Consider the following 57,671-nt stretch of genomic DNA (forward strand, 5'->3'; position numbering starts at 1 on the left):
GCTCTTGTAATAGTGGAGTCCCCGGCAAAGGCCAAAACAATCAATAAATATTTGGGGAGTGACTACGTGGTGAAATCCAGCGTGGGTCATATCCGTGATTTGCCGACCAGCGGTTCAGCCAGCAAAAAGAGTTCGAGCTCATCTACCGATAAGTCTAAGAAGAAGGTCAAAAAAGATGAGAAAGCCGCATTAGTCAGCCGTATGGGGGTTGACCCATACTGCGGTTGGGAAGCTGATTATCAGGTTTTGCCAGGCAAAGAGAAGGTCGTGGCAGAGCTGAAATCACTGGCTGAAAAAGCAGATCATGTTTATCTCGCAACGGATCTTGACCGTGAAGGAGAAGCCATTGCATGGCACTTGCGGGAGGTGATTGGTGGTGATAGCGATCGTTTTAGCCGGGTTGTTTTTAATGAGATTACTAAAAACGCCATCAAACAGGCCTTTGATAATCCGGGTGAATTGAATATTGACCGGATAAACGCTCAACAAGCCCGTCGTTTTATGGATCGGGTTGTGGGGTATATGGTTTCTCCGTTATTGTGGAAAAAGGTTGCCAGAGGGCTCTCTGCCGGTCGTGTGCAATCTGTAGCGGTACGCCTTGTTGTAGAAAGAGAGCGCGAGATTAAAGCGTTTGTGCCGGTGGAATATTGGCAGTTACACGCTGATTTACTGGCGAAAGGTGAAATTTCACTGCATATGGAAGTGACTCATAAGCAGGGTAAACCGTTTAAGCCGGTTAATAGTGATCAAACTCAGGCCGCCGTATCGTTACTGGAAAAAGCTCGTTACAAAGTTATTGATCGTGAAGATCGCCCAACATCCAGCAAACCGGGTGCGCCGTTTATCACCTCCACATTGCAGCAGGCCGCTAGCACGCGTTTAAGTTTTGGTGTTAAAAAGACCATGATGATGGCTCAGCGTTTGTATGAGGCAGGGTATATTACCTATATGCGTACTGACTCAACCAACCTGAGTCAGGATGCGCTGGATATGGTTCGTGGTTATATCGGTGATAATTTTGGTGATAAATACCTGCCGAAAACAGCGAATACTTACAGCAGTAAAGAGAATTCACAGGAAGCGCACGAAGCGATTCGTCCTTCCAGCGTTGATGTCATGGCAGAACAGCTGAAAGACATGGATGCGGATGCGCAAAAACTGTATCAGCTTATCTGGCGTCAGTTTGTTGCTTGCCAAATGACACCGGCACAATACGATTCCACAACCCTGACAGTACAGGCGGGTGATTTTGAGTTGCGTGCCAAAGGCCGTACATTGCGTTTTGATGGTTGGACAAAAGTGATGCCTGCATTGCGTAAGGGTGATGAAGATCACACTTTGCCTGTTGTTGACATTGGCACTGAACTTGACTTGCAACAACTGCTCCCAAGTCAGCATTTTACCAAATCGCCAGCACGTTACAGTGAGGCATCTTTGGTTAAGGAACTGGAAAAACGCAGTATTGGTCGGCCATCTACCTATGCTTCCATTATTTCCACGATTCAGGATCGTGGTTATGTTCGAGTGGAAAGCCGTCGTTTCTATTCAGAGAAAATGGGGGAGATTGTAACTGATCGGCTAGAAGAGAATTTCAACGAGCTGATGAGTTATGATTTTACTGCGCGAATGGAAGATCAGCTCGATCAGGTCGCAAATAATAAAGCTGAATGGAAAGGGGTTCTAGATGAGTTTTTCACTGATTTTAGTGAACAGCTTGATGTCGCCAATAAAGACCCGGAAGATGGTGGGATGCGGCCCAACCCGATGGTGATTACCTCCATTGATTGTCCGACATGCAATCGCCCTATGGGTATCCGCACGGCAACCACGGGCGTTTTCTTGGGTTGTTCCGGTTATGCGTTATCACCTAAAGAGCGTTGCAAGCAGACGATTAATCTTATCCCTGAAAATGAAATTCTCAACATTTTAGAAGGGGATGATGCGGAAACAAACGCATTACGTGCTCGTCGTCGTTGTAGAAAATGCGGTACAGCGATGGACAGTTATCTTATCGATAACCAGCGTAAATTACATGTTTGTGGTAATAATCCGGCTTGTGATGGCTACGAAGTGGAAGAGGGCGAGTTTCGCATTAAGGGATATGATGGCCCTGTTATCGAGTGTGATAAATGTGGCGCTGAAATGCACCTGAAAATGGGGCGTTTTGGTAAATACATGGGCTGTACCAATGAAGCTTGTAAAAATACTCGTAAGATCCTGCGGAGTGGAGAAGTTGCGCCACCAAAAGAAGATCCGGTTCCGTTACCTGAGCTTCCTTGTGAAAAGTCTGATGCGTATTTTGTATTGCGTGATGGTGCCGCTGGCGTCTTTTTAGCTGCGAATACTTTTCCTAAATCAAGGGAAACCAGAGCACCATTGGTAGAAGAGCTGGCCCGCTTTAAAGACCGCCTGCCGGAAAAACTACGCTATCTGGCTGACGCGCCTGTGGCTGATGCTGAAGGTAATAAAACGGTTATCCGTTTTAGTCGTAAAACTAAACAGCAATATGCTGCTTCAGAGAAAAATGGCAAGGCAACAGGGTGGAGTGTGTTTTATGTTGATGGGAAATGGGTTGAAAAAGATAAACAGTAATCATTTTTAAGAGAAGTAACACTCTCTTTTTCTCAAAAAAGAAGTCATTTTTTTCTATTAAGCCAACCTTATAGGTTGGCTTTTTTCATCTATCAACAGAATTTTAAAATATATGAATTAAAATGCCGCTATAACCTTCGTGATGATTTTTCAATTATTTGTTATATAAATATATAATCGTGTTATAGTGGTTATATGAGAAAACATTATTATTTCTATTAGTTATAATAAATAGCAAACAGCAATATCAGGCCATATTTTAAGTCATAATTGTTCACAGCGTTTATTTGGGGATGGTGCTTATATGAAATTGCAACAACTTCGTTATATCGTAGAGGTGGTAAACCACAACCTTAATGTTTCATCTACGGCGGAAGGATTGTATACATCTCAGCCAGGGATCAGTAAACAAGTCAGGATGCTTGAAGATGAATTAGGTATTCAGATTTTTTCCCGCAGCGGTAAACACCTGACGCATGTTACTCCCGCAGGTGAAGAGGTTGTCCGAATTTCTCGTGAAGTATTGTCTAAAATTGATGCAATACGGTCAGTTGCCAGTGAACATACTTATCCGAATCGTGGTTCGCTATATATCGCTACTACTCATACACAGGCCCGTTATGCATTACCTCCTGTGATTAAAGGATTTATTGAACGTTATCCGCAGGTCTCTTTGCATATGCATCAGGGGTCGCCAACGCAAATTGCGGAAGCGGTGAGTAAAGGTAACGCTGATTTTGCTATTGCCACTGAAGCACTGCATTTATACGACGATTTGATCATGTTGCCTTGCTACCATTGGAACAGAACGTTAGTGGTGACACAGGATCATCCGCTGGCGGGTAAAGAGAATGTTTCAATTGAAGAATTAGCTGAATATCAACTGGTCACTTATACCTTTGGTTTTACTGGTCGTTCTGAATTAGATGTGGCATTCGATAAAGTGGGCTTAAAACCTAAAATTGTTTTCACTGCCACTGATGCTGATGTCATTAAAACTTATGTCCGGTTGGGTTTAGGGGTTGGGGTTATTGCCAGCATGGCGATTGATCCGGTGCAGGATAAAGACCTTATTTGCATTGATATGCGAGATAAATTCAGCTACAGCACAACTAAGATAGGTTTTCGTCGCAGCAGTTTCTTGCGCAGCTATATGTATGATTTTATGTGGCGTTTTGCACCTCACCTGACGCGTGATGTTATTGATCAGGCTGTTGCTTTGCGCTCAAATGAAGATATCGAAATCATGTTCAAAGATATCAAATTGCCAATCATATAATAAAATAATAAGGGAGATAATGGCTTCCATTATCTCCCGGATTTTACTTATCAGGTTGGATCAAACTCACCACTGAAAAAATCATCGGAATCTTCTATTGATATTTTTCTGTGTTTATTAATGAAATTATCAAAACTGGTCTTAATATCAGAATGTTCGAGCCCTTCGTAGTCTAAGATCGAGACCAAGGATGAGTATTCAAAATCAATATTAATATTCTCATTAGAAGCACAACTTGATAAAAAGTTTGAATTATTACTATCGAAATTAATTCGATAGAGTTTCAGTTTAGGAATATATACCGTCTTTTCTCCGACAACCAAGGTATCTATGGCAATTGTCAGTGTCAGAGTAGAATAAAAACCTTTATTTTTCCGAATGCCTAAACGAATCGTTTCTCCTTGTTTGGTAAGAAAGTCAGCGAAGTTTGCCAACATATCTGTATTTTCGAATACAACAACATTCATGATAAAATGAAGAAAACTTTTTGAGATGCTTAGACCCGTCAATGAGTCTGTGTAGTTTTTTGATTCGACTTTACTGGTACCCATTAAAGGGAGTTTGTTGACAACTTGAGTCCAGAATGCCATATCTGTCTTATATTTCTCTCCATGCTTTTCTGCATATTTATTGACATAATTAGTTGCGATGGAGGAAAGTGCAATTAATGTTTGACTTAAACTATTCGTTTTTTCCTGAACATCTTTTTGATCAGATAATTGTGTTGCTATAATGAATTGAACTAAACCATCTTTTTCTTTGTATATGTTTGTGTTTTCTATATTAAAATAAGTTCCATCAATGTGGAAGAACTTATTGGCTTCATTGATTTTCTCGATATGTTCCTGGTGATTTATCATTGAGTTTCTTATATCCATAATTTTGTCCTTATTCTTTTAATTAATAATTAGAGTCCAATTTAATTGTTGGCGAACTAATTCTAGCTGATTGTCATTCAATTGTTTACCTGACTAAATCATCAAAATTTATTACAGAAATTCTGATGGACAATCTGAATTGACAAATTGTGTGGTAATAAAAAACAATTATTTGCTTATATGTTATGTTTAACTTGTGCCATTATCATAAGATGGCTCTGAGTGATGCCAACATAATAAGAAGGAGGAGTTATGTCGTTTGATTTGAAAAAGGTTTGTGTTTCAACACTTTCCGCTGCAAGTAAAGAGTATGATTATTACAGTTTACCACGGGTTGCTAAACATTTAGGTGATATTTCCCGCTTGCCTAAATCAATGAAAGTTCTTCTGGAAAATCTTCTGCGCAATATTGATGGCAACTCTGTTGTTGATGACGATTTAAAGGCGATTGTTGATTGGCAAAATACCGGTCATGCAGATCGGGAAATTGCTTACCGGCCAGCACGTGTATTGATGCAGGATTTCACCGGTGTGCCTGCCGTCGTTGATTTAGCGGCTATGAGGGACGCCGTTCAGCGCCTTGGCGGCGATGTTGAACAGGTTAATCCATTGTCACCTGTTGATTTGGTTATTGACCATTCCGTTATGGTGGATAAATTTGGCACGGAAAATGCCTTTGAACAAAATGTGCAATTAGAAATGGAACGTAACTATGAACGTTACCTATTTCTGCGTTGGGGACAACAAGCATTTAACCGTTTTCGTGTCGTACCGCCGGGAACAGGGATTTGCCATCAGGTTAACTTGGAATACCTGGGTAAAACGGTTTGGCATGAAACGCATAACGGGCGGGAATTGGCTTATCCTGATACCTTGGTTGGTACTGATTCTCACACCACTATGATCAATGGCCTCGGTATTCTGGGATGGGGGGTTGGTGGTATTGAAGCGGAAGCGGCTATGTTAGGGCAACCTGTTTCCATGCTTATCCCTGATGTGGTGGGTTTTAAACTCACCGGAAAGTTACGCGAAGGTATTACTGCGACAGATCTTGTGCTGACAGTGACACAGATGCTGCGTAAACAGGGTGTGGTTGGGAAATTTGTTGAATTCTATGGTGATGGGTTAGCTGACTTGCCGTTGGCAGACAGGGCAACCATTGCCAATATGTCACCGGAATATGGTGCAACGTGTGGTTTCTTCCCAGTAGATGATATTACGCTGAGTTATATGCGGTTAACAGGGCGCACAGAACAGCAGATTGCTCTGGTTGAAACATATTGTAAGATCCAGGGGTTATGGCGAAATCCGGGTGATGAGCCAGTATTTACCAACGGTCTGGAACTGGATATGTCTACGGTGGAAGCCAGTATCGCCGGGCCGAAACGTCCACAAGACAGGGTTGCCTTAGCGCGGGTACCACAGGCATTTCAGTCAGCCATTGATTTGGAGATGAATAAAGCGCAAGGAAAAATCGCCTCAGCCCCTGTTAATCTGGATAACCAGACCTATGAGTTAGAAGAGGGTGCTGTTGTCATTGCTGCGATGACTTCCTGTACCAACACATCTAACCCCAGTGTGATGATGGCCGCGGGTTTACTGGCGAAAAAAGCGGTTGAGAAAGGGCTTAAACGCCAGCCATGGGTAAAAACCTCACTGGCACCCGGCTCGAAAGTTGTGACGGATTATCTTGAGATTGCTGGCTTTACGCCATATCTGGAGAAACTTGGCTTCAATCTGGTGGGGTACGGCTGCACAACTTGCATTGGTAACTCCGGGCCATTGCCTGAATCTATTGAAACTGCGATTAAGCAAGCCGATCTTACCGTCGGTGCGGTCCTGTCTGGCAACCGGAACTTTGAAGGTCGGATCCATCCTCTGATAAAGACTAACTGGCTGGCATCACCACCATTAGTTGTGGCATATGCCTTATCCGGCAGCATGAAAAAGGATCTGACTAACGATCCTATTGGTCAGGATCAGCAAGGCAATGACGTTTATTTGAAAGACATATGGCCAGACAGCAAAGAAATTGCTGAAGCGGTTGATAAAGTTAAGGTTGGCATGTTCCACGAAGAGTACGCCGAAGTATTTGATGGTGATGAGACATGGCAGTCGCTGGAAATCATTAGTTCTGCAACTTATGACTTCCAGCCTGATTCTACTTACATTCGCCACCCGCCATTCTTTAGTGAGATGACCGCAGAGCCAGAAGCGATAACGGATATTCATGGCGCGAATATACTGGTTATTCTGGGTGATTCTGTCACCACAGACCATATTTCCCCCGCAGGGAATATCAAAGCTGACAGTCCGGCAGGGCGTTATCTTCAGGAACATGGCGTTGATCCTAAGGATTTTAACTCTTATGGCTCAAGGCGTGGTAACCATGAAGTGATGATGCGCGGAACGTTCGCCAATATTCGTATTCGTAATGAGATGATTGCGGGTGTAGAAGGGGGATATACCCGCCATATTCCATCACAGACGCAATTAGCGATTTATGATGCGGCCATGCGTTATCAGGAAGAAAAAACACCATTGGCTGTTATTGCCGGTAAAGAATATGGTTCTGGTTCGAGCCGCGATTGGGCAGCGAAAGGAACCCGGTTATTGGGGGTTCGGGTGGTGATTGCGGAATCATTTGAACGTATTCACCGTTCTAACCTGATTGGTATGGGTGTATTACCACTGGAATTCCCTCAGGGCGTAAACCGTAAAACGCTAAATCTGAAAGGTGATGAGATGATTGATATCGTTGGGATGAATAACCTCAAGCCTGGTCAGACCGTACCGGTAAAAATGACTTATGCTGATGGGCGTAAGGTGGTCGTTGAGGCTCGGTGTCGTATTGATACCGGAACTGAACTGGATTACTTTCACCACGGCGGTATTTTGCATTATGTCATCCGCCATATGTTGAAATAATTTTTACATCGCATAAAGATGGCGCCCCCATTAGCGCCATCTTTGCTTGCTAAGATGTGTGGAAATTAAGGCTTCTCGGGTAAAAAATGTCCCATTTTTCTGGCTTTGGTATCCAGATAATAAGCATTTTTAGCATTGCGGCCAGTAATTAACGGGACCCGCTCCACAATGTTAATACCTGCTTCGGTCATAATTTCCACTTTTTTAGGATTGTTTGTCAGCAGACGAATAGCATGAACACCCAGCAATTTATACATGTCTGCACATAAGGTGAAATCACGTTCATCGGCGGCAAAACCTAACTGATGATTAGCTTCTACCGTATCTGCGCCCTTATCCTGTAATGCATAAGCGCGAATTTTGTTTAGTAGGCCAATATTACGGCCTTCTTGCCGATGGTAAAGTAATATCCCCCGTCCTTCCTTAGCAATTTGAGCCAGAGCTGCTTCAAGTTGAAAGCCGCAGTCACAACGCAGGCTGAACAGGGCATCACCTGTCAGACATTCTGAATGGATCCTGGAGAGAATAGGTTCATTATCAGAAATAGTGCCGTATACCAATGCGACATGATCTTGACCTGTGGCGATTTCTTCAAAGCCGATGATTAAAAAGTCGCCCCATGGGGTAGGTAATTTAGCCTCAGCTATCTGTTTTAATTGCATCTTATTGTTCATATGTTGATTCAGACTCGTTACGAGAATGGATTTAAAAAATGATACCGGTCTGGGAAATCAGCTGAAACTGCACAAGAAATTTTCTCTGATTATAACACGCATATATTCTGCCATATTTATCGCCAATTATCTGTGAAAAATCTTCAAATAATCGTATATAAGTAATAGGTGTAACATCAACATGTCAAGTTATAGACGGATTTTTAAAATGTATATAAAAATAATTTGGTATCGGATATGAATCAATTTATCAGACCTATAGTTATAGCACCCATGATTTTATTGCTGCCACCTGGTGCAGTGTTGATAGCAGGGTGGCAATGGTAGCCTATGGGAGAGTGCCAGTGGCTTGAAATACTGTATTGGATGACGAATACTTCTGGTGAGCGGTGGGCTTATCTGACTTCTCTGTTTTTTATTTTTGGGTTGTTACTGTTGTTTCGTATTCCACTATGGCAACTTACTCACGGGAAACGGGAAACGGGGTATGCCTTTCCTTCCCGGCATACCCTATTTGCTGCAAGTTGGACACTGCTTTTAGTGGGGGTATTTGGGGGTATTATGGTCGCGTTGTCGCTATATTTTATCCATAATAGTGATGGCATGGGCGGCGAGTGTTTTGATCAGCAGAATGGCATTAGGTATGCACTGGCCACAGGATCTTATCGTATCGACGTTAATTAGTGCGGTGTTGGCGATGGATATTTGTTGTCTCACAGAAAAATGGCGGTTGATTAATTTCCAAAAGGATTTAGATAGGTAATTGCTTCTTATTTACACTTAGTTAGTGGGAAGATATCGCAAAAAAGCTGAAAGAAGCATTTATCATGATAAATTGCTTCCTTTGCCCAGACTGGAAATGCTAATTTAATGGGCCGTTATGTCTGTTATTTGGCATAATACCCAAGCAACAATAGATAACAGGAAAAAATGTGAAATATTTTCTGATTTTATTACTGGTATTGGTGATCTTTGTCATCTCTGTGACTCTTGGATCAAATAACGATCAGATTGTTACTTTTAACTATCTGATTGCTAAAGGGAATTATTCCGTATCTACGCTTTTGGCTGTATTGTTCGCCAGCGGTTTCGTGTTAGGCTGGGTTATCTGTGGATTATTCTATCTTCGTACACGTTTGTCATTGGGAAGAGCTGAACGCAAGATTAAGCGACTCGAAGCACAACTGGAGCAACCGGCTGAACCTCCGGTTACTCATTCACCGCCCGTATTTAGCAAGGAATAAATCCCCATGTTAGAGCTGTTGTTTCTGTTGCTTCCTGTGGCCGCTGCTTATGGCTGGTATATGGGGCGCAGAAGTGCTCAACAGGATAAACAACAAAATGCTGATCGCTTGTCGCGGGAATATGTTGCCGGGGTTAACTTTCTCCTTTCTAACCAGCAAGATAAAGCGGTAGATCTGTTTCTTGAGATGCTTAAAGAGGACAGTTCCGCTTTTGAAGCGCATCTGACTTTGGGGAATTTGTTCCGTTCCAGGGGAGAAGTGGAACGGGCTATCCGTATTCACCAATCTCTCATGGAAAGCGCTTCTCTGACATTTGAGCAGCGTTTGCTGGCGATTCAACAATTAGGCCGCGATTACATGTCGGCAGGTTTATACGATCGCGCCGAAAATATGTTTGTTCAGTTGGTGAATGAAAAAGATTTTCGGCAAAATGCGTTTCAATCACTGCTTACGCTTTACCAGGCAACCAGTGATTGGAAAAAAGCCATTGATATCGCTGAAAAATTAGTTAAATCCGGTAAACATGATATACGGGAAAAAATTGCGCATTTTTATTGCGAACTGGCTTTGCAGGAAATGAGCGGTGATGATCTTGATGAAGCTATTGGCTATCTCAATAAAGCTGTCCAGGCAGATAAAAATTGCGCCAGGGTTTCTATCATGTTGGGACGTCTGTTTATGGTCCAACAGGAATACACTAAAGCGGCGGGTTCTTTAAAATCTGTTCTTGAGCAGGATAAAGAGTTGGTCAGTGAGGTATTACCTATTCTCCAGGAATGTTACCAGCGTTTGAATCAGATGGATGAATGGGAACATTTCCTCAAACGTTGTATTGAAGAGGATAGCGGAGCAGCTGCCGAACTTTTACTGGCTGATATTATCGAGCAGAAAGAGGGCCATGAAGTCGCGCAAATTTATATCAATCATCAATTAGAACGTCATCCGACGATGCGCCTGTTTTATCGCCTGATGGATTACCATTTGGCAGAAGCGGAAGAAGGCCGGGCGAAAGAAAGTATTATTTTGCTGCGGAACATGGTGGGTGAACAAATTCGAACTAAACCTAATTATCGCTGCCATAAATGCGGCTTTACTTCTCATTCACTGTATTGGCACTGCCCATCATGCCGTTCATGGGATTCGATTAAACCCATCCGTGGGTTGGATGGTCAGTGACAATATCACAGTAATATTTCTTTGTTGGTCAAAAAGGTTAAAAAATGACATCGCATACCTTAACATCATTCGGTAAACAGATTAGCTCGCCTGTAATTGTTGCTTTAGATTACGACAATCAGGATGCTGCCTTGGCTTTTGCTGACAAAATTGATCCACTGGATTGCCGCCTGAAAGTGGGTAAAGAGATGTTTACCCTTAATGGTCCTCAGTTTGTTAAGTCGTTGCACCAGCGTGGTTTTGAAGTATTCTTGGATTTGAAGTTCCATGATATTCCCAATACTACAGCCAGAGCAGTCGCTGCTGCGGCTGAGATGGGGGTTTGGATGGTAAACGTCCATGCCAGTGGTGGCACCAGAATGATGGCGGCGGCGAAAGAAGCGCTGCTGCCTTATGGTCATACTGCGCCGTTGTTAATTGCCGTCACGGTATTAACCAGCATGGAACAATCGGATCTGCAAGGTATCGGTATTGATATTACGCTAGCGCAACAGGCTGAAAGGCTGGCAAAACTCACACAGGAGTGTGGGTTGGATGGTGTGGTTTGTTCTGCGCATGAGGCTCAGCAACTGAAAAACGTTTGTGGTCAGGATTTCCGACTGGTAACGCCAGGGATTCGTCCGGCAGGCAGTGAAGCGGGTGATCAGCGTCGTATCATGACACCAGAACAGGCGGTACTGGCTGGTGTTGATTATATGGTTATTGGGCGTCCGATTACCCGTGCAGTGGATCCGGCGGCAGCATTGCGTCAGATTAACCAATCTATTGCAGGAGTTATTCATGCAAGATAATAATTCGCGTCTGGTCTATTCCACAGACGGGGGGCGGATTCAGGAAGAAGCCGCTAAACCTCAGCGTCCGAAAGGGGATGGTATTGTTCGTATCCAGCGCCAAACCAGTGGGCGTAAAGGCAAGGGAGTGTGTGTTATTACCGGAATTGACGTGGATGATCAGACACTGGTCAAGTTGGCGGCTGAATTGAAGAAAAAATGTGGCTGCGGTGGTTCAGTAAAAGATGGCGAAATAGAAATTCAGGGCGATAAAAGGGATTTATTGAAGCAATTGCTTGAAGCCAAAGGGATGACAGTCAAATTGGCTGGTGGCTGACAGAAGGGCGGATATTCGCCCTTTATTTATATTATTTCTTAACGTCAGTGACCAATCATATCACTATTATTATATTCTTCAATTTCTCTATTTTCTGCCTATATAGCAATGAATAAATAATAAAAATCATAATTAAGATTATTATGTGTAAATGTTTTTCTTTTCCGATGAGATAATAGAGAATAAAAAATCATTAATGTGTGAAAATAATTTATTTAATTCTATTAAAGAAAAATTGATATTATTTTCTTATTTGCCTGATAAAATCATTAAAGATATAGCTAAAAATACCCTATCTGTTTCGTAAATTCTTTTACGCTATGATTTTGGTATCATAATGCACTGTAGGCTATTTAGGATAGGTCTTTTGTGAAAATGAGTCTCTTTATGATAAATGTGATTATTATTAAAATTACTTTTAAATCATAAAGATAACAAATTTATTCTATTTTTCTAGTTAAGAGGTTGACTGTGGAGAATGATCGTTCTACCATGAAAAGCATGGAAGGTGAGAAGTCGGCAAACATCAGGGAAAACATGTTGGATGCTGTAGATAAATTAATTTACACAAGGGGGATTGCGGCGACAGGTATCGATCTGATAACGCGCACAACTGGTTCTTCACGTAAGACAATTTATCGTTATTTCGGCACCAAAGATGGGTTGGTTGAAGAAGTTCTTCGTCTACGGGATGAACGATGGATGGGGTGGTTTACTTCATCAATAGCTGAATATAAGACGCCAGAAGAGAAATTGCTGAATATTTTTCTGGTATTACAAACATGGTTCGAAAGTGATGATTTCAGAGGATGTGCATTTATCAATACATCCGGTGAACGGCTTGATCCTGTTGATCCGGTAAGAATTATTGCTAAGGAGCATAAGGAGAAAGTTTTTACTTACGTTCTTTCTATTTGTGAAGAAATATCGCCGGATTCATCGGTGGATTTAGCCCGGAAATTTTTGATTCTGATAGAGGGCGCTATTACAACTGCCCATATAATGAATGACCGAAATTATGCTTTGGAAGCAATGAATATCGCTAAGGCATTATTGAATAAATACAATGTGAGTTAATGGAAAATTTAATGATATACCCAATAGATTTCAAGCCGCAGCGCGGCGGTAAGTGAAAGCAGCCAACAAAGCAGCAACTTGAAAGATGAAAGGTATAATTAATTAGGAGATAAAATATGTCTGATACAAAAGAAATTCGCCAGCCAGTACCGCCATTTACCCGGGAAACAGCTATGCAAAAAATTCGCTTGGCCGAAGATGGATGGAACAGCCGTGACCCTGTAAAGGTTTCATTGGCTTATTCATTGGATACCCATTGGCGTAATCGCGCTGAATTCGTGCATGGCCGTAAAGAGGCTCAAGATTTCTTAGCCAGAAAATGGGAGAAAGAGCATGAATACCGGCTTATTAAAGAACTTTGGGCTTTTACTGATAATAGAATAGCGGTTCGTTATGCCTATGAGTGGTGCGATGATTCAGGTAACTGGTTTCGTTCATATGGTAATGAGAACTGGGAATTTAACGAAGATGGCTTGATGTACAACCGCTATGCTTGTATTAATGATCTGCCGATAAAAGAGTCTGAACGAAAATTTCATTGGCCTTTAGGTCGCCGTCCTGATGATCATCCCGGATTATCTGATTTAGGATTGTAATCTAATCACAGATATAAAACTGTAGATTTGGCTGGTTTACCAAGGCCCTCTGATAAGCCAGCTAGTTTTTGGTTGTTTGTTGCCACTCTTGATTTTTCAAATTTAGATTTTATTAAATTCAGGGAATACCTCAGTGAAGCGAGAAAATATTTCTCGCCTCAATTTAGTGTTTCAGGTAATACAAAAAGACCTTTTAATTATCTATAAACAGGAAAGGGGCGATGCCGACGATTTTTTCTGTTATGAAATTATGATGCAGATTTACCGCAATAACTGAATAGATTATTGCGCCATCGGGGGTAAATGTTGCCTCCCGTCGCCGACGTGAAAGAATTACGGTTGGTTCCAGTTTGGGTTCATAACCGCCACCAAGGCCGGTATCATGTACTGATTTCATGTTTATTCTGTTAAGTTCTTCACGACAGGCGACAAAGGTAATTTCGTCATACTTTGCCATTCTCTTGTCTGATTTCATCAGGGCAAAAATATCGGATAGTTTTTTACGGTTTCCTGCTTCTGGGCTAACCACCAGTGCATCATATTGACTGGTAGCAGTGTTGTCCGCTCTATTTTTCCATATTGCCGCCTTAACTTCTTCATCAGGCATTTTTTCATAATACTTGATACCGTAATTTCTGACCTTGCCATGGTTTGATGTATTGGCTTCCACGCCGGTAGCAAGCAGGTAATTTTCAATATCATCGGAAGTCATATTTTGAATATCATTTACGGTAAAAGTCTTATTATCTATTTTTACACTCGCCAAACCTGCTTTATTACCTGCTTCAATTGTTGCATAAGGTTGTATATTCAAACCACTATTACCCAGTGTGACATCAAAAGGGGAGTTAAAGGGATCTTCTGGTGCTTCCAGCAACGTTTTACCATGAGGTCCGAGAAATTGAATTGTCTTACCGGTCGGTACTTGTGTCCCCGCACTGTCAGAGAAAAAGTATCCATGTGAGCTTAGTACCAATTTATTGGCGGGTTCATTCGGTACCGTCCATAATTGGAATGCACCACCCAATTCAATTTTCTGTGGCTCTAATTGAGGATGAATTTCTTGTAAATGTTTAATCTTGGCTTCTGCTTTTGTTTTTCTAATATCACCAGTTCCAATATCTGTTTCTGGTTTCTTATTGGCTTTCCTCCATTCTCTCACTCTGTTTCGGTAATCAGTTACCGACTCATCGGGCATTTTTTCAGGTTTTCCATCACCTACGCCCATGACATTTCGGTGTGATTCATTTATGTTTATTTTGATATTTTTCAGTGGAATTTGACTATCGCCATTGCCAGAATAAGGTCGGATAATATATTCATTTTCGCCTTTAAATATAGCATATTCTGCTCTGAATCTATTTTCTGTTAACAAGGCTGAATTGTTCTCTAATAAATAATCAGAATTACTGAAATCAAATAATGTATTTTCATCGTTAATGTAATATTGTGTCCCCACAATGCGTGCTTCTTCCAATGAAGAAAAACCACCACTGACTTTCTTGTTAATCATTTTATTATCGATAGAAGTAAACCATGTTGGGTAACGATTATAATAGATATGTAGCATCTCATGATATAAAGCAATAGCGGGTTCACGGGTACGCCAAGGCTCTTCGGCAATTTTTTCTTCCATACCAATCAGATGATTCTCTGGATCAAAAGCGATACTGCTACCGGCGCTGTTTCTGGCATAAAATTGCCCATCTTTTTCACGGACAATGGCATTCATCGTTGGGGGCTGTATATTTAAACCCTGTTTTTCAAGCTCCTGAATAACGATATTTCCGGAGGGTATTTGGTCTATCTCGTTTAGTGCATGAGTGACTTTATTAATAAATAGTTCATTACCTGTTATGGTGATCCCCACAGAAGGAATATCGATATAGTTACTCTCTATTGATGTATATTGAACCGTTCTTGATATGTTGCTTGAAGTATATTTTGGTATTGATGTGAACGGTATTTCCTCAATGGCAAGGGCAATTTTATTTATCTCTTCTTGGTTGGGTAATTGATTTTCAAAGGAAAATATTTCCTTTAGTAAATAAGGAAATTCGGTTTTGATAGCATTAATTTTTTCAATCGAAATACTTGGATTGTTTTGTAATGGTAAGATAACTTCACGGATCCAAGCCTGCTGGATATTTACTATCTCTGTGCTGAGTAGAGCTGTTTTATCTCCAAGTTTTAGCGATTTTTCGAAAAGATGTATTAATGTTTCAGTAATATCTGATAGTTTATCGATATCATATATTTCACAATTTTTGAATGCAGTATTGATATGAATACATGCATCCAATATCTTATCGTGATTAATATTACGGTATGCTGCTTCAAGTTCCTGATCTATTTTTTTACTTTGCTCTAGGATAAGAAATTTATTAGATACATCGGCATGAGTAATCCAATGCCCATTTTTATCTAATTTAACCGCAGGCCAGTAACTAAATTGTTTGGGGTAAGTCGGGTTGACGACACGCCAGGTGTGATTTGCTTGATCCCATTTGACTTGATAGTTAGCGCCAGATTCCTTTATATAGTAGTTCTGTTTAACGGCTGCTTCTACATTAGCAGGGCGTATTGAATAAATCCCTTTATATATTCCTTCATTTGAATGAGATGCTATTCTATCGAGTGGAAGGTGACTGATTTTCCATTCACCTTTAAGTTTACCTAATCCTTTGGCGCTTTTGCCAAAAATATCAGCGAAACGCTTCTCAAGTTTAATGCTATTTCTCATTGCTCCTACTGCACTGATGACTCCCCGGTAAGTTAAGGTCAATGTTGATCTGATAGGTAAAGGTTCGATTAAATCGATTAATCCACCGAGCAGGATGCTAGAAGATTGACGTAAGGTGATTATGCCATGCTCTGGTAATGTTCTGATGACTGCTTGAATTAACGCTCTTCCGGACAGACCTGCTTGTCTGAGGCGTAATGTGGTTTGTGTTACTTTTGCAGCCATTGATTCAGTCAGTGACATGCCTAAGGTGGCAACAACTAACAGCACATTTGCGGTATCAAAGATAATTGAACCAACATCTTCTCCCGTTAATTGATATTCACTATCGGTTGTTGATTTATAGATAACGTTATAGAAAGGAATAAGAATAGTTGCTGCTATATGCCATCCAGAGGTAATATCCAAAGCTTGTTTACTTTTTATTGCAATGTCGTTTAAACCTTGTTGTATTATTGTTTCGGTAACAGAAAGTAAGTTCTCTTCTTTATAAAAATTAAATTTAGGTGAACCAATGAAACTCATTCCTATATTCATGCCTGAGGTTATACCATAATAATCATTCCAAAATGTATCGTAAGAATGTTTATATCTGCTTGTTTCTGCGAAGCCACTCAAGGTTTTGGCTCGTTCATAACCCCTCGGGAAAAGTCTTTTTCCGGTGTTGACCATCATATTTGGCATCAGTATTCCCATACCTATCTCAATTTTTCTTTCAATTAAAAATAATGCATTGGGTTTAGACATGGCACGTAAGGCCGGATTGCTATCAACTTGCTGCTGAGAATATTTTTTTGCTTTCACACCGCCTTGGATCGTTGATACAACCAACCAATTACCTTGATACATTTTTATCATGGCGACATTTCCCATACCGTGTTCGACTGAATAGAGAAAAGCTTCTTCTGGTGGGTTAATAATTTCTTCGACAGTTAATTGCGCCGCTGGAGATGAGAATATTAATTTACTAAGTGAAATGGATTCATAATGACTGTATTGGTTTTTGTAAACATTAAATTGCTCATTAAAATTGTATTGTGAATCAAATTTATCTCTCTTTTTGAAATTGATAAAAGAAGAGTATCCTGCCGGCTTTACATTTTTTTTATTGAAAGGGTTAAGTTTTCTCTTATCATCTTCAAATGATTTTATTGTTTCTAATGTGGAGTAATTAAATGCTTGTTCCACATTAGCGTTCTCTTTTCTCATGCGATAAATGATTGCTGCCGTTAAAATAATACAGCCTTCCATATCAATATGTTTTGATTCTTGGGTAAGAATATGGTCAGTATCATATTGAATATTATGTTTTTTGAACAGAAATTCAGCCTGATTTTGGGAAAAAATAACATCGCGATAATCACCATGACCTTTAGTCATTTTTCCTACTTTAGGCGCAATTTGATAAAGTAGGGCACCTAGCGAAGATAAAACCAATAAGTGATATTTGGCTGCTTGTAGTGTTTGCAGCTTAAAAATATCTTCTTGGCTATATTCGGTACGATTTTGGTTTTTTAGTACTATCTCTTCTTTGGCTAATTGGGCTAATAATATCTCATCGCCAATATTAATACTTTGATTTGTTTCCGTGTGAGTAATGGGTATACCTGGATTAATATTAGTTGAGGTAATTAACTTCGCGACCTTTTCAATTCCTTGTTTATACGATTTGAAAAGATTTTCTTTATCTTTAATCCGTTTATTATAATCTGATTTTTCTTTATCGCTTAACTCTATATTGCCATCTGACATAAACGTTAGTAGTGCATCTGAATAGACCTCATCGTCGATATCGCCTGTAGAAAATGCTTCGCGATATATTTTCAGTAGGGGCTCTTCGGGATTGATACCTAATTCGTCCCATATATCTATTTTGACCTTATCTGTGGCGGTTTCATCTTTATGCAGATTTTCTAGTTTATGAAGGATCTCCATCTTTGCCAGTAGAGTATTTATTGCTGTATCGCTATCTGTCTTCTTATAATCCTTTATAAAAATAAGGTTAAGGATGTTATTTATTGTATACAGCAAATCAGAGTATTTTATTTCTGAATATTTTTCAAAAACTATGCTCACCTTTTCTTTTAAGGAATTTTGGAATTCAGGGGAATATTGACGATATGAAAATAGATTTTCAACTATGCATAGGCTCGTTGATTTAATATCGGATGTGATCCAGGTTGGATAATTTTGATTATCTTGATTATCTTTTAACAGAGAGATAAATGTTTCATCGCTATTCTTATTACATTTATTATTTTTGCAATATTTATTATCATTACGCGGGTATTCCCAATATTTTCCCTTGACTACAGTATATTCTTTTTCTTCTTGATCAGAATAACGTTGATTCCAGGATGAAGATTCTGCTATTGGAGATAAAGATTTGTTATTTTCTCCTTCAGCATAGGGTGTATTACTATTGGTATTTTCAATATCATAATCGGAATGTGACATATAATACTCCAAGTTGATTATATTTATAGATGAAAAATAAGAACTTCAATGTTGTCATGTTTTTTTACAATTTTTCTTCACTGCATTTACTAAATTAATGAAAAGATGAATGGGGATGTTCATCAGCGTTGACTGAATAACTACCACACTAATCTGATTTATATTGGTTACTATTGATAATTAAACATTAAAAATAACCTTAAAATCGCATTAATCAAGTCGGTCAATTATAATCAGGATGAATTAATTTAAAATACTAATTAATGTAAGTCGAAATTATGAATTTGTTTAATTATATATAAGTATTTGTTTATTATTTTTTATGATAAGAGTCTTAATGAAGCCTTCGTATTGAGTGAACAGCAAGTAGGACTCAGGTTGGTTTTAGCGATTTATCTGATGATTGAAATGATAGGATGGGTTAACAAATTCTTTGTAATTAGGTACAAACACAGAATGTGAAAATTAAGGGTGATCGCGTTAAGTTTAATGAATTTATTGGTATGCGGGATCACTTCCCATTTTGGGTTGCTCCGGGCAGAGCAGAATATGATGTAATTCCTGACATCTACTTGCTGATTTTTAAACACAAACTACAGCGATTACGCTGTAGTTTGATTCAACATAGTTTTATCAGGAAAGTCAAGCTGTGGGACGAGCGACGATATTACGCGTTTCCATTCTTACTTCTTCAATGCGGACGTTGATAATATCATTCAATTGGTAAGCGGCTTCACCTTTGATAATTACGGTACCGGTTTCTTGACTACATTGCAGTTCATCGCGCACCGCATGCAGGAATGGGGCGGGTATAAAGGCGACTGCGCCATTATCTACCAGACGGACACGCAAACCACCACGGGTAATATCAATGACTTCTGCGGTAAATTGTTGTTCTGTTCCTGCATGTGGTTGCAGGAAACGCGCATATAGCCAATCACCCACATCGCGTTCAGCCATACGGTTCAGGCGGCGACGTTCAGCCAGTTGCAGGCAGGTTTCTTCTGCTGGTTTTTCTGCATCCGTTTTTTGAATAATCGCTTTCAGTAAGCGATGGTTAACCATATCGCTGTATTTACGGATTGGTGAGGTCCAGGTGGCGTAAGCATCAAAACCGAGACCAAAATGAGGGCCAGGTTCAGGTTTAATTTCTGCAAAAGTCTGGAAGCGGCGGATACGGCTATCAAGGAATTGTGTTGGTTGTTTATCCAATTCGCGACGTAATTTGCAGAAGCCATCCAGTGTCAGCAACTCTTCTGCATTTTCTTCGATACCATTTTCTTTTAGTAATTCAATCACTTGTTCAATTTGGAGCGGTTCAAAACCGGTATGGACATTGTAGACACCAAAGCCTAACTTATCGCGCAGTATTTTTGCCGCACACAGGTTAGAAGTGATCATAGCTTCTTCGACAATACGGTTTGATGCACGGCGTTGTTCTACGACGATATCCAGTACATAACCATTTTCATCAAGGATAAAACGGTAATCAGGGCGATCTTTGAAAATCAGTGCATGTTGATGACGCCATTGGTTACGGCGTTCACTCATTTCTTGCAAGAGGTTGATTTGAGTTGTAATAGATTCAGAAGCAGGTTTCCAGGTCCCTTTTCCTTCTAGCCAGTCAGAAACTTCGTCATAAACCAACTTCGCTTTTGATTCAACCCAGGTAGAGAAAAACGCGATATCGTCACCCAACTGACCATCTTCAAGAATAGACACCTGACAAACCAATGCGGGGCGGCGCTCATTAGGACGCAGAGAACACAAGTTTTCTGACAGGTCGCGTGGCAACATGGGGATATTGAAACCCGGCAGGTAGTTAGTGAAAGCACGTTGATGAGCGCTTTTGTCCAGTTCGCTGCCAGCCGCGATATAAGCCGTTGGATCAGCAATGGCTATGCTGAGTTTCAGGCTACCATCATCTTGTTTGGCGACATGCAAAGCGTCATCCATATCTTCTGTGGTTGCACTGTCGATAGTGACAAAATCTAGAGAAGTTAAGTCTATACGCTCAAGATCGCCATCATTCAATTGGCAATCGGCAGTCATCTCTGGAGCATTACGTTCCAGATTATGGCGGGTCAGTGTTACCCACCAAGGCGCATAGTGATTGTCGCCTTCGGTGATGTAGCCGGTAATTTCTGCATGAAAGCCACGGCTTCCTTTCAGAGGATGATGGCGCATTTCAGCGACGGCCCAGTCACCGTTCTGAAACGGATGAGTGACTTGATTGGCTGGGCGGCAAGGGATAGCGTCTTTTAGCAGAGGGTGATCAGGAACGATCCATAGACGGTTGTCATTTTCTTTTTTCTGGATACGGCCAACGAAGCGATTTAGAAATGGTTCGACCAATGTTTCTGGTTCGGCGATCTCTCTTTCTTTATCAGTATGAATAGCGGCGGTAATCCGATCGCCATGCATCACTTTTTTCATTTGTGGAGGCGGAATGAAATAGCTTTTTTGCCCATCGACTTCCAGAAATCCGAAACCTTTTTCTGTGCCTTTTACAAGGCCCTCTACGCGGAGTGTCTGGGAATAAAGTTGCTGTTTTAGCTGTGCAAGCAGCGGATTGTTTTGAAACATAATATCCGGAAAAGTTGAGGGTTATTATCAGATGGTTTTAGAACAACATTTTTACGCGAATCAGCGGTGTCGAGCAAGCAACATCTTCAAAATAGCATAAAACAGTATGAATTTTGCAATAAAAATTATAATAGTTACTCAGGGTAAACTTTTTCTTTAAGCTTAAAAGCACTATAACACAGTGAAAGTTGAAAATCGCATATGTAAAATAAATCAACTGGCAGTCTAAATTTTTTTACAATCTGGCTTGATTGGGGAAGCCCTTATAGTAGGTTTTCCCCGTAGGCTCTCGAACCTAGCCTACAACGATTTATATAAACTACGACCTTTACAGCTCTTGTTTGCAATCGTACTCGCATAGATCTTCAATAATGCAAGAACCGCAACGAGGTTTACGGGCTATACAGGTATAACGTCCATGTAAAATAAGCCAGTGATGGCAATCGACTTTAAATTCAGCCGGAACGACTTGCAGTAATTTATTTTCAACTTCATTGACATTTTTACCGGGAGCAAAATGAGTACGGTTACACACCCGAAAAATATGTGTATCTACAGCAATGGTTGGCCAGCCAAAAGCGGTGTTTAATACCACATTGGCTGTCTTGCGGCCAACGCCTGGCAGTGCTTCCAACGCAGCACGATCCTCAGGAACTTCACCACCATGTTTTTCCAGCAAGATCCGGCAGGTTTTAATGGTGTTTTCTGCTTTGGTGTTATACAGGCCGATGGTTTTTATATACTCTTTCAGCCCATCTACGCCGAGGTTGAGAATTGCCTGAGGTGTGTTGGCAACCGGATAGAGTTTTGCTGTCGCTTTATTAACACTTACATCTGTCGCCTGAGCTGAAAGCAGTACTGAAATAAGCAGCTCAAAGGGCGTGGTGAAAACCAACTCAGTCGTTGGTTTTGGGTTGTTATCCCGTAAGCGTGTTAAGATTTCGATTCGTTTTTGTTTGTTCATATCAGATGGTGCTCTCCGATCCTGGTGATATTGCTACTGTATTGCTTTTTTCTTTTATTGCCCGGGTTTTCATTTTTTCATCAATCAGGTATTTCGCTGCCAGCATTAATCCCAGGCCAATAAAAGCACCTGGCGGCAGGATAGCCAGTAGGAAAGGGGAATCCATATGGACGATTTCTATCCGTAGCACTTTGGCCCAATTGCCCAGCAGTAAATCAGCGCCATCAAATAGGGTTCCATTGCCAAGAATTTCTCTCATCGCACCAAGAACAAACAGCGCAAAAGTGGCGCCTAATCCCATGGCTAAACCATCAATGGCAGACGGCATGACCGGATTTTTGGCGGCATAGGCTTCAGCGCGACCAATAACAATACAGTTAGTGACAATCAATGGGATGAAAATCCCCAGTGATTCATACAGGCCAAAAGCGTAGGCGTTAATCAGCATCTGTACGGTACTGACAACCGAAGCGATTATCATGACATAAATCGGGATGCGGATTTCATTGGGAACCCAACGACGCAGGCTGGACACAGCAATGTTGGTACAGATAAGAACCAGTGTGGTTGCCAGCCCTAACCCAAGGGCGTTAGTTGCAGTGGAAGATACCGCCAGCAGTGGACATAGTCCCAGCAGTTGTACTAAAGCAGAGTTATTTTTCCACAGTCCTTGGGTAAACAAATTTTTGGTTTCACTCATGATTTTTCTCCACAGGGTTCCAGAGAAGAGAGTTGCTCAGGTACGGTTTGTAAATAGAGAGCGGTCCATTTGACGGAGTTTACCACAGCGCGAGGGGTAATAGTCGCGCCGGTAAATTGATCAAACTCACCACCATCTTTTTTCACCGCCCAATGCCGGTTATTATCTGATTTTACGGTTTTCCCCGAGAATACTTTGATCCAGTCTGAAATCCGGGTTTCAATTTTATCGCCGAGGCCAGGGGTTTCATGATGTTCTGTTACCCGTACGCCTAATACTTTTCCTGAGAAATCTGCACCAATCAGTAACTGAATAGCACCTGAATAGCCATCCGGTGCTGTACTTTCCAATGCTGCCGCCACCGGCTGACCATTTTTGCGGGCCAGATAGAGACGATGGGGTAGTTTGTTTCCTAAAGCATCGGCACTGATCAGATAACATTCGTTTTGCATATCGTTGTCATACAAAGTAGATGGAACAACCTGATCAAGTAGTGATTTGTGCTGTAACGCGGCCTGTTCTGCAATGGTACTTTTAGTCAGTGAATTCACGACAGCTGTCAGTCCGGTGGTGATTGCAGCGAAAATAGCCAGCGTGATGCCGTGACGTCGCATTGTCCCTAACATAACGGCTCCTTATTTATGCCCGTAAGCGCGGGGTTGAGTGTAATGGTCAATCAGTGGCACGGTGATATTCGCCAATAAGACGGCAAATGCTATCGCATCAGGATAACCACCATAAACACGGATGACCCAGACTAGCAAGCCAATCATTGCGCCAAAAACTAAACGGCCTTTGGGGGTTGTGGATGCACTGACCGGATCGGTTGCAATAAAAAATGCGCCCAGCATGGTTGCACCGGAAAATAGTTGTAATAATGGTGGGGAATAACGGGTGGGATCGATCAGCCAGCTTGTGAGTGAACATAGACCTAACATGACGATAACTGCTACAGGAATTTGCCAGCTTATAACCTTTCTGTTGAGCATAATAAGCCCGCCAATAAGATAGGCAATGTTGACCCATTGCCAGCCAATGCCTGCCAGAGATCCCTGTAATATTGGCTGACGTAGAACATCATCAATGTTGTGAGTCAGTAAACCGGTTTTAAAACTATCCAGTGGTGTAGCCTGACTTATTCCGTCGAAACCTTGTTGCAACTGTTGCAATGTTGCTCCATCGGGAGTAAGTCCGGTGAAGATTATTGTCAGGCTGTCCAGCGGTGTAATTTGTGCTGCCATTAAATCCATAGGTGGCAACCAACTGGTCATTTGCACTGGGAATGATATCAGCAGCACGACATAACCAACCATTGCCGGGTTGAACGGGTTTTGACCAAGACCACCATACAGGTGTTTGGCAATGATCACGGCAAAAGCGGTTCCCAATACAATCAGCCACCAGGGAGCCAGTGGTGGCAGACTGATACCTAAAAGTAAGCCTGTCAGCAACGCAGAATTATCCTGTAGACGAGTCATCATTGCCTGTTTACGCAGAGACAGAGCAAATGATTCCGCCAACAGGGCAGTCATAACTGCAAGCAGGATCTGGAACAATGTACCGTAGCTAAAAAAGTAAGTTTGTACCGCAATACCGGGTATAGCTGCCAGTACAACCCACAGCATAATGCGGCTGGTGCTTTGCTGATTGTGTGTAAAAGGCGAACTTGCGACTTTTAGCTTTTTATTGACAGTTTGAATGGGCCTGAATTTCATTGATAACAATCACTATTCTGTTGAAATTTTTTGTTGTTCCTGATTGGCTTTCTTTGCCTTGACTCTGGCGATAGCGGCGGCAACGGCAGCTTTGCGCGGATCAGTTTCTTCTGTTGGCAGTACTTCTGCCTGAATGTCGGTTACTTGTTGTGTTTGCGCTCTCTTGGCTTTGGCACGAGCGATAGCAGCGGCAACGGCAGCTTTGCGCGGATCAGTTTCTTCTGTTGGCAGTACTTCTGCCTGAATGTCGGTTACTTGTTGTGTTTGCGCTTTCTTGGCTTTGGCACGAGCGATAGCAGCGGCAACGGCAGCTTTACGCGGATCTTGCTTTTCATCAGCGGTAGATTCTGGTTCTATTGTTTTCAGTGACGGTGTCACTTCCTGACTTTGGGCAGTTTTTTTCGCTTTAGCTCTGGCAATTGCGGCTGCCAATGCGGCTTTGCGAGGATCTTCTGAACCTGTTGGTTCAGGTGTAACCGTATTGATATTTTCAGTAGCCTGTTTTTCTGCCTGATGAGCACGAAGCTGCTCTTTTCTTACTTGACGGGCGGCGATGACTGCTGAATTGTCTGGCACTTGTCCTGGTTCTATAGAAACAACTTTGCCAGCGTCGTCTTGTTTTTCTTTCACACGGGAGAGCGCGGCTTGCACAGCACTTTTATCTGTATTATCGATCTGGACAGCGGCTTTTTTATGTCGCTCCTCACGGGCCAATTTCTCCCGTTCCATACGAGCCTGTTTAGCTTCGAAACGAATTTTGGCTTCAGCTGAACGGAGGTTTTCCTGATCCAAAGCCTGAATTTCAGCTTTCTCCTGACGGTAATATTGCACCAGAGGAATATTACTCGGGCAGACATAAGCACAGGCGCCACATTCAATACAGTCGAACAGATTGTGATCTCTGGCTTTCTCATGCTCTTGTCCACGGCTGAACCAATAGAGCTGTTGTGGCAATAAATTGGCAGGGCAGGCTTCTACACATAACCCGCAACGGATACAGGCTTCTTCCACTGTATTTGAGTCCATTTCCTGATGTGATGGCGCTAGGATGCAGTTACTGATTTTAACAACCGGTACATTCAAGTCAGGCAGAGTGAATCCCATGAGAGGGCCACCCATAATCACCATTTGTTCTGATTGTGGTTCAAAACCGGCTAATTGGAGAAGAAATTGTACCGGAGTACCGAGTCGTGCCCAGAAGTTACCCGGTGAAGCTACTGCTTCGCCGGTAAGGGTGACGACACGTTGAATCAAAGGTTCACCGTCAATAATGGCTCGTTTGATCGCAACCACAGTCCCGACGTTTTGCATCAGAACACCGATAGCAGAGGAACGTCCACCGGAAGGTACTTCTTTACCGGTCAAAATCTTGGTCAGCTGTTTCGCGCCACCGGAAGGGTATTTGGTCGGAATAACCCGGATGATAATAGATTTATCGCCGTTTAGAGCGGTTTTAACTGCTTTTATTGCTTCTGGTTTATTATCTTCGATACCAATCAGGATCTGCTCCGGTTTAAGCAGATGTTCCAGAATACGAATGCCTTCAATGAGTTCGTCCGCATGTTCCTGCATCAGGCGGTCATCAGCAGTAATATAAGGCTCGCATTCTGCGGCATTGATGATCAACGTCTTAATACCATGCCGGCCACTTTGCAGTTTGGTGGCAGTAGGAAAGCCAGCGCCACCTAAGCCAGCGATACCTGCCTGATGGATGCGGTTAAGGATCGTGTCTGCATCAAGTGATTGATAATCAAGTGCCTGAACGCGTTTACACCATTTATCTGCACCATCAGGGAGCAAACGGACACACAACTCTTTCAACCCAGATGGGTGCGCTGTTATGCACGGTTCAATGGCAATGATAGTGCCGGAAGTTGATGCATGAACCGGTACGGTACGGCCAGTGCCAAACGTCAGAGGCTGGCCTTTAAGCACGTTATCACCGGCTTGAACCAGCAATTCGCCTTCTGTACCCAAATGTTGTTGCAATGGGATGATTAACTCTTCCGGCAGTGGCGCAATGCGCAATGGTGCCTGGCTGGATTGCAGCTTCATTTCAGGTGGGTGGATACCACCTTCAAAATCCCAGATTTTGTTTTTGTTGAGTAAACTGAACAAATTAAGCATGGTGTTCAGCCTCAATATTTTTAACCGGAATGGTTTTTAAATCCCACTTCCAGTTCGCAGTCGTTGTTGCCACAGGGATCATAGTAATACAGTCTGTTGGGCAAGGAGCAACGCACAGGTCGCATCCAGTACATAAATCTTCAACAACGGTATGCATAGCGCGGGTTGCACCGACGATAGCGTCTACAGGACATGCCTGAATACATTTAGTGCAGCCAATGCAATTCTCTTCATCAACAAATGCGACTTTGCGGACAGGGTTTTTTATGCTCTCATCACCATCCAGTGGTTGTGGATCGACGCCAAGCAGCCCTGAAATTTTCAGCATGACTTGCTCACCACCAGGTGCACATTTGTTAATCATTTCACCATTATTCGCCACTGCTTCGGCATAAGGGCGGCAGCCGGGATAACCACATTGCCCACACTGGCTTTGAGGCAAAATATCATCAATATTTTCAACGATAGGATCTTCTTCCACCTTAAAACGACGGGCAGCAAAACCCAGGATTAACCCAAAAATTAACCCGAGTGCACTTAGCACACCAATAGCAATCCATAACGATATCATCAGAACTTCACCAAACCACTGAAACCCATGAAAGCCAGGGACATTAATCCTGCGGTAATCAGACCGATAGATGAACCTTTGAAAGGGGCGGGGACATCGGCAACCGCCAGGCGTTCACGAATGGCGGCAAACAAGACCATCACCAGAGAAAACCCTGCGGCAGCCCCGAATCCATAGATAGCGGATTGCAGAAAATTGTGTGATTGATTGATATTCAGCAGCGCCACACCTAGCACAGCACAGTTAGTCGTAATCAACGGCAGGAAAATACCCAGTAACCGGTATAGCGATGGGCTGGTTTTGCGTACAACAAGCTCTGTGAATTGCACTACAACGGCAATGACAAGAATGAAACTCAGGGTACGCAGATAGATTAAGTCCAATGGTAGTAAAATAAAGGTATTTACCAGCCATGAACATACTGAGGCCAATGTCAAAACGAATGTGGTCGCAAATCCCATCCCGATAGCGGTTTCCAGCTTTTTAGAGACGCCCATAAAAGGACATAAGCCAAGAAATTTCACCAGAACGAAATTGTTAACCAATACGGTTCCGACAAATAAAAGAAAGTAGTCAGTCATTGCTGTGCCTGAAATAGAGTCTGTTTATTTTTTATAAAATTATAAAAATGCCCGCACCTTACTGTGGGACAAACTATTGTTATGATAACAATCAAAGAAAATTGCGGTTATCGATCTTGTGTGAAAGTCATGTTGACCCGGTGAGAACGCTTAATATAGGGAACGAAAATAGCGGCGGCTAATAGTGGCCATGCTAATGCTCGTAGCGCAATTTGATCAGGAATGGGGGAGAAGGTGAACGTTTTCAAGGCGATTAATACGGTCACAATAAGCCAGAGAATAAAGACTTGCGGGAATCTTTTTGACCGGCGGAAAAGCAATTTCAACACCCATAGGGTGAAACACCACATTACCGCCGTAATGGCAACAGAAAGAAACCACATTAAAGTAAAGTGATTATTCCCGCTACTCAACGAAAGGTTTTGACTGAAAAAAGTCATAATATATAAAGCGAGCATGGCACTGGCACTGAGAAAGGTCATGATCAGATAAGCAACCGGGGCCAGAACCCAGCCATTAATTCTGTGGTAATCATTAGTTTTATACATAAGCTATTCCCACTCAAGCGATGTGAAAAAGAAATAATAGGCGATTCTGCTTGGTTAGTGAATAGATTGATTCAGAGATAATTTGCACAATGGTAATCACCGATGATATTTTTTACTGATGCTGAATTGCAGCATATGGAATAATAAGTTTGAGGGCCTGTTATGAGTGACCTGTTAAAGGTTGGGTTGGTGGGTTATGGTTATGCCAGTAAAACCTTCCATGCTCCATTAATTGCCGGGACTGCCGGTGTTAGATTGGTTGCCATTTCCAGTAGTAACGCTGAAAAAGTGAAATCAGATTGGTCAAATATTGCGGTCGTATCCCGCCCGGAGGATCTTTTCAATGATCCTGAAATTGATTTGATCGTTATTCCTACGCCTAATGACACGCATTACCCTTTGGCACAGAAGGCGCTGGCAGCCGGTAAACATGTTGTGGTGGATAAACCCTTTACCATTACGGTTGAACAGGCCGAGTCTTTAAAGCAACAAGCAGAACAGGCGGGATTATTACTTTCCGTATTTCATAACCGCCGTTGGGATTCTGGTTTTCTGACAATAAAATCTCTGATTAAAGAAAATCAATTGGGAAAATTGAGATATTTTGAATCCCATTTTGATCGCTATCGTCCGGTTGTACGTCAAAGATGGCGTGAGGCGGCAGGAGAGGGAAGCGGCATTTGGTATGATTTAGGTCCTCATTTACTTGATCAGGCGGTTCAACTGTTTGGTAAACCGCAATCCATTACCGCTGATTTGGGGATAATCCGTCCACAAGCCGAAGCGGTGGATTATTTTCATGTTTTGCTGAATTACCCGGATATTAAAGTGGTTCTTCATGCAACAACACTGGCGGCAGCTGAGTCTGCGGTTTATACGCTGCATGGTATGGAAGGTAGCTATGTGAAATATGGCCTTGATCCTCAGGAAGAACGATTGAAAGTCGGGGAAAGACCGCCACATGCCGATTGGGGATATGATATTCGTGATGGGATTATGACGTTGTCACGTGGAGATGAATTAGTAACTGAATATATCCCGACGTTGCCCGGTAATTATTCTGCTTATTATGCTGCGATCCGTGATGCTATTACGTTAGATAAACCCAATCCGGTAACGGCAAGTGAAGCCATTCAAATCATGAAATTGATTGAAGCCGGTGCCGAGTCTGCAAAACAACAACGAACAGTGGCAGTTTAATCGTAACTTTTATTGATTAGTCCGGATTACCGGGCTAACTATTTGCAAAGCAAGGAAAATAACTAATGACTTGGTGGCAAAAGTTAAAAATAGATCCTTTTTTGATGATATTAGTGACGGTAGTTGTTATTGCGACATTCTTGCCTTGTGAGGGGGAAATTAAAGTCTGGTTTCAACGGCTAACGACGGCTGCTATTGCTTTGCTATTCTTCATGCATGGGGCTAAATTATCCCGACAAGCTATTATTGCCGGCATGGGGCATTGGCGGCTTCATTTAATGGTCTTTCTCAGCACCTTTGTCTTATTCCCGATTATAGGATTAGGGCTGAATCTGCTGGTCCCTGAGATCATGACCTCGACAGTTTATTGGGGATTTCTTTACCTTTGTGCATTACCTGCCACTGTTCAATCCGCTATCGCTTTTACCTCTGTTGCGGGTGGTAATGTTGCTGCTGCCATTTGCAGTGCGTCGGCATCCAGTATATTGGGGGTGTTTTTATCGCCAATATTAGTTGGGTTGATGATCCATACACAAGGTGAAGGCAGCGCTGATACAGTGGAAGCAATAAAATCCATTGTGTTTCAATTGATGGTTCCTTTTATTATCGGGCATCTGTCACGGCCATTGATTGCACGTTGGGTCGAGAAACATAAAAAACTGGTTAATATGACGGACCGGTCATCAATTCTGTTAGTGGTTTATGTGGCTTTCAGTGAGGCGGTGGTAGAAGGTATTTGGCACAAGATTGATGGTTATTCACTCCTGACCATTGGGGTGGTTTGCTGCGTTTTATTGGCGGTTGTGTTGGTTATTAATACTTATATTGCCCGTTGGTTAGGTTTTAATAAAGAAGACGAAATTACTATTGTCTTTTGTGGTTCGAAAAAGAGCTTGGCTAATGGTGTGCCGATGGCGAATATTTTGTTCCCGGCGGCGACGGTTGGCGTAATGTTGTTGCCATTGATGATTTTTCATCAGATTCAATTGATGGTGTGCGCGGTATTAGCGCAACGTTATGCTCGGAGGTTAAGGCGAGAGTAAAAGTTTTTGAAAAAATCTTCCTTCCTGGTGATGTTACAGCAAATAAAATAAATAAGAAAAGAAGATTCACATAATAAGTGCAACATCTATTTCTTTAATCATTTTTAAAGCTGTTAAATAAAGCCCCGTGTCAACGAGGCTATTTCTGATATACAAGGTTATATAAGTTTCTTCAATACACCATGGTGTAATATATCAAGTCCTACGGCGTGATATAACTAACTTACCGTTAGGACGATCCACCCAATCGGAGGGATTATTGTTGAAGTTATCCGCAAGCAGATAAGACGGAGTTTTAGCTAACCAATCAGAAAGTGAAATATCTTGGTAGATACCGTTATCTAGCACAACCAGTACTTGAAGATCATCATTACCAATATTTTCGATATAGTGACCAAATCCCAGTGGCACATAACCAACGTCGGTTGGCCCATATTTTGCGGTTTGTGCGTGCCCGTGGGAACTAAACACGGTCATACGGCCTTTGCCTGAAATATAGTATTGCCACTCGTTGGCATTAGGGTGCCAATGTAGTTCACGTATAGCGCCAGGTTTGATGGTCTCTATGAGGCCAGTGATCGTTGTAGAAATGGGAAATTCCTTCGATGATGCTCGATAAACACTCCCTGAGTCGTTCTCGAAGAAGGGTTGGTTCTTCAAGAGTTCATAACGGTGGGTGAGTGGGGCATCGTTCAAACCACCATCGTCAGCAGGTAGGGGAAGTTTTGGCGGGATAGCTCCACCGACGATGTAAGCTTCACCCTGTTTGATTTTAGAAAAAACAGATGCAGGCATGTTGACACTTTTCTCAAGCACCTCTTTCGGCATGTGCGTTATCCAATCAGTGATGCTGAAAGTGCCAAATTCTGAGAAGTGTCCGTTATCAAAAGCCAGAATAAAATGCGCGCCATCTTCAAGTGCCTGAATGGAATGACCATGACCTTTGGGAAAATACCATACATCACCGGGACCAAAATCGGCTACTTCACTTTTGCCCTCGGGATCAATGATGGTAATACGTGCATGACCTTCAAGCATATATGCCCATTCAGCGGCAACAGCATGCCAATGGAGTTCACGCATGCCACCCGGTTTAAGCATCATATCAACACCCGCAATCCCTTCAGATATCGGGAATTGTTCCACCGTAGCTTCCCGTGCCCATCCATTTTCCAATATCCTTTTTTTGCTATCGGTGAATTTGTATTTATATAAACTTTTGGCATTTATTGGTTGTTTATTCTTGCCAGCAGTGACTGTATTGTGTTGTTCGTCAGCAACAGCCGCTTTAATCATACCGCCCATGCTAGCGGCAGCCGCGCCAATTGCGGATGCCTTCAAGATATCACGACGAGAGAACATATTTATTGGCTCCAAGTAAAATGGGTACCAGCAAGAATAGTTGCAAGCTGATATCTATTTGTTTGTTTTTTTTAAGTTAATGGTTGTCACGGAAAGAAAAATTAGGGGTGACTGACTAAGCATAGTAGAAAATTAGTCGTCTAGGGAAAACCAGAAACAACTCTGGTTTTGGAAATCCTGCACCAGCTTGGAGCCAACAGAGCCCTTGATACTGATAGAGAGAACGTAATACCAGCGCTGACCTGCTGTTTCCTCAGCAGTAGCTTACGGGGTTTGAGGAGCAACGGAACCATAAGGACTGATAAGTGGTTAAATAGAATGGCTAATATTCATAAAATCAAATAATTATAACTTTTACATTACCTATTATGAATATCCGTCCAAAATGAGTTAAAGGTTATTTGGTTATCGTAGATAGGCAAGCTGAAAATAGCAATTCACGATGTAAGTTACCCAATTTTTGGCTATTTAAATTGACCACTTAACCAGGGGTTACGCATGAAATTTGGGTAGGCTAAAATTGATTAAATAACAGCGCTTCCATGTAGCCATTATCCCACCCTGCTGATTTCCTTCGAGCACTCAAACTCAGTTTACTGTTGGTATCTCGTTTAACGATATTGAGCGCCATTTTACGTAATTGGGTAAATATTCTTGTGGCGATCCGCTCTCTCATCCGTGAATCATCTTCTCTAAAAGTGACATCCAGTACCCAGTGTAAACTATTTTCGATAGCCCAATGCTTTCGTATGGCACCTAACTGAAAGGTAGGAGTATCCTGGCAACTGCTTAAATAATAACGAAAATCAGAAGTGACTGTGTCAGAATAGTGTTCTTGTCGTATCGTTTCCGTTACCAGGAGGGCCTGAATATCTGGCCAGGAACCTAAGTGTTTTGTTTCTGATGTCAGCGGCAGAACCCATCCGCGTCGTCTGACAGTACGTCCGTGGCTATCATCGAATTCATCCTGGTCAGGTTTAAGGTAAGGTTTTTGGGTTATCTGTTGTTGCTGAAAATAGTCAACGGCTTCCGAAAAGGTTTTCCCCTGATTGCCTTTAAGGGACAAAATATAATCGGCTTCACTCTCGCGTAATTGTTGAGCAATCGTGCGTTGGCAGCCCATCGCATCAATCGTCACGAGGTGTCCTTTCAATGAAAGCATCGATAATAATGCGGGGATGGCCTTAATTTCGTTTGATTTTCCGTCTACTGCACACTGACATAAGCTGAGCCCTTTCTCAACCGAGAATGCACTCACCACATGTAATGAGCTTTGTTCAATTTTCTTATCAAAAGAATGGCGTAAACTTTTACCATCAATCGCAATGATCGCCCGCTTTTCTGAAAAGAAGTCACGAGAAACCCACTGATAAAAATGACGTTCAAAGAGGCCGGGATTTAATAAACTGAAACAGCGCCGGAAAGTATCATGTGACGGAATACCGCCTTTGAGCGGAAGAAATGAACCCAGCCAATCCTTTTTTAGCTGGCCGTACTGTTCAATATCGGTCCAGGCGTTAGCGCCGGCAATGACAGCGCACACCGCGATCACTAAGATATCAATAAAACGGTGTTTGACCTTTCTCTGACAACGTGGCTCTGGAAAATCAGAAAAGACATCCACTAATTTTTTCATCAGCGTCCCTTTAAAAATGAAGGCATTATCCACTAAATATTTTCATGCGTAACCCCTGTGACAGCGATACGACGAACAAATATTAGATCATCAATGAGTCAAATTTCAACCTAGAAGTTTTGTACAAAATTCGTGCTTTTTTGTTTGCTTTTGTAGCACTTAAATGCTACAAAAAGAATAAATCCGGAGGTGAAAATGAACCAGATAACGCAATACAGAAACTTCATTTCTGGTGAAGTAAACAGAATCATGACAGAACAAAAAATAACTGTAAGATTATGTTCTAAAAGATTTAATATAGAATATCGATATCAGATTGATATTGGTGAGTGTCAATCTATGACTAAAGATTTTGTGCAAAGAGTCAGGACAGGGAGATTCAAATCATTCACACCAAGAGTAGCAAAATTGTGCGACTTCCTGGACATAGATCAGCCCCAACTGGTGGAACATGTAACCCAGTCGGATGAGTTGCGCAAAAAAATACACACTATTGACAGCCTGATCCGGGATGACCAGATACTTCTGAAAAAAGTATCTAAATTACTGGATGACATCACCGAATTACTCAGAGTTTAAGAGGGATCTATGGAGATACACAGTAATGTAATAAAGCAAAATACCTCTGCATTTCGTTTCGTCGATCTGTTTGCTGGTATCGGTGGCTTTCATGCCGGGATGGCTGAAAATGGAGGGGAATGTGTATTTGCCTGCGAAATTGATGATACGCTGAGAAAAATATACGAAAATAATTTCGGTGTTTTTCCTGAAGGAGATATAAAAAAGGTTGATGAAAAATCCGTACCTTCTCATGATATCTTATGCGCAGGCTTTCCATGCCAGCCGTTTTCTCTCGCTGGTAAGAAAAAAGGGCAAACCTGTCCAGAATCAGGCCAGCTGATAGATGAAGTAGTTCGTATAGCAGAACATCATAAACCTCGCTATGTTCTACTTGAGAATGTCCCCAATATTATCACCATCGACAACGGAAACTTCTGGCGTTATATGAATACCAGATTCAATGACATCGGTTATTCATTACACTACCGCATACTTTCGCCAGTAGATATTGGCGTTCCACAAAACCGACAACGTGTATTTATTGTAGCCTGCCGGGATAAGACAGATTCATATACGCTGACTTGGCCAGAACAGACATCTCAGTGCACCAGACTTGAAAACATACTTGATCATAAAGGTGATTTCAGATTACTTGAACCTGCCAAAGCCGAGTTATTAAAACACTGGCAACAATTATTGTCTCAATTGTGTATTACCGAACTCCATTCAATATCCATTGCAGCACCTGAGTTTGGTGCCGATTATCCAAAAAACTTCTCCCGCCTGACGCTTAAAGAAATGATACAATATAAAGGTGCATACGGACAGTCACTAACAGGTTGTACAACTTGGAAAGAAGTCCTGGACAGACTCCCCTCTTACGTCAGAAAAAATCGGCAGGTTCCAGACTGGATTAACAGTTCAGTCGATTTTTCACGTAAGCTATATATTCAAAACAAAACAGTAGCTGATAAGTGGATTACCCGGCTGCCCCGACATAACAATAGCTGGCAAATTATGGAATGGAGAGGTGATCGCCAGAACCTGACCATCAACGATCACCTTGTACAATTTCGGGCATCAGGCATCCGGGTTTTCAGAAAAGATGTTGCTCCGTCACTCATTTCGATGACATCCACTCAGGTACCGGTTATTCCTTGGCTCGGGCGCTATATCTCAGTGCGTGAAGCAGCAAAATTACAGAATCTTCATCATTTATCTTCATTACCAGAGAATAATTCCGCAGCGTTCAAGGCATTCGGTAATGCAGTTAATGCAAAAATAGTTTCCATGGTAGTGAGCAACCTGATTAAACATTAAGGATGGTGTTATGGGTATTGATAAAAAGAAAGATAAGCAATTACAGATTGATATCTCACCAGAGATGCAGATTTACAAGGTATTGCAGCATCTCAATTACGGAATTGAAACAGCACTGGCAGAACTGATAGATAACGCCATTCAGTCATATGTTGAGGGGCGTCAACTACCTGACGGAGGTGGACTGGATGAGCGTCTTTCGATAAAAATTGACATCAGCGAAGATACCATCACCATGACGGATACCGCTCGTGGCATCGGTATTGAGGCCATCCAGCGCGCACTCAAGCCGGGCTTTGAGTCTAATCACCCGGCAGAAAGCCTCAGTGTGTACGGGATAGGGATGAAGAGTGCAGCTCTGTGGTTCTCGGAAGACTGGAGTATCAGAACATCCGTACCGGGTGAACTCTACAGCTTGAATTTCAACTTTAATCTCCCGAAACTTCTCGAAAGCCATAGTGAAACTGAAGCTGTCGGGATAGAAGATGAGGAGGCAGAAGCACATTACACAACGATAACGATGAGAAACGTAACCCGTAACGAAAGCAAAAGTTACTACGAAGAAACCGTCATTCCTTTTCTTCTTGAGACTTTTGTCAGATTCAGCGATTTCCTCGATCTAAAAATTTATTTCAACAATCTACTGTTAAAACCAAACAGTAAAAAGCTTCTTCTAACTGTTCCAGCGCCACATATTTATCCAGAAGTAAACCCTAAGGGGGTCATCACTGGGAAGACGCCTGTAAAATGGATAATTAACCTCAATTTTCTCTATGAAGAAAATAAAACTGTACGTGGGTTTATTCTGCTGAGAGAAACCGGTGGTTATGGGCAGCCAGGTATTCGCCTTCTCAGAAACAACCGTGTTATCGAGGGCACATCCGTTTACCCTAATATTCCAAATGAATTACTGGGAACAAAAAACAAATACGCAGCACAAAGGATTTATGGTGAGCTTGAGCTGGATGACTTCCCCGTTGACTTCATGAAAACACAGTTCAACGATAATCTCAAAAATTTGTTTGAAAAAATAAACACTCAACTTTCCGACAGTTATTATTTTAATATTATTAAACAGGCCACAGGATATAGAAAAAAAGAAGCAGACAAACCAGAGAATCAAGACCTCGTTGAAAGAATGCTGAAAACCATATCGCCAGTCCGGGCCGATATAACTGAATTTGAGGAACTTCCGGAAACCGGGAACGATGAGGATACTGATAAGCAGAAACCTACGGCTGATCCTGTTAAAGAACCGAATGGAAGAGCAACAGCCTCTACATCAGGTGGTGGTACAGATAATACAGATGGAGGTAACAATTCCGGAGTACCTACAAGTTTCGGTCCGGCATCGTCAGGCGGAGGAACCGGCGGCAACGGCCCATTTGAACCTCAGCCAGATAACAGAATAGAGATGTCGGAAGCACTACATCGTGCTTTTTCACGCTTACCAGGCGATAAGCTGCCACAGCTCTATACCTCACTTTGTACCGTGTCTCTCAGAAAACACGCCGTGATGTGCTACGTGGCAGCATGGTCCCTGATTGAAAGCTGGTCTTCCGCAATAGGTAAAACTGATGGGACAGACTTTTCTTCCTTTCTGAATCCAAAGGTAGCCAGCTTCGCGAAAGACAAAAGCAAAAAAGCAGATCTGCGTCAGGTACTGGACGATATTAAAAGTAAAGGGAATTGTAATAAGCATTCTGCTGTCTACGGAAATAGTCACGCTTTGGATTTGAAAAAGGACTTTATTATCCTAGAACCATTTATTATCAGCGCCACCGAACAGTATTTTAATGAACAGTCAGCGTGACAACGTGATTGCTATCCAGGGTCGACTCGGCCCTGGATAGCAATCTCTGGTTTAGTTCACGACCTGACTTTAACCTGTTTGTGTTACACTGCATTTTTGTTCTCCGGTATCTGCGTAACTCACAAGAAACAACCATAGAATACATCTTGTTAAACGGACATTACACATTTATAAGCGAAGAAAAGGAGATCGTTCTGGACGCGATGCTCAACGGACAACATTGTTTTCAGGCTAATTATTGACGCCACAAAATTTTTGCGGCTTCCGGCTTTCAATCCCTGACCGCAGGGGAAATTTCATTTTCACTTAGCGTGAGTCGACAAAAGTTGATTGCGAGCCGGGCAGGATAAATGCGAGCCGATTATCACTTAATGTGAGCCGGGAGCATTTTTCATTTGCAGTTAATGTGAACCGAAATCTGCGCTGATTGCGAGTCGGGGGGATTTCGATTGCGAGCTGCTACAGCTAGGAGCAGTAAATTCAAAGGTGATTTTTTCATAGTCTCACGCACGTATTTTCCCATGATCGATATGGTAGAGGTGAGCGGCGTGAAATTAGGCAGGTGTAAGCGCCCATTTAGGGCGCTTAGAGCGTTTTATTTGTCAACTTTCACATGTAAAGAATTGACCAAACTATTTGGACGTGTCCTCTTCAACTTCTTTGGCCTCAGCAGCCATCTTTATCTGCTTCTCGACTAAGCGCTTTTGGGTAATGTAGCGGATAACCATCTCTACAGCGCTGTTCAAAGCGAGGATACGCATTGCCCTGGTGGAGGCGACGTAGAGCAGGTTTATTTCATCATCACGAGCCATAGGGTCGAGTTCAGGATCAAGGACATCAGGAAAGTCGTCATAGAGCTGAACAAAGTCCCATTCAAGCCCTTTGCAGCGATGGGCAGTCGAAACCGTAATATCGGCACCAAACTCTTCTTTGACTGTATTTCGTCGCAGAATAGTGAGCCGCTTAGGTATTTCATCGTAGCTGTTGATGATTTTGACTGCCCTCATCATCTCAGGGTCTTTTGTCGCCTTGGCTACTTCTTGATACTCAAAGTAGTCTTCATATTCATCAAGCAGCTTCTTGTTTTTTACCCAGTCAGGTTCAGCCATCGAGAACCAATACAAATCCTGGAGCTCATTAATCTGGTAAGCGTCGATTCCACCCACCCAGAAAACTTGTGAACCGGCTTCGGTAGCAGAGAGAACCGTTTCAATGACACCCATGACGGTTCGGTGAAGTATTGCTCGAGGGCCCACATCGCCTGGTAAAAACATAACCACCTGATCTGCTGGCCCCCGGCCAATGACAGGACGGGTTTCACCTTTGAGTTCAAGAAGGGCGTTTGCCACAAGTGACACGTTGGGACCAAAGCGGAAGCTATGAGTGAGATAGAGTTGATCGGTGTTCATGAGTTCTTTGCTATCAAGGGCGTTGTTTGCACCTCTGAACCTATAGATCTGCTGGTGGCGGTCTCCAACCAATATTATCTTGCAGTTCTGCTGCAAGACGATACTGCTTGTGACTGGGTTTGCGTCCTGGGCTTCGTCAAAAAGAATAGTTGTGTACCGGCGAGACAGATTTGGCATCCTGAGCTGATACTGCTTGAGGTAGCAGTCGTGGACGGTCGGGAACGGATCTTGGGCGTTGGTCATTCGCTTCCATATCAGCTCAGCACCCTCAACCACCTGAATTTGGTATCTTTCCTGTTTGGATGTGAGCACCTTGCCCGTATCAGCGCGAGCAAAATGTGCATAAAGAATCCGCATGTCTGCGCTGCACATGAAGGCGTTTAGCGTGTCAAGAATGTCTTTGGCAAAGGTCCAGTCCTTCGTATTTACCGCTTGGGCAATATCGGTAAGTCTTAGGTTGCCAGTGAGTTTATGATGATAGCTTCTTCCGATAGTGGCGTAGGCAAGCTGGTGGGACGTTTTGCAGGAAACTTTTCTCTGGCCTCGTCGCGGATGGCCCGGTTGTATGCCAAGTAGAGGATGCGGGAATCAATGTTGTTGTGGGCGTATTTCACCAACGTAGTTGTTTTACCCGTGCCAGCGTAAGCCTTAACGACAAGCCGAGGCCCTTTATACTGAGTGATCAGTGATTGTTCGGGTGTATCAGGAGGTAGTTGCTTCATGAGACCTCCTACGCCAAACACATCTGAAGTGTGATGCGCTTCCTTTGTGTCGAGAGGAACGTACTGACCCGCTTTTCTTCTCGGGGGAGGGATACTTCACAAGGTGTAACCAGCCATAGTCGCCAATAGACGCGGAGGCTAATGCCATAGCCTCCTCGATCTTGGCTTGAAGAGCCGCCGCTCTGCTTCGCCACTCTTCTGAATATTTAGCCTTTCGCGCCATCAGTTTTCCTCTTTCTTTTTCCCTCCCTTGCCAGCTTTAACGAGTTCTAGCTCTAACCCTGAAATTTTGGTCAGTGCCTCATTGAGTTTCTGTTCAAGTTTCTTGGCCTGCTGGTCTTTTTCCTGTAACTGACCAGCCATCACGCCTTTATCTTGAACAAGAGAGCGAGCTTCCGCTTTGGCGCTGGAGAGTTTGGCTTCCAGCTTTTGGATATCACCAGATAGGCGCTGGCACTCTCGTTCTAAGGATTCGCCATGAGCTTTGGCTGTGGCAAGGAAGTCCTGTGATTGGGCCAATTTGGCCTGTGTATTTTCGAGCTGCTCTTTTAACACTTTATTCTGCTCGTGAGCGGCCCGGAGCTTTTCTGTCTGCTCTATACTTTTGCCCTTTTGGACCGCTAACTCACCCTCTGTAGTTGCCAATTTTTGGCTCAAAGAGCGATTTTCGCTTTCAGCTTGCTCCAAGTGGTCCTGGGCTCGGGTAAGATCGGCGGCTTTCGCCTCCAGCTTTCCTTCCAAATCCATGATCCGCTTTTCTAGCTTCTCGATGTCAGTTAGAGAGCGTTCTAACTCCGCAGATTTGAGAGATAACGAGTTCTCGGTTTTAGTTAGGGCTGCATCGCTCTCAGCTTTTTTGTTGGTGAGAGTCTCAAGCTGCTCTTCAAAAAGCTCAGCTCTTTCGGTGGCATCATTAGCCATATCCACGGCTTGCTGCATGTCTTCCTGGAACTCAAGCTCTTTCTGACGCAGGAGCTCTCGCTCGCGCTCAAGCTGCTCATCAGCGCTGGCTTTGGCTACCGTGTAGATTTTCTGGATAAAGAGCTGAGCATCACTCATAACCGATTCAGGCAGAACGACTTCTACCGGTTCATCATCGAGAGAATGTTCCTCTGACCATTGTTTTAGATATGTTGATATGGTGGTGTAGCTTCCCTTGCCAATGAGATCTCTGACTGCGATGACAGTTGGACGTTTACCCGCGTCTTTGAGTCTTTGTGCCGCTGCGGCCACATCGTCGTACTCAACCAATTTTCTAGCCATAATAACGTTCCTTTTTATTTACAGTAATTACGATAATTACTGTAATTATACATTACTACAAGGTAGATTGAAATTGTTTCGGTTGCACAAAACCCTTCTGTACTAGTACAGAGAAAATTTGTGGGCCAGCATATCTTCAAACCACAGCTGTTAATAGGCGAATCTTTGAAGGAGGAAATAAAGATTCGGATGTTGTTATGCGGATTATAAACGTAATTCGGCAGAATGGTATGTTGGCATTGAGTCTTGAAGTTCTTCTGGCTGAGGTTGAGTTACCGGTTGACGATGAGTTGATAGCATTTCTTCCTTTTGTGAAACGATATATTTCTGATTATGATGAGAAATACCCGAAATTGGGTTATAAGTAGTCATAGGTGAGAATGTGATTTACTAGGGGTTGTTGGTGTATTTGAATGGCTTAATCAGGTGTAACTCCATGACGGGGAGGTACTGACCTTATCTGTTTTGCGCCGCAGCCAATCCGGGATTTCGTGTCTGGCTGGTGACAGAACAGTGATTGAGGCCGCGCGTTCTCATTATCATCTTTTGACTCAGGAAGCGATTTCACGAGAAATAAGTGCCCTCATGGCAGCGCCTGCCACTGTGCAGACAGAAAAACGCATTAAGCAATTACAGTTTTTTAGCACAGCTTTTTGGGAGTATGAGGGAATATTAGTCAGTTAAGTCTGTTCAATTGCTACCCAACAATAAATATTTTTGCCGATTTTCATTTACACATGCTGTGCTATAAATTGGCTGCCGGTAGCACATTTTGGACAAATAGGGTAATTAGTCGGGCTGTACCTTAGTTAAAAGTAAAGGCTGACAGATACAAACCGATACCAAAAGAGACATGTGCGACAAGGCTACGTAGTCCTGTGACATGAGGTTTAGGCGTCTTCGAAGCCGCAAATCCGAAACCGAAACAGGGTTGCATAATAAAGAAGAGGGCAACGGTTGAAATCGCGCCCAAAAGGGTCGGTGAGTCTATCCAGCTTTGACAATAAACAACCACGTAAAAATGAGCCCAATCAGGTAATGTGCTGTCCAGCCAAGTATCTGGTATCGGCGTTCAGCGGTGTTTTATAACATCTATCGTTGACTTAAATGGACCGGCGTCTCCGGGACATAAATATAAAACGGAAATCCGAAAACAAATCATCGTCTCCATTATCAATAATCGCATTTTCCCGTACTTCGGCTCCCTATTTCAGAAACAACCTCTTCAATAACTTTCATGCCATCAAAAAGAGCCAAAAAAATATCCCTGATTATCGCATAGGATAGGACTTCCTCATTTCCATCCGCATTATCCTGCAAAGTCTATAATTAACCCGCGGGTTACCCGGCAATATCATGAATATGACGCGGCTTAATTGAATGTATTCTCATTCGCATAATCTGACTGATAACCATTCTCTTTTTTACCCCTCCAATCAGGCACGGTTTATTGATGATTTAGTGAATTGAAAAATAATATAAAGTTAAAAAATATCACTGAGTTTGATTGTGCTGAATGGTCTTAATGATAACAAAATAAACAAGTCGCTATCATTTTATAAAAACAAACACCACTTTATTGTGAAAAAATCTGGAAATCGTTTAGGTTTGATTTATATATTATCTGTTTTTACCCTCGTATGTCAGGTTTTATCGCTCAATAGTCTTGAACAAAAAGTGCTATTCGATAAAAAATATCTTGCTTTTAGATAAATCAGTTTACAAAATCGGCCTGGTTAGGAAATGATCTGCCCGGTAAAAACGTTTATTTATGGCGGCGGATCTTGTCGGTGTTCTCTTATTTACTGCCCGGTTAACGGCCTGCTCTGAAATATCTGAATCCGTTTTTTGTTCCTGAAATTTATTGGGCATGATCCTCATGCCTGGCGTTCTTTTTTTATTGCTGAGGAGCCGGTGATGGCCCAGAGTTTTCAAAATGAAATCCCCAAAGCCCGGGTGAATATTAAATTGGATTTGCATACCGGTGGTGCGCGGAAAAAGGTTGAACTGCCGCTGAAATTATTGGTGATGGGCGATTACAGTTATGGCCGGGATAATCGTCCCCTCTCGGAAAGAGAAAAAATCTCTATTAACAAAAACAATTTTGACAGCGTGATGGCGGAATTCAGCCCTGCGCTTAACCTGACGGTGCAAAATACCCTGGCTGAACATGGCGGCGAAGAAAATATCGCCCTCACGTTCCAGCAAATAAAGGATTTCGATCCTGAACACGTGGCCCGCCAAATTCCCTCACTGCGGGCGTTACTTTCTATGCGTAATTTATTGCGCGATCTGAGATCCAACCTGCTTGACAACGCCACCTTTCGCCGGGAGCTGGAGCACATTCTCCAGGATGACACGTTGAACGATCAATTGCGGGCTGAACTGGCGGCGCTGGTGCCGACAGCCATTTGATGATGACCGTATTGTAGTCAGGAGAGAAGTGATGACGGTACAAGAACAAACCGCTTCTGCTGCGGCAGGCACACCCTACGCCGAAGGCAGTGTTTATCAATCCTTGTGTGAAAAAATCCATTTACAGCCGGTCGAACGACTGAGTGATATCGACCGCTTTCAGTGCAGTGATGCGCTGGCGGATGTCACGGCGGATGAACGGGTGACCGCGGCGGTCAGCGTTTTTCTCACGCTGTTGAAAGCCTCAGCACGAAAAGTCGAGCGGCTGGATAAGGCCTTGCTGGATAACCATCTCAGCGAGCTGGACCAGCAAATCAGCCGTCAGTTGGATGTGGTGATGCATCATCCGGCTTTCCAGCAAGTTGAATCCGCCTGGCGGGGTCTGAAATTTTTGGTTGACCGGACGGATTTTCGTCAAAACGTCAGCATTGACCTATTGGATGTGACCAAAGACGACTTACGGCAGGATTTTGACGATGCGCCGGAAATTGTGCAAAGCGGCTTCTATCTCCACACTTACATTCAGGAATACGATACGCCGGGCGGTGAGCCGATCGGCTCGGTGATTGCCAATTACGAATTTGATGCTGGCGCACAGGATATTGCCCTGTTGCGTCATATCGCCAAAGTATCAGCTGCGGCGCACATGCCCTTCATTAGCGCGGTCGGGCCCGCCTTTTTTGGTAAAAAAACCATGGAAGAAGTGGCAGCGATTAAAGACATCGCCAGCTACTTTGACCGTGCGGAATACATCAAGTGGCAGGCGTTCCGCGACAGCGACGATGCCCGTTATATTGGCCTGACGATGCCCCGTGTACTCGGGCGTTTGCCCTATGGCCCGGATACCGTGCCGGTACGCGCCTTTAACTATGTCGAAGAGGTCACCGGGCCGGATCACAATAAATATTTGTGGACCAACGCCGCGTTTGCGTTTGCCGCCAACCTGGTCAGGAGCTTTATCAGCAATGGCTGGTGTGTGCAGATCCGCGGGCCGAAAGCGGGGGGCGCGGTCACGGATTTACCGATCCATCTCTACGATCTGGGGACCGGCAATCAGGTCAAAATTCCGTCAGAAGTGATGATCCCGGAAACCCGCGAGTTTGAATTCGCCAATCTGGGGTTTATGCCGCTCTCGTACTACAAAAACCGCGATTACGCCTGCTTCTTTTCGGCCAACTCGGCGCAAAAACCGGCGTTGTACGACACCAATGAAGCCACCGCCAACAGCCGTATCAATGCGCGTCTGCCCTATATCTTTCTGCTGTCACGGATTTCTCACTATTTGAAGTTAATCCAGCGGGAGAACATCGGCACCACCAAGGACAGGCGTCTGCTCGAAATTGAATTGAACAACTGGATCAACACGCTGGTCACGGAGATGACCGATCCGTCAGACGCTGTGCAGGCATCTCACCCGCTGCGCGAAGCGCGCGTCATGGTTGAAGATATTGACGACAACCCCGGTTTCTTCCGGGTCCGGTTGTACGCCGTGCCCCATTTTCAGGTGGAAGGACTGGACGTCAATCTGTCTCTGGTTTCTCAGATGCCGAAAGCCAGGGGGTGACACCATGAAAATTGAGCGTCCGTTATGGGTGACGGGCACTATCCTGTCGCCCCAACAGTTTCAGCAACAGGCCCGCTGGGAGGCGTATGCCCGTGAATGTGTTGCCCGACTGGGGGGGCTGCCTCCCTGGGGGGTGCTGACCGCCGTGTTTGATACAGACACCCTGGCGCTGGGGCACCTAAAAGCCCATCACCTGTGTGTGCGTTTTGCTGATGGATCGCTGATTGACACCGATCAGGCGGATCGCTTACCCCCGGTGCTGGAGCTGGCGACAGTGTTGTCGCCAGAGACGCAACAGGCCACCGTCTTACTGGCGTTGCCGCACACTTACGCGAACGGGGGGAATTGCCTTAAACCCGATGAACAGGCTGATCGTCCGGTGCGTTACCGGCAGGAGTGGGTGCCGGTACAGGATGAATTCAGTGACCGCCATGAATCGATGGCGGTGGCCCGTTATGCCGTGTCGCTGCGCGTTGACGGGATGGAAAACGGCCAGTATCTCACCTGTCCCGTTGCCCGTTTGTTACGTGACGCCCAGGGCAACTGGGCCTTTGACCAACAGTTTGTGCCGCCGTTACTGCGGCTGAGGGCGAATGCCGGGCTGATGGACCGGCTCGATCGATTGCTGACGCAGTTGCGGGCTAAACAGGCCCGGTTGATGGGCATGCGCCGTGAGAGTAACGAGCGGATGGCGGATTTTGCTGTGGCGGACGTCTCATTGTTTTGGCTGCTCAATGCGCTGAACAGCTATGAACCGGTACTGCGTGATTTTCGGGCGCACGGGGAGGGGCACCCGGCGTTGTTTTACCGTGAAGCGGTCAAGCTGGCGGGCAGTCTGCTGACATTTTCGCTCGATCATGACGCCGGGGGGATCCCGCGTTATCAGCACGATAACCTGACGGCGGTGTTGCCGCCGCTGTTTGACCTGCTGAGTCAGTTACTGGAAATCAGCCTGCCGTCGCGGATGGTCGCCATTGAGCTGACAAAATCGGCACAGCAATGGACCGGGACGCTCCACGATACCCGCCTGCGTGACGCGGCGGATTTTTATCTTTCTGTCCGTTCCGCCGTTCCCGCACACCAGTTGCAGACCCGGTTTCCGCTGTTGTGTAAAGCCGGGGCACCGGATGAGGTTAACCAGATGATTAACCGGGCGCTGACCGGGATCCCGCTGGTGCCGATGAATCATGTCCCGGCGGCGGTCCCATTGCGGCTGGAGAACCAGTATTTTGCCCTTGACCTGTCCCATCCGGCGGCGAAAGCCATGCTGGCGGCGGGAACCTGTGCTTTCTATGTGTCCGATGTCCTGGGCGATATTCAGCTTGAACTGTTTGCGGTCTTGAGAACATGAATCCATCACACTTATTCACTAAAAAATTGTCACCGGATATTGATGCCCTGTTGCAAAACAGCTACTTACTGGTCACCAAACTGCGCCAGGGCGTGCCAGTGGATCAGGGGAGCACGGTATGGCAACACTGTATCGACGAGATAGAACAGGCGCAGGGGGCGCTGTCTGCTGCCGGCGTCAGTGACGCCGCACGGGGACACATCCGTTATGCGTTGTGTGCGCTGTTGGATGAAACCGTACTGACACGGGCACCGGACGAGGGCTATGCAGCCTGGCGCGCCACCTCGTTGCAGGCCCATTTCTTTGGCACCGCTGAAGCGGGCAACCGGTTATATGAGCGGATACGTACGGTTCTGGATGAACCGGTGCCCGATCAGGCGGTCCTGACCTGTTTTCACCGGGTGTTGCTGCTGGGGTTCCAGGGGGATGACCGGGAGGACACGTCATTGATACGTGAACAACTGATCACCCGCTTAAGTCAGCACATCTTACCGTTCGACAGTTTTCAGCCCTCGCCTGCGCGGGTCAGAATCTTACCGTCTTTTGCCGGGCTACGTGCCATTGGCGGTCCGCTGATCACGACGATAATCGTGCTGACCGGTGTCTGGTGGGGGTTGAGGCAGTATCTGATCACGCTGCTGCCGGGGTGGGCGCAATGAGTGTGATGTGGCGACGGGCGCTATGGGGATGGGCTGCCGGGTTAGGGCTGCTGCTCTGTCTGGTCTGGCTCCCCTTATCGCCGGGAGGCCGATGGGTGAGTGGCGCTATTATCCTGCTCTTCACGCTGGTCGGCCTGTTTTATCCCGCGCGATCCCGGCGACGGCAACACCCTGACCGCCTGTCGGCAATGCTGCCCCCGGACCGCGATCGTCGCCCGGTGGTGCTGGTGTGCAGTCACGTCCAGGACAGCCTGTTTGGTGATGCACCGTGGCGTCAGACGCCGCAGGGCGGCTGGTTATGTTTACCGTCAGGGATCGCGTTGTCTGATAGCGTGGCAAGCCTGCTGGCTGCCCGGCCTGCCTGGGGCGGCCAATTGAGCGTGATGGCCGTCATCACCCCGCAACAGTCCCGGGATGAGAGGGCCCTGGCGGGTTGGGTACGGGAACTGCGCTGGCAGCTTTCTCAGGTCCGTCGCCGCCAGGGTATTCCGTTACCTTTCGTGCTGATCGGTTACTTAGCCGGGGTGCCCCAACGTCCTGATTCACCGTGGTTTGCGTGGCAGGCGGGTCAAAACACCGTCACGGTCTGGCGCCAGGGCGTCTCGGCGCAACCGCTGGCGGACTGGTTGGGCGAGGGCAGCGTGGCGGAACAGGCCGCCCGTTTTCAGTGTGGGGTTGAGCTGACCAGCTGGGCCGGCTGGATGCAGGCAGGCGTATTACCCGCTTGCCTGACCCCCGAATACGCCCTGCCGCCGTGTCCGCCTCAGGCGATGGCGCTGACCTTTGTGCCGGCATTACCGCAGCGGTTAACCGGTCATCTCTGGCAACAGTGGTTGCAAACCCAAACGGCGCTCAACAGCGCCGGTGACCCGGTCAGCTCACCGGATACCAGGAGGCCGGTATTACCCTTCCCGGACCCGGTATGGCCTCTGTTACCCGTGAGATCATGGCAGCCCGCTGGGCTGCGGGCTCTGAGGCGGGCGTTAGGGCTGTTTCTGCTGGCGGGAATGACCGCGCTGGGCTGTTCGGCCTGGTATAACCGGCAAGAGTTGCGTCAGGTGGACGATGACTGGCAGCACTATCACGCTGTCGCCATGACGGATGCGCGCGGCAGAGCGCAGGCGGTGGCAGTATTGCGGGACGATGCCGGTCGTCTTGAAGAGTATGACCGTAACGGGGTGCCGTGGCGTCTGGGATTGGGGCTGTATCAGGGGGCGCGATTACGTCTGCCGTTACAGGCGGCGATTGCCCGTTATCACCCTGAGCATCGGGAGAAAACGCCGGTGGCGCCCCGGGTACCCCAGACAATCAGCCTGAATAGCCTGGCCCTGTTTGATGTGGGACAGGCGACCCTGAAACCGGGTTCGACCCCAGAATTAATCAATGCGTTGATCAATATCCGCGCCAAACCGGGCCGGATGATTTTCATCACCGGCCATACCGATGCCACTGGCAATGCCGCGAAAAACCAGGCGCTGTCACTGGCACGGGCCGAAGCCGTCCGTGACTGGCTATTACAGACCGGCGCGTTGTCGCCTGCCTGCTTCGTCGTACAAGGCGACGGGGCGACGCGACCGATCGCGACAAATACCACCGCGGCAGGGCGTGCCGCTAACCGCAGAGTTGAAATCCGTCTGATACCGAACGCGGTCGCCTGTCCGCGACCGCCAACGGTGCCGGGCGTTTCAGCAACAACGTCGCCGAGACTGGCGACATCATTGACACAACAACAGGAGTAAACTTATGGCGATCCCCGCTTATTTGTGGTTGAAAGATGACGGCGGTGCCGACATCAAAGGGTCTGTGGATGTTCAGGACCGGGAAGGCAGTATCGAAATTGTGGCGTTGGAACATGCATTGCATATCCCGACCGACAACAATACCGGCAAGCTGACCGGGACCCGCGTGCATGCCCCACTGGTGTTCACCAAAGAGGTTGATGCCGCGACCCCGTATTTGTATAAAGCGGTCACTTCGGGTCAAACCCTGAAATCTGCCGAGATCAAGTGGTACAAAATTGACGACGCAGGGCAGGAAAAAGAGTACTTCAACACCCAGCTGGAAAACGTGAAGGTGGTGAAAGTGGCGCCGCTGATGCATGACATCAAAGATCCGGCCAAAGAGAAGCACAACCATCTGGAACATGTTGAGTTCCGCTACGAAAAAATCACCTGGACTTACAAAGACGGCAACGTCATTCACTCCGATGCCTGGAGTGAACGTTCGACGGCGTAACGTCCGCGTTTTTTTATTTTTTATCGTTTAGAAGCCGGTGGGGCCGTGGGCCCCGCCGGGGACCAAAACACCCGAAATAATGAAGCATCCTGACCTGATGGGCCTCGGTATACGGCTATGGGCGGTAGCGTACCCGAAGCAACCGAGGAACAGGATGGAGAAAACTGTCATGGAAAATCCGTCAGCTATTTTACTGCGCCGGTTAAATCCCTATTGTGCTCAAGCACTGGCGGCCGCGGCCACTTTATGCCAGACACGGGCTCATGCGGAGATCACCGTAGAACACTGGTTACTCAAACTGCTTGAAGGCGGTGAAGGTGATATCACGGTGATTGCCCGACATTATGCGTGGGATATGAATGCGTTGTGGCAGTTGCTGTTGACGCGAATTAATGGCCTGCCCCGCCGTATTCATCGACGTCCCCGATTATCGGCCCCTCTGTGTGAGCTATTACAGATAGCCGGGGCGGTGGCGACGCAGGAAGCGGGCAATGAATCGATTCGTTCCGTGCACCTTTTACAGGGTCTGAGCGGTCAGCTCGCCGGGGAGTGGGCGAGTGATGCGTGGCCGTTACCCTGTTTGAGTGTGACGCAACTGCAACGCTTGCGCCCGCTGTTGGATCGCCACTCAGACGAGTGCCCGGAAAAACAGGTTACGGCGCGTTTGACTGAGGCAGGATCGGCTGTTGACCTGGCGGAGACCGGCGCAGATAACTCCGCGCTCAATCCTCACGCATTATCCCCGGCTTTGCAAAACGTGTTGGATAAATTCACGCGGGATATCACTGCCTGCGCCGCTGAAGGCGGCATTGATCCGGTCTTTGGCCGTGATAATGAAATTCGCCAGATGATCGACATTTTATCGCGCCGGCGTAAAAACAACCCAATCCTGGTGGGAGAGCCGGGCGTGGGGAAAACCGCATTAGTGGAAGGACTGGCGCTGCGGATTGCTGAGGGCGATGTCCCGACCAGCCTGAAAACGGTCAGTGTGCGGGCGCTGGATCTGGGCCTGTTGCAGGCGGGCGCAGGGGTGAAAGGCGAATTTGAGCAGCGGCTGAAAAACGTGATTGAAGCTGTCCGGCAATCGTCCACCCCCATCTTACTGTTTATTGATGAAGCCCACACCTTGATTGGCGCCGGTAATCAGGCGGGCGGCGCAGACGCCGCTAACTTACTGAAACCCGCGTTGGCGCGGGGGGAATTGCGGACTATCGCGGCGACCACCTGGTCGGAGTACAAACGCTATTTTGAACAGGATGCCGCGCTGGAGCGCCGTTTCCAGCGGATTAACGTTGATGAGCCGGATGATGAAACCGCTTGCCTGATGTTGCGCGGGCTGAAAGCGCGTTATGCCCGCCACCACGGCGTCCATATTCTTGATAGTGCGGTACAGGCGGCAGTGACACTTTCCCGTCGTTACCTGGCTGGGCGTCAGCTCCCGGATAAAGCGGTGGATCTGCTGGACACCGCCAGTGCCCGGGTGCGCATGAGCTTAGAGACTTCACCGGCATCGCTGACACAGTTAAAAACCGAGCGTGATTCGCTGGCGATGGAACGGCAGGCGATTGAAGCCGATCAAAATGTGTTGTCAGGTGAAGAGGTTACCCGTCTGGACGCCATCGCGTCCCGGTGGGCCGTGGTGGCGGATCAGGCGGCTCAACTTACTGAACAATATCAACAGGAAAAGGCGCTGGCTGAGCGCATTCTCGCGCAGCGTCAACATTCACCTCAAACACCGGAACTGAAGGCGGATTTGGCGGCGCTGGCGGCGTTACAAGGAGCTGAACCGCTGCTCTCACTGCATGTTGATGTTCGCATGGTCGCCACCGTGGTGGCCGACTGGACGGGCATTCCGTTAAGCAGCGTATTAAAAGACGAACAAACCGGCCTGCTCCGTTTGGAACAGCATTTGGGCGAACGGGTGATAGGTCAGGCGGCGGCGCTGTGGGACATTGCTCAACGTTTACGGGCCGCTAAAACGGGTCTGACGCCGGAGCACGGTCCACTGGGGGTTTTCCTGCTGGTTGGGCCGAGTGGGGTAGGGAAAACTGAAACGGCGCTGGCATTAGCGGATAGCCTGTTTGGCGGGGCGCGTTCACTGATCACGATCAACCTGTCGGAATATCAGGAGCCGCACACGGTTTCCCAGTTGAAAGGTTCCCCACCGGGTTATGTGGGATACGGTCAGGGCGGGATACTGACAGAAGCGGTCCGTCAACGACCTTACAGCGTGGTGCTGCTGGATGAAGTGGAAAAAGCCCATCGTGACGTGCTGAATCTGTTCTATCAGGTATTTGATCGCGGTTTTATGCGTGATGGTGAAGGGCGGGAGATCGATTTTCGCCATACCGTGATGGTAATGACGTCGAATCTGGGCAGTGATCACCTGATGGCGCTATTGGCGCAACAGCCTGACGCATCGAATGCCGCGTTGCATGAACTGTTGCATCCTGTGCTGCGGGATCACTTCCAGCCCGCCCTGCTGGCGCGCTTTCAGACGGTGATTTACCGCCCGTTACCGCCTGAGGCGCTCAAACGTATTGTCGACATCAAACTGGGGCAGGTGACCCGGCGACTCAATACCCATTATGGCCTGACCTGTCAGGTGGAAAGCGCCCTCGGTGACACGCTGGTCAGCGCCTGTCTGCTGCCGGACAGCGGCGCCCGCAATATCGACAGCCTGCTCAACCAGCAAATTTTGCCGGTGTTATCACAGGCGCTGCTGGAACGTCTGGCCCATCACCCTAAACCGGCCGGGGTGATATTGGGCGCCGATGAAACCGGTGAGATCACCCTGACATTCACTGAAACCGAGAGCCCGTCATGAACAACACCACCCCGGCGATCATTTTTGATCACAGCCGTTACAAACTGAAAGTCTGGAAAAATACCGCGCCGCTGGATGTGGTGGCGTTTAGCGGGCAGGAAGGCTTAAGCCAGCCTTTTCGTTACGCGATTGAATTCACCAGCCCGGTGAAAGAGATCAAACCGGCGCAGATGCTGATGCGGGACGCGGCGTTTACCCTGACGTCACCCGCGTTCAATCCGGGGATGCGGGGCATGCCGGTGATACCGCCGGCGCCGTTGCGCACAATCTACGGGGTGATCAGCGAATTTAAACTGCTGTCCACCTCGCGGGATGAAAGCCATTACGCCGTGACCCTGGAGCCCCGGCTGGCGTTGCTGTCGAGAAGCCGCCAATGTGCCCTTTATCAGAAAATGTCGGTACCGGAAATCGTGGAAAAAATCCTGCGTGAACGTCACGGTTTTCGCGGGCAGGATTTCTTATTCACCCTGGCGTACCCCTGCCCGAAGCGGGATCAGGTGATGCAATACGGCGAAGACGATTTGCGTTTTGTGCAACGCCTGCTGGCGGAAGTGGGGATCTGGTACAAACTGACGGCGGACGACCGGCTGAAAATCGATGTGGTGGAGTTTTACGACGATCAGCGTTACTACCAGTTTAATGTCTATATGCCGGCCCGGAATCCGTCAGGCATGCACGGCGGGGAGGGAGACGCGGTGTGGGGCATGGAAACCGCGCATCAGGTGGTGGCAGGCAAAGTGGTGACCCGCGATTATGACTACCGTGACGCGCTGCCGCAATACGGTATGGATGCCGAAGTGGATGTGACGCGGGGCGATGAGACCCTGTATGGCGAAGCGTACCATTACCGGGATAACAACTACCGGGTGTTAGGCAACCGTTACGACCTGGATCCGGCAGTCGAAAGCGGGGTGTTCTATTCCCGGCTGCAACATGAACGTTACCTGAATCGACAGACCCAACTGCGAGGGTTGACGACATCCGCCACGCTGTTGCCGGGTCAGGAGTTGAAAGTCAGGGGTGAAGCGCCGGACGCGTTCCGTAAAGGGGCGGTGATAACCGCTATTCGCAGCAGTGCGCGCCGGGATCGCAGTTTTGAAATGGCGTTTACCGCCATTCCCTACTCTGAAACCGTGTGCTTCCGACCTGTGTTAATCCCCAAACCGCGGATAGCGGGCACCCTGCCGGCCCGGGTGAGCAGCTCGGTAGTAAACGACCGGTACGGGGATATTGATAAAGACGGGTTGTACCGGGTGTCGTTTGACTTTGACCGGGCGGAATGGCCACAGGGGGGAGAAAGCCTGTGGGTGCGTCTGGCCCGCCCTTATGCGGGTGACACCTACGGTTTTCACTGGCCGTTGCTGATAGGTACGGAAGTGGCGATCGCATTTGAAGGAGGCGACCCGGATCGGCCCTACATCGCCCATGCACTGCACGACTCAAAACACCCGGATCATGTCACCTTATTCAACTACAAACGCAATGTGCTGCGTACCCCGGCGAATAACAAATTGCGGATGGATGACGAGCGCGGTCGGGAGCACATCAAACTGAGTACCGAATACGGCGGTAAGAGCCAGCTCAATCTGGGGCATCTGGTTGACAGCCAGAAACCACACCCGGATAAACGGGGTGAAGGGTTTGAACTGCGTACTGATGACTGGGGTGCGATCCGGGCCGGGAAAGGGCTGTTTATCAGTGCAGATGGGCAGACCAACGCGGAGGGAGACGTGTTGGCAATGCCGGCGGCGTTGTCAGAGCTGGATGCGGCCCTTCAGACTGCGGCGGGATTGCGTTACGCCGCTGAAGCGGCGAAAGCGGAACTGGCGGATATCGAAGCCCAGACCGCATTTATGAATCACACCCTCAAAGAGCTGCAACAGCGAGCGCTGTTACTTTCAGCGCCGTCAGGCATTGCTCAGGTGACACCGGGCAGCTTGCAGCTTTCTGCCGGTGAAAATCTGATAGCGACAGTTGGCCGTGATGCGGATATGAGCATCACCAAAAAATTCCGGCTGGCGGTGGGTGAAACCCTGAGTTTATTTGCCAGAACCCTGGGTATGAAGTTGCTGGCCGCCTCCGGCAAGGTGGAGATTCAGGCCCAGACCGGTGAGATGGATTTACTGGCCCAGCAGGCTCTGCGCCTGGTCAGCCAGGAAGACACGGTGACGATATCCGCGAAAACGGAACTGCGGCTGGAATGCGGTGGCGCTTATATCTCGCTGAAAGACGGTCATATTTCGTTTGCCGGCCCGAAGAATGCCCGGTTTCAGTGCGATGTTTTCCAAAAAGCAGGTCCGGTTAGTCAGCGTTCAACCCTGACATTGCCTGACCGTTGTGCGTCAACGGCAGCGCGGATGGCCGATGGGCAAAATGGAATAGTGAATTAAGGGGACACGCCATGACAAAAACTGATATTCAAATGGGTTACGATTTTTCATCCGATGCTGAAATCCGGCAGAAAACCCAGTTGCTGGCTGACTTGCATACCGCATTTACCCGACAGGGGGGGCAGGGGCTATTGTTGGTTGATCCGGCGGTTTTTCTGGATACCCGGCAGGAAGAAAGGTTTCCTGCGGCGATTCTCAATCATCAGTCTGCCGCCATAGCGACTCGGATAAAGCATCCCCGCTTCGAATCCCGTCATTCTCCCTGGCTGATACCGCTGGATATCAACCAGCCTGAGGATGCTTACATGCTGGCGCTGAGTATTACCCAAGCGTTGCAGGAGGCCGACCCGGCAGAGTTGATTGCCGGACGAGGTCGAATGGTGTGTGGCTGGCTGTTCAGTGCCAGCCCGGTATCCACGATTGCACAACATCTTGGTATGACGGCGGTACAAACCTTGTCAACGGTACAGCAAATCGTGCTGCGTTTTTATGATCCGGCGGTAAATAATGCTTTTTGGCCGTTATTGGATACCTGGCAGCGCTCACGCTTGTTGGGACCATTGACCGATTGGTATCTGATCGACGGCGACGGTCAGTTGCTGCATCGGAACAATACGGCACCTTCGGTGGTGCAATATACCTTTTCGCTGGCGCTGTCCCCGGAAAACGTGCAGGAAATGACCTGGTCAGGCCCGATGAACCGGGCACTGCGCCGCTATCGTCAGACACATCGCAACCAGCTACGCCGAACGGAGTCTGAAGCGTTGGACATTATGCTGGCTTTATTGCGCCGGGTCACTGAACGCTATGCCTTTGATAATGTTGTGGATCTGGAGGCGTGTGCCTTGCATGGTTTGTTATACCACCCGGAGATTGATCTACACCCCCGGATACAGTCATTGCTGTCCGGTGAAGAGGGTGACCATACCCGGGGCTATATTGAGCGTACAGTCAGACTGACCACAGAAGAATGGCTGGCACTGGCCTGTGACTGCGTTCGTCCCGATGTTTCCGCTATTCCCCCAGTTAACCAGGAGATTTTGTTATGAGTCTTTCATCCTGTGATATGTGTCAGTCAACCGGCCCGGCACTGTTGCCGGTACGCTATTCGGTGGTGCCGGACAGTCTCCATGAAACCTTGCCGGAGTGGGCCGAGACGTCGTTTCCAGCGGCCAAAGGCTACCATTATGCGCTGCGTGCTCTGCGGCAGGGGTTTTTATACGTCTATTACTCTTATGGCGGTGGTTTTCCACAAGAATGTTGGGAGACCTGGAGCATCAGCGAGGACGGGGCGCTGTGGAGGCAGTACTGTGGACCCTTTGCGGTGCACGGTAAGAAAACCGCGGATTGTCACGCCCCGACGCATCAGAGTACCAATGTGGAGTTTATCGTACTGCGGGATGTCGCGCTGCGTCAGGATACCTGGCTGGCCTTTTCGCCGTCGGCCTGGAGTCCGGAGACAATACAGTATTATCACGATCACCCCGACGCGCGGGAAAAGCGGATGCAGTGCGTGAAATCCTGGCAATGGCGAGGGGTGCCGGAAGGGGAGGGGATCAGCGAGGTCACGGCAGATACCCTGAATACGGTGATGGATTACCACCCGGTGGATATGTATTGCCCCACCTACCTTCTGCCTCACAACCCTACAGCGGCCCGTATCAGCCGGACAATGGAAGAGGCGCCCTACTATGCGTTTACGCCTAACGCGGTTGGCCCGCAGGGCACCCTCTATCCGTGGAGCAAAAATCGGGCCGGGAGTGCGGACGCCACGGTCAGAGCCATGCAAAGACGGGGAGCGGCAGCGGATGGTTCGCCGGTCTCACCGATATTGCTGGCTTTGCACGATCCGATTGGTATTGCTCATGAACTGGCCGGGTGGAGTGATGATATCGCCGGCGAGCACGCTACTTGGTTGAAGGAGTTGTCGATTGAGTTTATGACCGACAGTTCACTCAATGGGGCGGAGAATCAATTGCGTCAAATGAAAGCCGCGGATGTGCAAGGGCAGATTGATAAAGCTCTTGAAGTCACTAAGCAGAAGGAGTATGGGGTTTTTTCTGATCAGCAGAAGGCTAAGCTCAGAGAGAATGTGACTCGTATCATGGTGGAAGCGAATGAGCCCGCTTTTGAGCAAGCTGTTGCCCATGATTGGGAGAAATACACGAAAGAGCTGAATCTGGCGAAACGACAGGCATTTCACCAAAAGTATGCCGATTTTTGTACTGAAGTGGCGAAAAAGCTGGAACAACTGGCCCAGCTCAGGGTGAGCTGGCTCCAGGAGCGTCGGTTTATCACCTGTTGCCGGGATTTTTATTCAACCCGGCTGGCGGATAACCTCAATTACCGGGAAGCGGTGGACTATGCGATGGCTTCACTGAATATCACTGAAACCGGCAGCGCATTTTTAGACCGCTTAATCGACCAGTATTCAACCTTATCGGAGAGCAATATTGTCTGGCGCTCATTACTGCTGAATCACCCGGACGTGATGGCGGAAATGAGCGGATTTTTGCAACAGATGGCCATGAGTAAGGGGGATGTGAAACCGGCAAACATTGAAAAATTTATGGGCGTTGTGTCGTCATTGAGCGGGAAACTGGTCGAGGCTTACGATAAGGCGAATGAAGCGCTGGAAAAACCGCTTAAGGCCAACAGCTCATTTGCCCGTGCCATGTTGCATTGTGACCGGCGACTGGTCACGCTGGGTGACCGGTTCTTTAACTTTACCCGTTTAGGGAAAGTGCTGAACAGCCGGAATGAAATGCTGAGTAAAACGCTGTTCTCGGTGATTTCCGGCGTGCCGTTTGATCAGGCGGTTGAACTGTCGGTCTCACAGCTTAAAGATGGCGATGAGTTTAGGCAGCAGGTGTTGAAGGCGCTGAAGGCATCGGGATCGGATGCTCGCCTTGATACTAAAAATAACTATAACCGTGATTTTAAAGAATTCGCGCAAAGTGCCGAAGGAGAACCCGCATTAAAGCAATCGCGGATTAAATTACTGGTTTTGATTTTCAACGGGTTGGAGTTTGCCAATCAGTTAAAAGAGAGTCAGGGGGATACAAAAGGCCACGCCCAGGTGACTGCGGCGTTTTTAGGTACACTGAGTACCGCGGTGGAGATTGTGACCCCGGCAGTTGAGCACGGCATAAAAAATGTGGCGGCGACTGATTCCATTAAGTTTATTGGGGCAAGTGCTGGGACAGTTGCTTCTGCACTAAATTTTGGTGTCGATATCAGTGACGCGTTTTCTGAATGGTATGGTCAAAGGCGCTGGCAGTTTATTGGTCTTTACGGTCTTAAAGGCGCCGCTGATTTTATGCAATTTACCAAAGCATTAAATGGCTTATTAAAAGTA

General features: G+C 46.0%; 44 protein-coding genes and 1 pseudogene (2 of these 45 running past the window's edge). 27 read left to right on the forward strand and 18 right to left on the reverse strand.

The features are described 5' to 3' along the window. Together topA and cysB are read left to right on the forward strand one after the other, a co-directional pair. Positions 1 to 2,592: the 3' portion of a type I DNA topoisomerase gene (topA, locus tag ACUN2T_RS12905; protein ID WP_445493430.1), read on the forward strand. The gene continues 9 nt to the left of window position 1, outside the view; 2,592 of the gene's 2,601 nt are visible here — the last part of the coding sequence; the start codon falls outside the window, past its left edge; the stop codon is at positions 2,590 to 2,592. Positions 2,593 to 2,896: 304 nt separating this feature from the next. Further along, positions 2,897 to 3,871 (forward strand): HTH-type transcriptional regulator CysB, encoded by a 975-nt coding sequence (cysB, locus tag ACUN2T_RS12910; protein ID WP_445493431.1) that lies wholly within the window; start codon positions 2,897 to 2,899, stop codon positions 3,869 to 3,871. A 50-nt stretch (positions 3,872 to 3,921) separates the two neighbouring features. Here the strand turns inward: cysB and ACUN2T_RS12915 are convergent, their stop codons facing one another. Next, positions 3,922 to 4,749 carry a hypothetical protein gene (locus ACUN2T_RS12915; protein WP_445493432.1) on the reverse strand — a complete coding sequence of 276 codons (828 nt, stop codon included), beginning with the start codon at positions 4,747 to 4,749 and terminating at the stop codon, positions 3,922 to 3,924. Between the two features lie 252 nt (positions 4,750 to 5,001). On the opposite strand from ACUN2T_RS12915, the gene acnA reads away from it, so the two are divergent. Next, positions 5,002 to 7,677 carry an aconitate hydratase AcnA gene (acnA, locus tag ACUN2T_RS12920; protein WP_445493433.1) on the forward strand — a complete coding sequence of 892 codons (2,676 nt, stop codon included), beginning with the start codon at positions 5,002 to 5,004 and terminating at the stop codon, positions 7,675 to 7,677. A 65-nt stretch (positions 7,678 to 7,742) separates the two neighbouring features. Here acnA and ribA read toward each other — a convergent pair whose 3' ends face one another. Beyond that, positions 7,743 to 8,339, reverse strand: coding sequence for a GTP cyclohydrolase II (gene ribA / locus ACUN2T_RS12925; RefSeq protein ID WP_445497872.1), 597 nt, complete (start codon positions 8,337 to 8,339; stop codon positions 7,743 to 7,745). Between the two features lie 378 nt (positions 8,340 to 8,717). Here ribA and ACUN2T_RS12930 point away from each other — a divergent pair, with 378 nt between their 5' ends. The 8 genes from ACUN2T_RS12930 to ACUN2T_RS12965 all read left to right on the forward strand — a co-directional run bounded on the left by ACUN2T_RS12930 (position 8,718) and on the right by ACUN2T_RS12965 (position 13,551). After that, positions 8,718 to 9,035, forward strand: a complete 318-nt coding sequence (locus ACUN2T_RS12930) for a hypothetical protein (RefSeq protein WP_445497989.1) — start codon at positions 8,718 to 8,720, stop codon at positions 9,033 to 9,035. After that, positions 8,983 to 9,114: a hypothetical protein gene (locus ACUN2T_RS12935; RefSeq protein WP_445497873.1), complete on the forward strand. Its 132-nt coding sequence runs from the start codon at positions 8,983 to 8,985 to the stop codon at positions 9,112 to 9,114. Before ACUN2T_RS12930 ends, ACUN2T_RS12935 begins: the two co-directional genes overlap by 53 nt. 169 nt (positions 9,115 to 9,283) lie before the next feature. Further along, positions 9,284 to 9,595: a lipopolysaccharide assembly protein LapA domain-containing protein gene (locus tag ACUN2T_RS12940; protein WP_166286128.1), complete on the forward strand. Its 312-nt coding sequence runs from the start codon at positions 9,284 to 9,286 to the stop codon at positions 9,593 to 9,595. A gap of 6 nt (positions 9,596 to 9,601) precedes the next feature. Further along, the gene (gene lapB / locus ACUN2T_RS12945) at positions 9,602 to 10,771 is read left to right on the forward strand and encodes a lipopolysaccharide assembly protein LapB (protein WP_445493434.1); all 1,170 of its coding nucleotides are present in this window, start codon (positions 9,602 to 9,604) and stop codon (positions 10,769 to 10,771) included. Between the two features lie 44 nt (positions 10,772 to 10,815). After that, entirely contained in the window at positions 10,816 to 11,562 is a 747-nt protein-coding gene (gene pyrF, locus ACUN2T_RS12950; RefSeq protein WP_445493435.1) for an orotidine-5'-phosphate decarboxylase, read from the forward strand. Beyond that, positions 11,552 to 11,878 (forward strand): stress response translation initiation inhibitor YciH, encoded by a 327-nt coding sequence (yciH, locus tag ACUN2T_RS12955; RefSeq protein WP_166286134.1) that lies wholly within the window; start codon positions 11,552 to 11,554, stop codon positions 11,876 to 11,878. Before pyrF ends, yciH begins: the two co-directional genes overlap by 11 nt. 471 nt (positions 11,879 to 12,349) lie before the next feature. Next, on the forward strand, positions 12,350 to 12,955 hold the full coding sequence (locus ACUN2T_RS12960; RefSeq protein ID WP_445493436.1) for a TetR/AcrR family transcriptional regulator: 606 nt from the start codon (positions 12,350 to 12,352) through the stop codon (positions 12,953 to 12,955). A 116-nt stretch (positions 12,956 to 13,071) separates the two neighbouring features. Beyond that, complete coding sequence (locus ACUN2T_RS12965) at positions 13,072 to 13,551, forward strand: nuclear transport factor 2 family protein (RefSeq protein WP_445493437.1); 480 nt, start codon at positions 13,072 to 13,074, stop codon at positions 13,549 to 13,551. Positions 13,552 to 13,744: 193 nt separating this feature from the next. Here ACUN2T_RS12965 and ACUN2T_RS12970 read toward each other — a convergent pair whose 3' ends face one another. The 10 genes from ACUN2T_RS12970 to ACUN2T_RS13015 all read right to left on the reverse strand — a co-directional run bounded on the left by ACUN2T_RS12970 (position 13,745) and on the right by ACUN2T_RS13015 (position 28,543). Continuing rightward, positions 13,745 to 18,751: a putative adhesin gene (locus tag ACUN2T_RS12970; protein WP_445493438.1), complete on the reverse strand. Its 5,007-nt coding sequence runs from the start codon at positions 18,749 to 18,751 to the stop codon at positions 13,745 to 13,747. Between the two features lie 642 nt (positions 18,752 to 19,393). Continuing rightward, entirely contained in the window at positions 19,394 to 21,337 is a 1,944-nt protein-coding gene (locus ACUN2T_RS12975; RefSeq protein WP_445493439.1) for an exoribonuclease II, read from the reverse strand. 328 nt (positions 21,338 to 21,665) lie between these two features. Beyond that, a complete protein-coding gene (gene nth, locus ACUN2T_RS12980) occupies positions 21,666 to 22,301 on the reverse strand; it encodes an endonuclease III (RefSeq protein WP_166290125.1) in 636 nt (211 codons plus the stop codon). Between the two features lies 1 nt (position 22,302). Beyond that, entirely contained in the window at positions 22,303 to 23,001 is a 699-nt protein-coding gene (locus ACUN2T_RS12985) for an electron transport complex subunit E (protein WP_445493440.1), read from the reverse strand. After that, a complete protein-coding gene (gene rsxG / locus ACUN2T_RS12990; RefSeq protein ID WP_445493441.1) occupies positions 22,998 to 23,627 on the reverse strand; it encodes an electron transport complex subunit RsxG in 630 nt (209 codons plus the stop codon). Before rsxG ends, ACUN2T_RS12985 begins: the two co-directional genes overlap by 4 nt. A 9-nt stretch (positions 23,628 to 23,636) precedes the next feature. Next, a complete protein-coding gene (gene rsxD / locus ACUN2T_RS12995) occupies positions 23,637 to 24,716 on the reverse strand; it encodes an electron transport complex subunit RsxD (RefSeq protein WP_445493442.1) in 1,080 nt (359 codons plus the stop codon). A gap of 12 nt (positions 24,717 to 24,728) precedes the next feature. Further along, a complete protein-coding gene (gene rsxC / locus ACUN2T_RS13000; RefSeq protein WP_445493443.1) occupies positions 24,729 to 26,843 on the reverse strand; it encodes an electron transport complex subunit RsxC in 2,115 nt (704 codons plus the stop codon). After that, the gene (rsxB, locus tag ACUN2T_RS13005; RefSeq protein WP_445493444.1) at positions 26,836 to 27,414 is read right to left on the reverse strand and encodes an electron transport complex subunit RsxB; all 579 of its coding nucleotides are present in this window, start codon (positions 27,412 to 27,414) and stop codon (positions 26,836 to 26,838) included. The genes rsxC and rsxB overlap by 8 nt, the downstream gene beginning before the upstream one ends. Then, positions 27,414 to 27,995, reverse strand: coding sequence for an electron transport complex subunit RsxA (rsxA, locus tag ACUN2T_RS13010; protein WP_445493445.1), 582 nt, complete (start codon positions 27,993 to 27,995; stop codon positions 27,414 to 27,416). The genes rsxB and rsxA overlap by 1 nt, the downstream gene beginning before the upstream one ends. A 107-nt stretch (positions 27,996 to 28,102) precedes the next feature. Continuing rightward, positions 28,103 to 28,543 (reverse strand): DUF2569 domain-containing protein, encoded by a 441-nt coding sequence (locus ACUN2T_RS13015; RefSeq protein WP_445493446.1) that lies wholly within the window; start codon positions 28,541 to 28,543, stop codon positions 28,103 to 28,105. Positions 28,544 to 28,705: 162 nt separating this feature from the next. On the opposite strand from ACUN2T_RS13015, the gene ACUN2T_RS13020 reads away from it, so the two are divergent. Together ACUN2T_RS13020 and ACUN2T_RS13025 are read left to right on the forward strand one after the other, a co-directional pair. Next, positions 28,706 to 29,743 carry an oxidoreductase gene (locus ACUN2T_RS13020; protein ID WP_445493447.1) on the forward strand — a complete coding sequence of 346 codons (1,038 nt, stop codon included), beginning with the start codon at positions 28,706 to 28,708 and terminating at the stop codon, positions 29,741 to 29,743. 65 nt (positions 29,744 to 29,808) lie between these two features. Then, positions 29,809 to 30,786, forward strand: coding sequence for a bile acid:sodium symporter family protein (locus ACUN2T_RS13025; RefSeq protein WP_445493448.1), 978 nt, complete (start codon positions 29,809 to 29,811; stop codon positions 30,784 to 30,786). A gap of 195 nt (positions 30,787 to 30,981) precedes the next feature. Here the strand turns inward: ACUN2T_RS13025 and ACUN2T_RS13030 are convergent, their stop codons facing one another. Beyond that, positions 30,982 to 32,148, reverse strand: coding sequence for a cupin domain-containing protein (locus ACUN2T_RS13030; protein WP_445493449.1), 1,167 nt, complete (start codon positions 32,146 to 32,148; stop codon positions 30,982 to 30,984). A 514-nt stretch (positions 32,149 to 32,662) separates the two neighbouring features. Then, positions 32,663 to 33,784, reverse strand: a complete 1,122-nt coding sequence (locus ACUN2T_RS13035) for an ISAs1 family transposase (protein WP_445493450.1) — start codon at positions 33,782 to 33,784, stop codon at positions 32,663 to 32,665. A gap of 339 nt (positions 33,785 to 34,123) precedes the next feature. Here ACUN2T_RS13035 and ACUN2T_RS13040 point away from each other — a divergent pair, with 339 nt between their 5' ends. Genes ACUN2T_RS13040 through ACUN2T_RS13050 form a run of 3 tightly spaced genes read left to right on the forward strand, consistent with a single transcriptional unit; the run spans position 34,124 to position 37,478 of the window. Then, a complete protein-coding gene (locus ACUN2T_RS13040; RefSeq protein WP_445493451.1) occupies positions 34,124 to 34,363 on the forward strand; it encodes a hypothetical protein in 240 nt (79 codons plus the stop codon). Between the two features lie 9 nt (positions 34,364 to 34,372). Continuing rightward, positions 34,373 to 35,665, forward strand: coding sequence for a DNA cytosine methyltransferase (locus tag ACUN2T_RS13045; RefSeq protein ID WP_445493452.1), 1,293 nt, complete (start codon positions 34,373 to 34,375; stop codon positions 35,663 to 35,665). 10 nt (positions 35,666 to 35,675) lie between these two features. Further along, a complete protein-coding gene (locus ACUN2T_RS13050) occupies positions 35,676 to 37,478 on the forward strand; it encodes an ATP-binding protein (protein ID WP_445493453.1) in 1,803 nt (600 codons plus the stop codon). Between the two features lie 632 nt (positions 37,479 to 38,110). Here ACUN2T_RS13050 and ACUN2T_RS13055 read toward each other — a convergent pair. Both ACUN2T_RS13055 and ACUN2T_RS13060 read right to left on the reverse strand, forming a co-directional pair. After that, a pseudogene (locus tag ACUN2T_RS13055) lies at positions 38,111 to 39,609 on the reverse strand (UvrD-helicase domain-containing protein). A 222-nt stretch (positions 39,610 to 39,831) separates the two neighbouring features. After that, a complete protein-coding gene (locus ACUN2T_RS13060) occupies positions 39,832 to 40,872 on the reverse strand; it encodes a DNA-binding protein (RefSeq protein WP_445493454.1) in 1,041 nt (346 codons plus the stop codon). A gap of 197 nt (positions 40,873 to 41,069) precedes the next feature. Here ACUN2T_RS13060 and ACUN2T_RS13065 point away from each other — a divergent pair, with 197 nt between their 5' ends. Next, entirely contained in the window at positions 41,070 to 41,240 is a 171-nt protein-coding gene (locus tag ACUN2T_RS13065) for a hypothetical protein (protein WP_445493455.1), read from the forward strand. 437 nt (positions 41,241 to 41,677) lie between these two features. On the opposite strand, the gene ACUN2T_RS13070 is transcribed toward ACUN2T_RS13065, so the two are convergent. Further along, a complete protein-coding gene (locus ACUN2T_RS13070) occupies positions 41,678 to 41,887 on the reverse strand; it encodes a DUF2938 family protein (RefSeq protein ID WP_445493456.1) in 210 nt (69 codons plus the stop codon). A 902-nt stretch (positions 41,888 to 42,789) separates the two neighbouring features. Between ACUN2T_RS13070 and tssB the strand changes: the two genes are divergently transcribed. The 4 genes from tssB to tssL are packed head-to-tail and all read left to right on the forward strand — an operon-like array spanning position 42,790 to position 46,861. Beyond that, complete coding sequence (gene tssB, locus ACUN2T_RS13075) at positions 42,790 to 43,287, forward strand: type VI secretion system contractile sheath small subunit (RefSeq protein WP_445493457.1); 498 nt, start codon at positions 42,790 to 42,792, stop codon at positions 43,285 to 43,287. Between the two features lie 31 nt (positions 43,288 to 43,318). Continuing rightward, positions 43,319 to 44,851, forward strand: coding sequence for a type VI secretion system contractile sheath large subunit (gene tssC, locus ACUN2T_RS13080; protein ID WP_445493458.1), 1,533 nt, complete (start codon positions 43,319 to 43,321; stop codon positions 44,849 to 44,851). 4 nt (positions 44,852 to 44,855) lie between these two features. Next, positions 44,856 to 46,202, forward strand: a complete 1,347-nt coding sequence (gene tssK, locus ACUN2T_RS13085; protein WP_445493459.1) for a type VI secretion system baseplate subunit TssK — start codon at positions 44,856 to 44,858, stop codon at positions 46,200 to 46,202. Continuing rightward, on the forward strand, positions 46,199 to 46,861 hold the full coding sequence (gene tssL, locus ACUN2T_RS13090; protein ID WP_445493460.1) for a type VI secretion system protein TssL, short form: 663 nt from the start codon (positions 46,199 to 46,201) through the stop codon (positions 46,859 to 46,861). The genes tssK and tssL overlap by 4 nt, the downstream gene beginning before the upstream one ends. Positions 46,862 to 46,981: 120 nt before the next feature. Here tssL and ACUN2T_RS13095 read toward each other — a convergent pair whose 3' ends face one another. After that, positions 46,982 to 47,200, reverse strand: coding sequence for a hypothetical protein (locus ACUN2T_RS13095; protein WP_445493461.1), 219 nt, complete (start codon positions 47,198 to 47,200; stop codon positions 46,982 to 46,984). Between the two features lie 302 nt (positions 47,201 to 47,502). On the opposite strand from ACUN2T_RS13095, the gene ACUN2T_RS13100 reads away from it, so the two are divergent. The 6 genes from ACUN2T_RS13100 to ACUN2T_RS13125 form a co-directional block, all read left to right on the forward strand. After that, the gene (locus ACUN2T_RS13100) at positions 47,503 to 48,600 is read left to right on the forward strand and encodes an OmpA family protein (RefSeq protein ID WP_445493462.1); all 1,098 of its coding nucleotides are present in this window, start codon (positions 47,503 to 47,505) and stop codon (positions 48,598 to 48,600) included. Positions 48,601 to 48,604: 4 nt separating this feature from the next. After that, on the forward strand, positions 48,605 to 49,096 hold the full coding sequence (locus ACUN2T_RS13105; RefSeq protein WP_445493463.1) for an Hcp family type VI secretion system effector: 492 nt from the start codon (positions 48,605 to 48,607) through the stop codon (positions 49,094 to 49,096). A 169-nt stretch (positions 49,097 to 49,265) separates the two neighbouring features. Continuing rightward, a complete protein-coding gene (gene tssH / locus ACUN2T_RS13110) occupies positions 49,266 to 51,923 on the forward strand; it encodes a type VI secretion system ATPase TssH (protein ID WP_445493464.1) in 2,658 nt (885 codons plus the stop codon). Next, on the forward strand, positions 51,920 to 54,313 hold the full coding sequence (locus tag ACUN2T_RS13115) for a type VI secretion system Vgr family protein (RefSeq protein ID WP_445493465.1): 2,394 nt from the start codon (positions 51,920 to 51,922) through the stop codon (positions 54,311 to 54,313). Before tssH ends, ACUN2T_RS13115 begins: the two co-directional genes overlap by 4 nt. 11 nt (positions 54,314 to 54,324) lie before the next feature. Continuing rightward, the gene (locus tag ACUN2T_RS13120; protein WP_445493466.1) at positions 54,325 to 55,362 is read left to right on the forward strand and encodes a DUF4123 domain-containing protein; all 1,038 of its coding nucleotides are present in this window, start codon (positions 54,325 to 54,327) and stop codon (positions 55,360 to 55,362) included. Then, positions 55,359 to 57,671, forward strand: the 5' portion of a protein-coding gene (locus ACUN2T_RS13125; protein WP_445493467.1) for a T6SS effector BTH_I2691 family protein. Its footprint extends 306 nt past the window's final position; 2,313 of the gene's 2,619 nt are visible here — the first part of the coding sequence; its start codon is at positions 55,359 to 55,361; its stop codon lies off the right edge, out of view. Before ACUN2T_RS13120 ends, ACUN2T_RS13125 begins: the two co-directional genes overlap by 4 nt.

The sequence above is a fragment of the Photorhabdus machadonis genome (assembly GCF_052657765.1).

Excerpts from the sequence above, each read along its gene's own strand:
- ribA (WP_445497872.1), bottom strand. The coding sequence starts at position 8,339 with ATGCAATTAAAACAGATAGCTGAGGCTAAATTACCTACCCCATGGGGC.
- lapB (WP_445493434.1), top strand. The coding sequence starts at position 9,602 with ATGTTAGAGCTGTTGTTTCTGTTGCTTCCTGTGGCCGCTGCTTATGGC.
- acnA (WP_445493433.1), top strand. The coding sequence starts at position 5,002 with ATGTCGTTTGATTTGAAAAAGGTTTGTGTTTCAACACTTTCCGCTGCA.
- ACUN2T_RS12970 (WP_445493438.1), bottom strand. The coding sequence starts at position 18,751 with ATGTCACATTCCGATTATGATATTGAAAATACCAATAGTAATACACCC.
- tssB (WP_445493457.1), top strand. The coding sequence starts at position 42,790 with ATGGCCCAGAGTTTTCAAAATGAAATCCCCAAAGCCCGGGTGAATATT.
- rsxD (WP_445493442.1), bottom strand. The coding sequence starts at position 24,716 with ATGAAATTCAGGCCCATTCAAACTGTCAATAAAAAGCTAAAAGTCGCA.
- ACUN2T_RS13030 (WP_445493449.1), bottom strand. The coding sequence starts at position 32,148 with ATGTTCTCTCGTCGTGATATCTTGAAGGCATCCGCAATTGGCGCGGCT.
- rsxG (WP_445493441.1), bottom strand. The coding sequence starts at position 23,627 with ATGTTAGGGACAATGCGACGTCACGGCATCACGCTGGCTATTTTCGCT.
- cysB (WP_445493431.1), top strand. The coding sequence starts at position 2,897 with ATGAAATTGCAACAACTTCGTTATATCGTAGAGGTGGTAAACCACAAC.
- ACUN2T_RS12985 (WP_445493440.1), bottom strand. The coding sequence starts at position 23,001 with ATGAGTGAAACCAAAAATTTGTTTACCCAAGGACTGTGGAAAAATAAC.
- tssL (WP_445493460.1), top strand. The coding sequence starts at position 46,199 with ATGAATCCATCACACTTATTCACTAAAAAATTGTCACCGGATATTGAT.
- ACUN2T_RS13120 (WP_445493466.1), top strand. The coding sequence starts at position 54,325 with ATGACAAAAACTGATATTCAAATGGGTTACGATTTTTCATCCGATGCT.
- ACUN2T_RS13065 (WP_445493455.1), top strand. The coding sequence starts at position 41,070 with ATGCGGATTATAAACGTAATTCGGCAGAATGGTATGTTGGCATTGAGT.
- ACUN2T_RS13115 (WP_445493465.1), top strand. The coding sequence starts at position 51,920 with ATGAACAACACCACCCCGGCGATCATTTTTGATCACAGCCGTTACAAA.
- nth (WP_166290125.1), bottom strand. The coding sequence starts at position 22,301 with ATGAACAAACAAAAACGAATCGAAATCTTAACACGCTTACGGGATAAC.
- rsxA (WP_445493445.1), bottom strand. The coding sequence starts at position 27,995 with ATGACTGACTACTTTCTTTTATTTGTCGGAACCGTATTGGTTAACAAT.
- ACUN2T_RS13045 (WP_445493452.1), top strand. The coding sequence starts at position 34,373 with ATGGAGATACACAGTAATGTAATAAAGCAAAATACCTCTGCATTTCGT.
- tssC (WP_445493458.1), top strand. The coding sequence starts at position 43,319 with ATGACGGTACAAGAACAAACCGCTTCTGCTGCGGCAGGCACACCCTAC.
- ACUN2T_RS12935 (WP_445497873.1), top strand. The coding sequence starts at position 8,983 with ATGGCATTAGGTATGCACTGGCCACAGGATCTTATCGTATCGACGTTA.
- ACUN2T_RS13025 (WP_445493448.1), top strand. The coding sequence starts at position 29,809 with ATGACTTGGTGGCAAAAGTTAAAAATAGATCCTTTTTTGATGATATTA.
- pyrF (WP_445493435.1), top strand. The coding sequence starts at position 10,816 with ATGACATCGCATACCTTAACATCATTCGGTAAACAGATTAGCTCGCCT.
- rsxB (WP_445493444.1), bottom strand. The coding sequence starts at position 27,414 with ATGATATCGTTATGGATTGCTATTGGTGTGCTAAGTGCACTCGGGTTA.
- tssK (WP_445493459.1), top strand. The coding sequence starts at position 44,856 with ATGAAAATTGAGCGTCCGTTATGGGTGACGGGCACTATCCTGTCGCCC.
- ACUN2T_RS13105 (WP_445493463.1), top strand. The coding sequence starts at position 48,605 with ATGGCGATCCCCGCTTATTTGTGGTTGAAAGATGACGGCGGTGCCGAC.
- ACUN2T_RS13040 (WP_445493451.1), top strand. The coding sequence starts at position 34,124 with ATGACTAAAGATTTTGTGCAAAGAGTCAGGACAGGGAGATTCAAATCA.
- yciH (WP_166286134.1), top strand. The coding sequence starts at position 11,552 with ATGCAAGATAATAATTCGCGTCTGGTCTATTCCACAGACGGGGGGCGG.
- rsxC (WP_445493443.1), bottom strand. The coding sequence starts at position 26,843 with ATGCTTAATTTGTTCAGTTTACTCAACAAAAACAAAATCTGGGATTTT.
- ACUN2T_RS12975 (WP_445493439.1), bottom strand. The coding sequence starts at position 21,337 with ATGTTTCAAAACAATCCGCTGCTTGCACAGCTAAAACAGCAACTTTAT.
- ACUN2T_RS13035 (WP_445493450.1), bottom strand. The coding sequence starts at position 33,784 with ATGAAAAAATTAGTGGATGTCTTTTCTGATTTTCCAGAGCCACGTTGT.
- ACUN2T_RS12965 (WP_445493437.1), top strand. The coding sequence starts at position 13,072 with ATGTCTGATACAAAAGAAATTCGCCAGCCAGTACCGCCATTTACCCGG.
- ACUN2T_RS13015 (WP_445493446.1), bottom strand. The coding sequence starts at position 28,543 with ATGTATAAAACTAATGATTACCACAGAATTAATGGCTGGGTTCTGGCC.
- ACUN2T_RS12915 (WP_445493432.1), bottom strand. The coding sequence starts at position 4,749 with ATGGATATAAGAAACTCAATGATAAATCACCAGGAACATATCGAGAAA.
- tssH (WP_445493464.1), top strand. The coding sequence starts at position 49,266 with ATGGAAAATCCGTCAGCTATTTTACTGCGCCGGTTAAATCCCTATTGT.
- ACUN2T_RS13020 (WP_445493447.1), top strand. The coding sequence starts at position 28,706 with ATGAGTGACCTGTTAAAGGTTGGGTTGGTGGGTTATGGTTATGCCAGT.
- ACUN2T_RS12930 (WP_445497989.1), top strand. The coding sequence starts at position 8,718 with ATGACGAATACTTCTGGTGAGCGGTGGGCTTATCTGACTTCTCTGTTT.
- ACUN2T_RS13050 (WP_445493453.1), top strand. The coding sequence starts at position 35,676 with ATGGGTATTGATAAAAAGAAAGATAAGCAATTACAGATTGATATCTCA.
- ACUN2T_RS13060 (WP_445493454.1), bottom strand. The coding sequence starts at position 40,872 with ATGGCTAGAAAATTGGTTGAGTACGACGATGTGGCCGCAGCGGCACAA.